Raw genomic sequence first — 56,329 nt, 5'->3', positions numbered from 1 at the left:
CCACCGATGGGCGGTCGCTGCGCCGAGGTCTATTTCCCGCCGGAGAAAACGGCATCTCAACCCAAGGAAGAGTCCGATGAGGAACCAAAAGCTCCTGCAGCTGCTGCGTGACAACAGCACGACCGAGCGCAAGCCGCTGAACCTCGTTCGCAACGAGGCAGACAACGACGCGACGCTCTACATCTACGACGTGATCGACGCCTGGTGGGGCGTGGCCGCCGCCCAGGTTGCCCCTCAGATCGCGGCCCTCGACCCCTCGACCACGCTGCACGTGCGGGTGAACAGCCCGGGCGGCGACGTGTTCGAGGGGCGCGCGATCCGCACCGCGATCAAGCAGTTCAAGGGCAAGACGATCGGGCACATCGACGGCCTGGCGGCCAGCGCTGCGACGACGGTCGTCGATGCCTGCGACGAGATCGAGATCGTCGAGGGCGGCTTCTACATGATCCACAACGGCTGGACCATCACCTGGGGCAACAAGCACGAGATGCGCAAGACAGCCGACCTGCTCGACAAGGTCGACGGCGCCATCGTCGCGGACTATGCGAAGCGCACCGGCCTGGATGTCGCCCAGCTGGTCAAGTGGATGGACGACGAGACCTGGTTCGATGCATCCGAATCGATCGAGCATGGTTTTGCGAGTCGTCTCGCTGCGGACCCCGACAAGGCCGCGGTCGAGGACGCAAGCGGCCGTCGATGGAACCTCTCGGCGTACGAGAAGGCCCCGAAGGCGCTGATCGCCCCCGCAACCCCGCCGGCAGACCCGGACCCCGAACCCGACTTCGCAGCCCAGCGTGCTCGCAACGAGCGCCGACTGCGGGTTTTCCAGATCGCCTGACGCTCTCGCGCAGCGACCGGCCGCCTTTCGAGGCGGCTTTTTTTTGACAGCTCATCCACACTCGAAAGGAATTTCCATGAGCATCCAAGCACTCCGGGAGCGTCTCTCCGCTCTGAACAAGGAAGGCAAGAAACTGCTGGCCGACAAGGGCGACCAGACCTGGTCGAAGGAAGACCAGGCCAAGTTCGACGGCCTGATGGACGATGCCGAGCGCACGCAGCGCCAGGTCGAGGCGCACCAGCGCATGCTGGACAACGAGGCCGAAAACAATTTCGACGACGCCGAACGCAAGAGGAAGGGACCTCGCGACGAGAAGGTCGAGGGCTTCGAGATCTTTCTGCGCAAGAAGGATCGCGACATGTCGAGCGAGGAAGCGCAGAAGGTGCGAAATGCCATGAGCACCACGACTGGCTCGGAAGGCGGCTACACGGTGCAACCGATCGTGGCCAAGACGCTCATCGAGTCGCTCAAGAGCTACGGCGCCATGCGCCGCGCGGCCGAGACCATCCAGACCGAAAACGGTGTGGACATGAGCTGGCCCACCACCGACGGCACGGCGGAAGAAGGCGAGATCGTCGCGCAGAACGCGTCTGCGTCCGACCAGGACATCGGCTTCGGCACTCGCCCGCTGAACGTCTACAAGTTCAGTTCGAAGGTCGTTACGGTCCCGATCGAGCTCCTGCAGGACTCGGGCATCGACATCATCGGCTTGGTCAATCGTCGGCTGCGTACTCGCATTGGCCGGATTCAGAACCGCCTGTTCACGATCGGCACCGGTACCGGGGAGCCGACAGGTCTGGTGACTGCTGCGACGGTTGGGAAGGTCGGGGCGACTGGTCAAGTTGCGACGGTGCTCTACGACGACTTTGTCGACATCGTCGACTCTCTCGACGTCGCGTATCTCGAACCCGAGCCGGGCGACGACGGCGCTGCGGACGTTCGGCCGGGCTGGATGTTCTCCCAGGCGGTGCGCAAGGTGGCGCGCAAGATGAAGGACACCGCCGGCCGGCCGATCTGGACGCCGAGCTACGACGCGGGCATCTCCGGCATGGGTGCGGACGAGCTGCTGGGCTATCCGGTCGACATCAACAATTACATGCCTGCGCCCGCGGCCAACGCGAAATCGATCGCGTTCGGCTCGATGCGCAACTACAAGGTGCGTGATGCGATGGAGGTGACCTTCTACCGCTTCGACGACAGCACCTATGCGAAGAAGGGCCAGGTGGGCTTCCTTGCCTTCTGCCGCTCGGGCGGCAACCTGATGGATCTGGGCGGGGTGAAGACCTACCAGCATCCGGCGACCTGATCGACGCGCCGGCGCCGATGCTTGCGGGCCGTGCAGACGTCTGCACGGCCTTTCTTTTTTCCATTTCCCGTTTCAGGAGATCCCCATGAAGACACTCATTGCGCTGCTGGCCATCGCCGCCGGCAAGTACGGCGAGGGCCAAGTAGCCATCGACGAGGGCACCAAGTTTGAAGTTCCCGACGACATCGCCGACAAGATGGTCACGACCGGCGATGCACGCCTCGACGACGCTGCGCCTCCCGAAGGCAGCAAGCAGCCCAAGGGCGGCAAGAAAACGAAGGTCCGACTGCTGGTGGACAGCGCGCTCGGCAATGCCAACGATCTGATCGAAGTCGACGCCAGCGAGGTCAAGGCGCTTGAACGCGACGGCGTGGCCGACAGCGACAAGGCCGCCGTCAGCTACGCGCAGACCCTGCCCCAGAACAAGGCCTGATTTCCCATGGCTCGCTCGATGCGAGCCCTTTTGAAAGCGGATCTCCCGTCCGCTTTCACAAGCACACATCAGCACCATGACACCCATCATCGTCACCCCTGCGGAGCAGATCATCGATCTGGCCCGCGCCAAGCTGCATTGCAAGCTGTCCGGGTCGGCTCGCGACCCGGAGGTCACCGACGCGATCGAGACGGCGCGCGCGTGGATGCAAAAGGAGCTGGCCGTGGCGGTTGGCCCGCAGACGTTGAAGTACACGTTCGATGACTGGGCCGGCTGCGCGCAGCTGCCCTACGACATCACTACCGTGGTGAGCGTGACCGACGCGACCGGGCCGGTGACGTACACCAAGCGCGAACGAACGATCAGTGCGTCGGCGGTTGCGCCTGTCGAGATCGTGATCACGTGCGGATGGACGGTGGCGAGCATCCCCGGGACGATCAAGTCCGCCATGCTGCTGCTCATCGGCGACCTCATCGAGAACCAGCAGGCACAGGTCGAGATCGCACTGCACGAGAACCGGGCGGTCGAGAACCTGATTGCGCTCGAGCGCCGGCGGGTGTCGATATGACGGCGATCGGCAAGCTGCGGCACTTGGTCACCATCAAGCGACCGATCGGTCGGGACACGGCGGGGCAACCGCAGACCGGGAGTGTGGAGGTCGCCACGGTATGGGCGGACGTGAGACATCCGAACGGGCTTGAGACGATCAAGAGCGATGCCGAGCTTTCCATCGTGAAGGCCTCGATCCGCATTCGCTACTTGGATGGCATCGTCGCCGGCATGTGGGTTGAGCATGACGGCGAGACCTACGACATCCGCGCGGTGCTGAAGGATCCAACCGGCCGCCGCTACCTCGATCTCGTTTGCCAGACCGGAGCCCGGCGTGCGTGAGATCTCGATGCGCTTCGACGGTTCGAACTGCGATGCAGCATTGGACGGCGTCCTCGAGCGTGCGCGCGCCTCGGTGCGGCCGGCGGCACAGGCGGCAACTCAGGTTGTCTACCAGGAGGTGCTGCTGCGCGTCCCCGCGTCACCGAAGGGGCACTGGTTCCATGGCACCTCTTTCAAGACCACGGGGCAGAAGTACTGGTTCGAGCCAGGCTCTCTTCGGCGGGCGATCTACCAGGCCTACAGCGCGGACAACAGCACGCAGGACCACGCGACCTATCACGTGAGCTGGAACCGCAAGAAGGCGCCGTACGGGCACTGGGTGGAGAACGGAACCAGTCGAGCGCCGGCCCAGCCGTTCCTGCGGCCCGCCTACGAGGCTTCCATCGATCGCGCGCTCGACGCCGGCCGCGTGAAATTCAGTGAGAGCTATGCCAGTCTGGCGAAGGGAGGCTCATGACCGTCTTCGAATGGGTGGCTGAGCGTCTGGAGTCGCTCGGCATCGCCGCATATCCGGTGGTCGCGCCTGCTGACGCGGAGAGGCCCTACGCGGCCTATCAATGTGTCGGGGGCCGCTCGATCAGCTTCTTGGGGACGGAGTTGCCCTCGGTGAAGAACGAGCGTGTCCAGATCGCGATCTGGTCGAACCGTGCGCTGCAAGTCGAGGCACTTGGGCTGCAGCTCGAGAACCTGCTCATGTCTGCCGAGGACTTCCAGGTCGAGCCGATCGGCTCGCCGATCGATGACCACGACGAAGAGACCGGCCTGTACGGCAGTCGCCAAGACTTCTCGATCTGGAGCCCTCGCTAGAACGAGTCCCGCCGCGCGGCCCTGCTGCGTGGCATTCCTTGCCCGATGAGGGCGTTTTATCCACCGCTCGCGCTCGCGGGCTTTCTTGTTTCTGAAAGGCCTTCATCATGGTTCAACTGCCCAACGGCGCCAAAGTGGCGCTCTCGTCAATCTTCGGTGCGGTCAAGGAATTGACTGCGCTCTCCAACGCAAACCCCGCCGTCGCCTCGTGTGTCGGCCATGGCTTCACGGACGGGAAGATCATCCTGCTTGAGTCCGGGTGGGAGGAGCTCGAGGGGCGCGCAGCCCGCGTCGACGACGCCGCTGCCGACAACTTCGAACTGGAAGGCATCGATACCTCCGATCTGATCCGCTTTCCGACCTCGCTCGGTCTCGGTACCGCGAAGGAAGTGACGACCTGGGTCGCCATCGACCAGATCATCGGCACGGCCTTTGCCGGCGGCGAACAGCAGTACTGGGGCTTCTCGCCGTTGGACTCGCGCCGGACGAAGCAGATACCGACTGAGCGCAGCGCTCAGACGGCGACGCTCACCTTGGCTGACGACGACAAGAAGCCTTGGTTTGCCGCCCTCGACCAAGCCGATCGGCTGGGCGACACGCGTGTGCTTCGAATCACGCTTCCCAACGGCGCGATCCTTCTGTACTCCGGCACGGTCAGCTTCAACAAGGTGCCCACGCTGACGAAGAACGAAGGCATGGCCGTGACCATGACGCTTTCGATCAACGCAGATATCACGCGCTACACCGCGTGACCTGCGCGCCCGGGGCGGCCGCCCTGGGCATTCCTTCTCCACACTTCAACCGACAACCATGCCGAAAATCAAACTGGGCAGTCCGCCCGAGTCGTTCGCCCGCACCGTCACGTTCAAGCAGCTCGACGGTCTCGAAGTCCAGATCAAAGTGACGTTCCGCTATCGCACGCGCGAGCAGTACGCAGCGTTCATGGACGACCTTTACAAGGCGGCCACGGGCCAGGCATCGCCGCCCACCGGCGCGGAAATCTCGGCCGCGGCCAAGGAAGGGATCGACCGAGATGTCGAGCACATCTTTGGCGCGCTGCTGGCCTGGGACCTGGACGACGAGCTGGACCGGGACAGCGTCAGGCTTCTCGCGAACGAGTTTCCTGCTGCGATCGCCGCGATCACCGACGACTACCGGCTGGCTGTTACCGAAGGCCGCGCAAAAAACTAAAGGCGGTCTCCAGGGCGCTGTACACGGTGCCGCCCGATCCTTCGGCACTGGCGCAGTGGGGCATGACCGCGGAAGACTTCGCGGCAGACCCTGTCACATATTGGCCGGACACCGCGCAGGCGGTCGATCTGTTCTGCCGACTCGGCACGCAGTGGCGAGTCGGCGGCATGGGTAGCCTGACCGGGCTGGACTACGCCGCGGTCTACCCCTTGCTGGACCGAATGCAACTGTCTGCCGCCGCGTGGGACGCGTTGCTCGACGACATACAGGTCCTCGAGTCCGAAGCCCTGGAGACCCGCAGGGAACTGCAGGAGCAAGAAAAACCCGCGGAGCCGTAGCGCACCGCATCGCCCGCTGATCGCGGGCTTCATTTTTTGGGAGCGTTGAAATGGCCACCGTCGGTAGAGACCAGTTGGTGATCGACGGTGACGTCTCGGGCGTGAAGGCGGCCGTTGGCGAAGGCAAGAAGTCCATCGCTTCGCTTGCCGCCACGGCAGTATCCGCCGGCGCCGAAGCGTCCAAGGGGATTCAGCAGATCGGCGAAGGCGGCAAGGAATCGGCAAAGAAGGTCGACGTCGCGACCCGCAATATCGTCAGCTCCATCCAGCGGCAGATCGCGGTCACCGAAGCTGGTGCCAAGTCGAGCTCCGATTTCTACCGCGTCCTGGCGGGCCAACGCGGCGTCGACGTGACGGCGCTGAAGCCGTACCTGGATCAACTCGACGCGGTGAAGGCCAAGCAGAAGGCTGCTGAAGATGCATTGCGGGCGACGTCGCCCGTCATCCAGGACGTCGGCATGTCCGCGCGCGCCACGGCCGCCGCCATGCGTGGTGTGCCGGCGCAGTTCACCGACATCGTCACGAGTCTTCAGGGTGGCCAGGCACCGCTGACCGTCTTTCTGCAACAGGGCGGCCAGCTGAAGGATATGTTTGGCGGCGCCGGGCCTGCAGCGCGCGCGCTGGGCACCTACATCACCGGGTTGATCAACCCCTTCACGCTTGCAGCTGCAGCGGCCGCGGTGCTCGGCCTGGCCTATTACCAGGTCACCCAGCGCCAAACCGAGTTCTCGAAGTCGCTCATCATCTCCGGCAACTATGCCGGCGCCTCGGCGGGCCAACTGGACGAGCTGGCGCGCAGCGCCGGCGGCGTCGTCAAGTCGCAGAGCCTGGCCACCGATGCCGTGAATGAACTGGCCCGAAGCGGCAAGGTCACTGGCGATGTGCTTGGCACTGTGGCCACGGGCGTCGCGGCCTTCTCGAAGCTGACGGGTGAATCGGTCAGCAAGGCTGTCGACACCTTCATCAGCCTGTCGGACGAACCCACGAAGGCCGCCGCCAAGCTCAACGAGAGCCTGCACTTCCTTGACCTGGCGACCTTCCAGCGGATCCGCTCCCTGGAAGAGCAGGGCTTGAAGGAACAGGCCGCAGGCGTGGCGCAGGAGGCGCTCGCCCGCGAGTCCATCAGCCGCATGCAGTCGGTCGGCGCGCAGGCCGGCACGCTGTCGCGCATCCTGTCGGGTGTCGCGGGCGTGGCTACCGGCATGTGGCAGACCTTGGCGAACGGCGTTGGCAGCATCGGCGCCCCGCGCACGCCGGACAGCGACTTGAAGGAAGCCCAGCGCATCGCTGACTTTCTGAAGACGAACGGTGGGTCGGCCGCTGCGATCGCGAAGAATCAGCGCGATATCGCCGAGGCCAGCAGGCGCGTACTGAACGAGCAGAACGTCGCCTTCGCAGAGGGGCAGCGCGCGGCCGCGAATGCATCCAAGATCGCGGCTGACCAGCGCGTCCAGGCGCTGCTCAAGTCGAACCGCTCGCAGGCGCAGATCCGCAAGGACGAACGCGAGAGCTTCGAGCGCGATGCGAAGCTGACCGGCCTGTCGGCCGAGAAGCTGGCCGCGGGCTTGGCCGCGATCGACGAGAAGCACAAGGACCCCAAGGGCGCCGGGGCGAAGGTGTTCCGAGACGATGCCGGAACCAAGATGCTGGAGACGCTGCGGCAGCAGGGCGCCGCGCTGCAGGACCAACTCAGCAGCACCGGCAAGATGACCGATGCCGAGCGCGAGATGGCGAAGTTTGCCCAGCTGATCGCCGACCTCAAGGGCAAGACGCTGCTTACGGCCGAGCAGAAGAGTCTCGTGGCGAGTCAGGACAAGATCCGCGCCCAGCTTGAGATCAACGCGGCGACCGAGCGCGAGATCGGGTTCCAGAAGATCTTGCTGGATGACTCGAAGCGCCGGGCCGAGGCGCTCAAGGCGACCGAGAACGCTGCCGATGGCGTGCGTCGCTCTTTGGCGGACATGGCGTCGCAACAAGGCGAACAGTACAACGATCGACTGAGCGTGATGGGCCTGGGCAGCGAAGCGGCCGAGCAGCAGCGATCGCGCGAGCAGATCGAGCGTCAGTACACCCGCACGCTGCGAACCTTCACCGAGGAGGCCGCTCGCAACAAAACGCTCGAGTCCGACGCGTACAAGAAAGCCACCGAGGACATCCGCATTGCGCTGCAGGGCGCGCTGGCCGCGAACGGCGACTACTACGCTGCGATCAAGGCCAAGCAGTCCGACTGGAAGCTCGGCGCCAGCGAAGCCCTGGCGAACTACAGCGACGACGCCGAGAACAGCTTCAAGAGCGCTGGACAGGCGGCGACGCGAGCGTTCGGTGGTGCAGAAGACGCGCTCACATCCTTGGTCACGAAGGGAAAAGCGGACGTCAAAGGCTTGATGGAATCCATTGCGGCGGATCTGGCACGAGCAGCCATTCGGCAAGGTATTACCGGGCCTGTGTCCGGCTACCTCTCGGGGCTACTGGGTGGGGGGAATTCGCTGGACAAATTGCTGAGCTCGAACAACGCCTTCGGCACCGGTGGAGGCGGCGGTGGCTTCAACTGGGGCAGCCTTCTCTCGGGGATCGGTGGCATGTTCAAGTTTGATGGTGGCGGCTACACAGGTAGCGGCCCACGATCTGGCGGCCTGGACGGCAAAGGCGGCTTCATGGCGATGATGCATCCGCGCGAGACCGTCGTGGACCACACAAAGGGGCAGGGCGCCGGCGGAGCGGGCGGGATGGTCATCGTCAACCAGACATCTGGCCGGATTGACAACGCACGTGTCGAGCAACTGCCCGATGGGCGCCAGCAGCTGACGCTTGAGGAAGTCGCCGCCGCACTGGACAACCCGAACAGCGTGGTCAGCAAAGGCATGCGCCGCAACTACAAATCAGAGCGGAGGCGTTGATGCCCAATCCAAGCATCCCGCGGGGATTCAAGATCATCACATCGAGCTACGGCACCGATGGGCCGGGTGGGGTGAGGCGAACCGAGGTAGCGGGCGGTGCGCCGCGCTACGGGATGGACTACGACCGAGGGGTCCAGCGGTACAACGTCCAGATGGGGATGGATGCTGCGCGCTACAGCGTGTGGACGGTGTTTTTCCATCACATCCTCAAGAAGGGCGCGATCACCTTCGACATGCCGATCGACAGCGGGTTCGGCCTGCAGGTGCATGCCTGCAACATCATTCCGGGCAGCTACGACGCGACGCGTGTCGGCGGACAAGTGACGCTGGTGCGGTTTGCCGTCGAGGCGGAGAGCCGTGTCTACGACTACTCGGCCGCCGATGCGCAAGCTCTCCTCGATCTGTGGAACGTCGCCGGCGACCAGTCCGACGACCTACTGAGTCGTCTGGCCATCTTCGCCAACATCGACATCAACGTAGTGGGACTCTGATGTCACTCGATCTCGAAACACGCTTGCGTATCTGGCTGGCGTCGGCTCCCCAAAACAAGCATGCAATCCAGACGCTCGAGCTGAGCCATTCGGCGCTGTCTAAGGTCTTCCGCTTCTGGCGCGAGCCTTACACCGGGCACATCACGACCGAGGACGGCGTGGTCGAGGTGCTGCCCATCAACCTGGACATCAAGCTGGCCGGCAGCGAGGGCAACCTTGACCAGAAGTTTGACGTCGCGATCGACACCGTCGACATCAATGACGAGTTCCATCGTGAGATGGACCGGATCCCGGTCGGCACCAAAGAGAAGGTTCGCGCGGTCTATCGGGAGTACTTGAGCGACGACCTCAGCGAGGCACAGACAACGGCTGTACTGCAGACCGAATCGGTCTCGTATCGACTGGGCACGGCGACTTTGTCGGCCGTGTCTCCGCGCCTGAATGTGACCCGCACCGGCGAGATCTACACGCCACGCGACGTACCCATGATGAGAGGTTTCCTGTGAACGTGAACGACTACCTGGCCAGACAGTACCCCAGCCCGCCGTGCTGGGCTCTCGTGGCCGATGTGTACAGCGCGGAGTTGGGCCAGGACGTGACGGCCTATCGCACGATCAACAGCTCTCTGCGTGCAATCGCAAGCGCTTTCCGCATTGCCATGCACAAGAGCCAGCATGGGTTCGAGCAGATCGAAGTTCCGCAGGACTACAGCATCGTGTTGCTGGGCCGTTCGATGTCGCTGGGACTTCACCACTGTGGCGTCTATTTCGACGGCAAGGTGCTGCATGCCCTCGAAGATGGAAATCTGTACCAGGACATTGCGAGTTTGGCCGACACCTATCCCATCATGCAGTTCTGGGGGCACCCGTGAGAGTCCGTGTCTATGAGCATCCCTTCGCGCCCTGCGCGCCGCTGGTGTTCTATCCGTCGAGCCTGGCCGAGTGGCTGCTCGAGCACTATGGCGCCGGCCCGAGAGGCAATGTGCAGATCTTCGCAGGCGAGCCGTCTGCGGAGACTGAGATCAGCGGCAACCTGGATGCGATCCTCAACGCCAATGCTGCGGACTACGTTGTGCTCGAGAGCCCGGGCGAGCCCGCGACCATCGCCAGCTTTCTGATCAGCGTGGTGCTGTCGGTGGCATCGGCGATCTTGTTCCCGCCGCCGGACATGCCGGCGAATGTGAACCGGACCCAGCAGTCGCCAAACAATGCACTTGGCTCGCGCGAGAACCAGGTGCGCCTGCTGCAGCGTGTGGAAGACATCTACGGCACGGTCAAAAGTGTGCCGTCGCTCATGATGCCAACGTACGTCAAGTACCAGAACAATCAACGCATCGAGTTCGGGTACTACTGCGTCGGCCGGGGCTACCACACCATCTCCGAGGTGAAAGACGGCGAAACGCCGATTGCCTCGATCACTGGCGCCAGCGCCGCGGTTTACCCGCCATTCCACTCGCCCAATGACGGCAGCGCGCCGCAATTGCAGATTGGCCCCGCCATCATCGATGCGATCGTGTCGGTGCGTCGGGCCGTGGAGACCGATGGTTTCACGCTGAAGGCACAGAACCAGATTCAGTTGCCCAGCGCGGACAACTACGTCTATGCCAAGGCAGGGGTCACGAGGAACGTGACGACCGCCAGTGGTCGCGAGATCCAGATTCCGGGCAATGCGAAGGACCAGATCCTGCAGCTCCACGCTCGACCGAATTTCAACGCGATCAGCGAAGTCGGGCAGACGGTCACTATCTCCAATCTGGATGAGGTGTACTCGATCGACGGCAATGCCGTTGTGGAAGGCGCCACTCGCCAATACACGGACACTACCCCGGAAGGTGCAGGGCTTTTCACAAGGCTTTCTCCTGGCGACCAAGTGACCATCTCGGGTTTTGCCAACGCTGGCAACAACGGAACGTTCACCGTCGATACGAAGCCGGCGAGTCACATCATCACGGTGACTAGTGGGTCGCAAGTCGACGAGGTGGGCTTCCCGTTCCCGATCGGAGTTCACGTCGATGGTGTTGTCCATCATCCAGGATACGCCGGCACACGCACGATCACGGAAGTGAACGATCAGGTTCTCGTGCTTGATGGTGCAACGTTCCCCGACGACCACGGCTACAGCCCAGAGCTGCTGACTACGGTGATCGTCAACAACGGGCTTGTCGATTGGACCGACTGGATCGTGCAGCCGGCGGTTGACCGAACGCAGGTTTGGACCAATGTGGTGGCCGCACAGGGCCTCTTTGCGGACAACGGGGGGCGTTCGCCGTTGTCAGTGTCGTACCAGATGCAGATCGAGCAGCTCGACGCAGATCTGAATCCCACTGGCAATATCGAGACCGTCAGCAGCACGATGACCGGTGCTACGACCGATGAGCGTGGTGAAACGCTGGAGCGCGTCACGGGATGGGTGGGCCCCGCCCGCGTGCGCATGCGCCGTACTACGCCCTATCTCTACGATTTTCAAGGCACGATCGTCGATGAAATTAAGTGGGCCGACCTGTACAGCGTGTCGCCGATCACCAAGCCGCACTTCGGCAACAAGACAACGATCCACACTGTCACCAGGGCCACACCGCGGGCAACGGCCGTGCGCAACCGGCAGCTCAACTGCATTGCCAGTCGGCTGTTGCCAAGGTGGACCGGCAGCGGATTCTCCGGCGCGTTCGATGCGGATGGGCGCCATGTGTCCGGCACCTTGGAGGCCACAGGATTTCTGCATGACGTGATCGCGGCGGTCGCGCTCGACCCGAAGATCGGCAGCCGGACACTGGCTGAGCTCGACATGGTGCAGATGTCTGCACAAGTGGATCTCGCCTATGCGATCCACCCCGAACTGCCGACCTTCAACTACACCTTCGATAGTGAGAACACGAGCCTCGAGGAGACGATCCAGACGATCGCGAATGCGGGGACCTGCATTGCCTACCGCCAGAGCGGGAGGATCCGGTTGGCATTCGACCGAGCGCAGCCTGCAAGCACGGCGCTTTTCACGCACCGGAACAAGAGGCCGGACGCTGAGACGATCACTCGCACGTTTGCCAATGATGCCGACTACGACGGTGTGGAGTTCATCTACCAGGACCCCGAGACACAGCAGGCCGAGACGATTCGACTTCCGTTGGACGGTAGCCATACCAAACTGAAGAAGTTCGAAATTCCCGGCATTCGGTCCTATCCGCAGGCATGGCTGCGCGCGTGTCGCGAGTACCAAAAGCTGATCGGGCAGCGAATCTCCATCGAGACCGAGACCACCACGGATGCTCGGGCGTTGCTGCCGAACACACGCGTCGACATCGTCGACAACACGCGGTTCAGAAGCTTCGACGGAGAAGTGGTGGGGCAGAGCGGGCTCGAGCTCACGCTAAGCCGCGATGTGGAGTTCGCGCCGACGGTCAATCACAGCATTGTGTTGATGCGGCGCGATGGAAGCCTGCAGAGCATCAACGTCACGGCTGGCTTGGCGGCAAACAAGGTAATGCTGCAAAGCCCGCCGAGCGAGTCCGTGGTTACTGAAGCTGGGCAGGAAGGCATTCGCACGATCTTCTCGTTCGCGAGTGACGACGCGCGTACAGCTCAAGCCTACCTGGTGCAGGAGATTGGTGTATCGGACGGGCAATACATCCAGATCCGAGCCATCAACTACAGCCCGGATTACTACGCAGCGGATCTCCAACCGATCCCACCCAAAGAGTCGGTCATCAATTGACGTAATAGAAAGAGCAAAAATGACAGCCATTCAAGTCGCTGATCTCAACAACGGCAAGGTCGACGTTGACCACGTGGCGGCGTTTGCGAATTCCACCGCCCTTACTGCGACAGACCGAACGGGGCGCAGCAAGCGAACGCTGGCTGGCATTGATGCGCTGGCGGTTGAGCGTCTCGACGTGATCGACTCCAACGCGCAAGCGGTTCTGGCGAGCCTGGGCTATCAAGTTCCAGTCCCCTACACCGCGGGATTGCTCATGACCGTCCCCAACCAGACGGTGAGCTACTTCGATGGCGTCAGCATCTCTACTTACGCGCCTATCGAAAGCTTCCTGCCGTTCACGACCAGCGGTTCGTTCGAGACAGCGAAGTTTCGATTGATCCAAGGTGTGAGCGGTGCGGATCTCGGGGCGTCCACAGGAGCACTGCTCGTCGGGTTCGCCCAAGCCGGCGCCGGCGCAGTCAAACGAACCGTTCAGGCAAAGGCCCGCGAGTTCGGCATTTCTCCGCAGGACTTTTGGCTCGCGACAGATCCTGATTGGACCAATGCTTTCGAGCGCTGGGCCATCGCTGGCGGAAATTACATCCCCGACGGCACCTACGTGCTGAAGCGACAGATCACGATCAGCGGCAGTGGCAGTTTGCGCGTCGGCAACGTGGTGCTCGACTTCTCCCAGGCCACCAACGCGGCGTCGTTCCCTGACGCTGCTTGCTTCTATGCCTATGCGGGCGCATTGGTGGCTCTCCCGAACCTTGACGCGGTAGCGATGCCCGTCGCATTCAAGGGTCAAGGGGCGCTCGCGTTCGTCAGCGCACCGGCGGTTCAACGTGGCGACGTGGTGGTGATCTACAACCCGACGAATGGAAGTTACAACGCAGCGCGCACGGTCTACCGAGCAGGAGAGTTTGTCGAAGTGGAAAGTGTGACTGGAAACACTGCGCGAATTTTCGGCTCATTGTGGGACGCCTATCTCGCAACCGCGGTCCAGATGTATCGCCTACCTCGGGCGTCGTTCACGATCACAGGCGGTCGCCTGCAGGTGATCGGAAGTAAGGCAGCTGGCTTTGATTCCGTGGCCTGCACAAAGTTTGAGAACTATCCAGCCACGCGCCTCGACAACCTGGCTGCTGATAACAGTTCGTACGCAGCTTGTGAGCTCAAGCGTTGCTACAACGTCACTGGAGTGGGCGTCGATCTGAATCAAGCGAATGCCGCCGCAGGATCGAACGACTATGGACTGGTGGCCAGCAATTCGCAGAAGGTGCGAATGGATGGTCGTTGGGGAGGTGGTCGACATGCGGTGACGACCGGCGGCGGGGACTATGTCGGATCTGTGCCGTGTCGAGATGGTCTGATTTCCGGGTTCTTCTCGAATGCCGAAACCGCGGGGCAGGGGGTTGGTGCGGTGAACAACCACGGCAACACCGAGGGCTGGCGCTTCCAGGGCGTCATCAACGGCGGATATTCCGGAGGTGGAAATAACAACGGGATCATGCCCGGCTCGATTCTGATCGCGAAGAAAAATCAGAACGGCTCTGCGATCTACATGGGTGAGATGTTGGGCTTTAACTTCGCGTTCGCCGGCATCAGCATCACTGCCTATGGCGATGGCTCTCTCGCCGGCGGGCGCGGCGTGATTGACGTCGGTGGGAACAGCAGCTCGGCCATTAACGCGAACACGAAATACGGAGGCACCTTCGACATTACAAACACGCGCATCAATGCTCCCGACGCGATTCGCGCCTTCACGATGATCAACTCTGGTTGCGTGACAACTGAGCCTCTCAACATCGCTGCTGCTGGTCTTCAGGTGCAGCAACTGTCAGCGTCTCCCAATGTCGCGATCTACGTTGGTCCACCAAGTGGCGGCGGCAAGGCTGTAGATGTGCTCGACCTTCGCGGGGCCATCGTGCCGAGCCTCACCTATGGAGCCGGCTCGCCATACTCACTGACGGCCTCTGGTACTGCGAAGGTCCGAGGATGGTCGCGATCAGGGTCTGTTACCGGTCCCGCTTCCACCGGTGCAAACACTCTCGCCTTGGCTGTCGTCTATGACCAGCGGGCGCCCCGGCAACCGAAGGTCAGCGGCATTAGTCTGAACCGAGGACGCACCGGTACCCAGTCGTTCAACGTTCATGTGACCGGGGAGACCACGGCCGGCTTCACCATCAACATCACAACGACGGACGGTACAAACTTCGCAAGTGCGTTGTCTTTCACGGCGTCTTGGAGTGCGACTGTTGAAGAATGACGGCGATCGTTCCAATGGCAGTGAGGCATCTCGTATGCAGCGTTGCTTCTAGATCTAGACCCGCTTCGGCGGGTTTTCTTTTTTCTGAAGGATGACCAATGCAAAACATCTTCAAGAGATTGGGCACAGGCATCGTGCAGAGTTTTCTCGGCACGGCGATGCTGGTGCGCGTCGACGTCGACGAACTACGTCGGTACATCGCATCCGCGCCCAGCTGGCCTGTCGACCAAGACCGCGCAGAGGTGCGACTGCAGGCGGCTTTCATCACGACTGTATTCCTGTTGTTGCTCGCCGAGCCGATCTTCTATGTCTTCGGTGTACCGGACTCGTTCATCGGTCGCGTGAGTTCGATGACGTACTCGAGGTGGTGCGTGATCGGCGCCTTCTCGATCTCGTTCGCTGCAGCGCTGCCGCATCTCTACACGCTGGTCTTCCGACCGGATCTCCTCGACCACAAGGGCTACAGGCGAGCAGCGGCTTTCGCGGCGGTGCTTGCCGGTGCGACGTGGATCGTGCTTGCGAATCGAGCGGTGCAACTCGACGTCGGAGGCCTCGCGTGGGCCTACGCAATCCGGGCCGTCTCAGTCTTCTTCATCGCCGGGATCTTTGGTGTGTCAGTCAACGCTCAACAGATGAGGGAGCACTTCCATGCAGCGCCGCGTTAACCAGGCCTTCTTTCTTTGGCTGGCGTGTTACAGCGCACTCTGCTACGCGAACACTACCCTCGTGCAGGACGTACTCGCCTACGACTGGATGTCGTTGCTGTTCGCCGCGGCCGCCGGGCTGCTCGGTGGCGCTGCGCGAACCATCTTTACGCTGGTGTCCGAGCGGGCGCTCGTCGGCAACGTCAAGACGCTGCTGCTGAAGGATCTGATCGTCGCCATCTTCGGTGGGGCCGTGGCCTACATCGCGATCCAGGGCTACAACTCCGGCGCCAGCGCGATCACGCTGGTAAAACTGCCGATCGTCGTGCAGGACCTGCGGATCTTGTTGATCCTCTGGGCCGGCTTTTCGCGGGGTCGCTGGTTCGGCGTGCTCGACCGCTTCGCCGCCGACGCCATCGCGAACGCGAGCAATCGTCTGCGTGGGGGCGCTGGGCCTGACGCGCCGCCTTCGGTGGCCGCGCCGTTGGGAGATAAGCAATGAACGAACACCTTACGACGGGCGCCGACGGGCACGAGCTGAACCACTACTACGAGGCCTGCAAGCTGCGGGCCTACCCCGACCCCTTGTCCCCGCTGTTCAAGGCGCTGCAGTCGGCCAGGATCGATCCCTACAAGCTCACCGAGGTGCCGGCCCAGTTCGCGAGCCTGAGCGGGAAGCCCTGGACGATCGGGTGGGGCGACACCGAGGGGGTGAGTGTCGGCATGGTCATCAGCCAGGCTGAGGCTGACGCACGCTATGCCAAGCGCCTGGCGCGGGACTTCGAGCCGGCGGTGCGGGCAGCCGTCGACGTGGAATTGAACCAGCGCCAGTTCGATGCGGTCGTCTCGACGGTCTACAACACTGGGCGAGGTGGCGGGGGCCGTGACGGCATCCTGTTCCTGGGCGGGGGAGGGCCGTCGACCTTCTTACGAAAGCTCAACCTGGGCGACTACGCCGGCGCGGCGGCCGAGATCCCGAAGTGGAACCGTGCCGGCGGCCAAGTCGTGAAAGGTCTGCAGCGCCGGCGAGAGGCGACCCGCCTGGTGTTCCTCGGCATGGACGCCCGCTCGGCCATCGTGTCGGGCGAGGCGAAGTTCCCATGAGCGCGATTGCCACTCTGCTCGGCCTGGTGCCCGGCTGGATCTGGGCGGGCCTGATGGCCGCCAGTGTGCTGCACGGCTGCTGGGTAGGCCACCAGCGGGACGGTGCGAACAACGCGCTGCACGAGCTGCAGGCGGCCGTCGCGAAGGCGGACCTGGCCAGGACGCAGGCCGCGCTCCTGGCCAACGGCAACTTCCGAAAGTTTGAACATCAACAGGCGGCCGCGGCCGCGGAGCTCGAGCATGCAAACCAAGTTCGCAAACAAGCGGCTGGCGGTGTCGATCGCAGCAATCGTGATGACGTTGACGGGCTGCGGCGCGATGTCGCCCAGCTCGACGCCGCCGCCCGTAGTGGTGGGCTGTCCAGCGCCGCCGCCTATCCCTTCGAGCTTGCGGCAAGCCGGCGAGCGGCTGAAAACGCAAGAGGACTATTCCTTGCGTGCGCAGCGGAATATAAGGAAGTGGCGGGCTCAGCTCAACGAGACGCCATCGACCTTGGCACCGGAGTAGGCTTCGCAGAGCTGGTGCAAACGTCTGCACCACCATGATCAAGGCCCCCAGCGCTTCGGCGCTGGGGGCCTTTTCCCATTGCGATGTTGGCGCTATGCGGCTTGCTGCCAAATGGCGGCCGGCAAGGCTTGCTCCTCCGCCCGCCGCTCCCTCCGCCGATAGGCCATATACGCCGAGCAGATGCCTAGTGCGGCGCCCACCAGCATGTAAGTGAAATCCTTGGCAGTGAGCAGCAGGAAGATCGTCATCAGCAAGAGACACAGTGCCAGCTTGAAGCCGTTGAGCGAGCGCGTGCTGCGACTCCGAGCGAACTTCACGAACTGGGTAGCTGAGCGCAAAAGAATGAACGACAACAGCGCGAAGCCCGTGAAGCCCAGGTCGACCCACGCTGACAGGATGTTGTGGGCTTCCGAGCCGACGCCTGTTGTCGGGATGTAGCTGCCGTAGTCGCCAAGAAAGACGTTGTCTGTGATGGTCCGCAGGGCGGCGACGCTGTACTCGTCGCGAGCATCCCCGCTTGTCGACTCTCCGGACACGAGCAACTCAAGCACTCGGTTCTCGGGCAGCAGCGTGGTGATCACCTCGAGAGATGAATAGGTGACGCCTGCAATGACCGCGATCGTGAGGATCATCGCCATCGGCTTCTTGGAACTGATGATCTCCATCACGCATGCAAACAAAAAGAAGGCTGCAAATTCACTTCGGGCCACAGCTAAATAAAGTGATGGGATACAGACCGCGTAAATAATGAGGCGAACTCGGAGTCGGTCTGTAAAGGCCACCAATGCAATAGCGGTCATCAAATACGAACGGGAGAATCCTTGGTAAGACGCAATGGCATCGCTTCCATCCGCAGCGTCTTGACGAAGATAAAACGTTCCGTCGACCGACAGCATGAAAATCAAAACCGTCATTGCTATCAGGCAGGCAAAGGCAATTCGGCGAAAAGATTTACTTCTGAAATCAATTGTCTTGAATATAAAAAAGCAACAGCCCAAATGAATAATTGACACAGCGTGCTGAGCAATCAACTCTATCGGCTTTTGCCCAACGAAAGAGAACGCCAAGACGAGCACGAAAAACGCAACGTACAGAAAAAATAATTGATCTGTGCCAGTGAACTCGGTTTTGTCCTTTGTCACCGTCTGCACGTACACCATGAAGAGGAAGGGGAAGAGCAGTACCGACATGGGCGAGAAGAAGCCCCCAAGCACTGGCGGGAACAAGTTGTATCCCGCCATCGTGTGATAGAAAAAGAATCCTGGAAAGAGAATCAAAAAACTCCACTCAGGGATAAGCGCTCTAATCGTTGAAAGTCTTATGTCCATGGCAAGGCAGCAATTTATTTCAACAGTTGAATCGTGTCTTTAGACATGGTGCGGCTGTTGGAAATGCAGTCGTTTTTGCGGTCGCTGTCGCATGTTTGGGGTATATCCTTCCAGCCCGACCATTTATCCTCTGCGCCGAGGTATCCGGGGTAAAGCTCCAGGCCAGCCAGTTCCTTGGATTTCAGCATTGCAAGCTGCAGCTTCAGAGCGTCTTTATAAAGTTCGAACTCTTCCGTCTTCGAGCACTTCTCGGTGCCGCCCTGTTTGCATTTCAGGTAGTCGATACGGTCATAGTGGTAGACGCCACCGAATATTGCCGCATTGGGAAACAGCATCTTGGTCTCGGCAACGTACTCCCGGTAATTCGTCCAATTCGAGCGGAAGTGCAGATAGAGCGCCACGCGATCGACCTTGGCCCGAGCATCGGCCGGCAGGTTGGCCGGATTCTTCTTCACCTGGTCGATCTCGTCCTCGTAGAAGGTCACCCCGAACTGCAGCTTCGGGTTTGCCGACTTCACGGCGTCGATCAGCTCGTTGATGTATTTGCCCTTGTCCGGCACGTTGGCGCGCCGCATGAACGACCAGGCGTCGTCAACGCTGACCTCTTTCAGCACCGGGTGCTCAAGCGAGAGCTTCGAGTAGACAGCCGCGCGCTGCATCACCAGGTCGGGCTTGTCGGCCTGACCGAAGGGGATCGTGATGTACTTGATCCTTGGCGCTGGCTTGTACAAGGCGATGCAGGCCGACGGCTCCATGGTGCAGCCGATGCGCAGGGAGGTGACGAACGGTGCGGCCTCGTTGGTGGGGGCGGCGCCCCAGGCCATGATGTCGCGATCGGCGGCCGAAACCAGGGTGGCGGAGGCGGCGAGCAGCGCCGCGGCGGCTATGCGGAGGAGGCGGTTCATGGGCGGCATTGTCGCCTAGCGACCGGCGGCCCAGAAGACGGCGCCTTGGGGCGGGCTACTCCTCGAGGATCTCGCTGGCGATCCACGCGAGCAGCTTGCAGCCCGCAAAGTAGAGGATCGAGCCAACGACGAGACGCACCAGCACCTCCCATAGCGCCAGGCGCGGCTGATCGTCGATGAAATGGAGAGCCAGCATCAGCACCCAGAAGACGCCGATGGGGATGATGGCAACGCGCCAGAATTCGCGGAGAGTCACTTCTTCACCTTGTTCACGTAGTCCGACCTCCCCATTGTCGCTGCTGGCAGAGCCGTGCCACTGTGCGTGTATGCCCTCAGCGGCCTCTTGGAGCCCACCTCGTGCGTCGGCTTCAAACGCCGTCGTTGAGCACCTGCATACCTGTTCTCAGGTTATGAGGAAGCGTCAACCATTGTTCCTTCGTTAGAAAAATTGTGAGAGAAAAGAGGTTGCATTCGGAGAATTCGCAGTCCTCTAGGAGTAAAACTGTAGTGGTTAATCCCGGTTTGACAATGACCACTTCACAATGCCCAAAGGAGCAGCGATTAAACGTCGTTCCTTGCCATGCGACGTTGATCGGTCCAAACAAGTGGCAGTGAGCGAAGCGAACTCGCGATACTTTGGTGGCGAGTGGATGAAAAAAATCGACCAAATTCAGACTCTCGTGCTCGTGAGAGGGGGCGAGAACGTTTGAACTCTTGGCGCTGGCTCTTAGGGCCAAGATGTTTGCAGTGGCAACTTTTTTCCGGGCGATTCCATAGGCGAGATACATGAGGGTCATTACCGCCAAGGTGCAAAGGGCCGCCGCACCCCACGCCACTGGCCCAAATGGCTGAAGGAATGCTGAAATTGATGCCAGATACGCCATGGCACCGGGTCCGACAAAGAAGCCAACGATCGCCGGCCAGTTTTCGATCGCCTTGTCGAACGCCCAGCTAAGCGGTGCCTTTATCGCTGTTTTTTTTCTGTCTTGCTCTGCCATGCGAACTCCAAAGTAGGTCGCAATGGTGCATCAAAAGCAAGGAGGAAACGCATTTAGGCGTTCGTCGGCGGTGAAGCGATCGGTGATCCCACTCGGGGCTGATGGCCTGGTGCATTTGGGGCCGAACGATCTGGTCGACGACGAAGATCGCGACTGCCCGGATGAGCGACCTATAGCTTCAGTCCGTTGCTTCTGCGAGACGAGGATTCGAATCGTCAAGTAGGCATCTTAGTAGGCATCTTCGGAGAATTGCCCCGGAAGCCCGCATGAAATATAGAGGTGTGACTGCCTCCCTCTCCTCCAGACATGCTTGCAGGCCATGGATTGACGAAAGCTTCTCAGCTCGTCATTCCTTCGCCGGCAAAGCCACTATCAAAAGCCGCAGTGATTTTTCACTGCGGCTTTTTGCTTTTTGGGTGCTGTACGGGGCTACCTACCTACCGCCCGAGCGAACCCGTCGATCCCGGGCGGGGTTTCGTCGAGAAGCTGGCCTGCGCCTCTCTCTTGGCCTTGGCCACATCGATCTCCCGTTCGGAATGGAGCTGATGCTTGCCGCAGTTATCGCAGCGATAGAGGCGCAGCCATGGCAAGACCCGCATCCAAGTGCTGCGGCGCGTGCGCTTGAGATGATCGATGCCGCATGGACAGGCAGAAAACAGGTTGTGCATAAAGAGGGCGATCTGGATGTCATGGGCCCCCTTACCAAGCTCTATGGCTTATCGGCAGATGTATTGCAATGCAGCATTCTTCCTGCGATCCGTGACCATCGCACTACCATGTTCGCGGTATTTGTAATCTTTGCTACTACATGCAGACTGTCGCTGGGCCGTCGAGGCCTCGAGGTGCGCTCCGGCTTCAAGAGCGCTCCGCGCGCTGGATGCGCGGTCTTGGACTGAAGTCAACTATTCAAAAACATTGTCTGCAATGGTGTCCCGGCCATCCAGTTCGCACCGAGCCCGAAGTTGTCGGGACACCCGTCAAGGGCGACTGCTTCAGCCGCGGCATGACGCGCCGGACTGCGCTCAATGTGCCGGGAGCGGCCCGTTTTCCGAGGTATTCCGGCGTGGAAGCAGCCCGATGTGCCCTGCACCAAGCAGCGCCAACAAGCGCTGCGGACTCATTTATCGGAGAGTATTCGCCACGTACCTTTACCCGCTCCGAGCGTGCCGAAAGCGATCAGCGGCGGGGTTGCGCTGGTACGATAAGGGAGAAAGTTTGCAACGATGAACTTGGGCGACCACATCTCTTCGGAGAGAGCCAAGGGACTCTGATGGCGACTTTGGCGCCGTCACTGCCTTTTCACCAACTCACGCATCTATTTGTGAGTTTCCAGTGTGAAGAGTAAACGATTTTTTACAAAAAATTCGTCAATAACCACTGCGCCTGAAAAACTGTGTGACGAAACTGCGCACGGCCTCTTGCGTGCGTTGCTGGTAAATATTGACTTCTGGGGGATCAGATTGAGAAGAAATTCGAACGTCTTGGCATGGGCGTCGGCACTGGCAGGTGCGATGGTGCTTCAAGGTTGCGCAATCGTGCCGGGCATGGGTACCGTGGAGGCTTACGACGGACGGGAGGAGTTGCCATCGCAGTTCCGCTACCTGCCCGACGCGGCACCCGAAGGCGCGATCACCCCCATTTCCCTTGCGCTCGTGCGCACGCTGGCCGAGACCTCGCCCAAGGGCGTTCCGCCGGAAGTGCAGGCGCTGTTCGGCAAGAGCGAGCGCTACACCATCGGTCCTGGTGACGTGGTGGGTGTGATCGTTTACGACCATCCTGAACTGCTGCCCAACGCGGGCGCCGTCATCTCGCAGACCGCAGACCCTACCGGCGTGCAGGTGGCCCCCGGTTTCATCGTCGATTCCGAAGGTGAGATCGCTTTCCCGTACATCAGCCGTGTTCGCGTCGCCGGTTTGAGTGAAGGCGATGCCTCCGACCTGATCCGTAATCTGTTGAAGCCGCATGTCGAGAACCCGCAGGTGACGGTGCGCATCCAGTCCTTCAGAAGTCGCCGTGCCTACGTCGAAGGCGAAGTGCGCACCCCCGGCTCTCAAATCATCACCGATGTGCCGATGACGTTGAACGAGGCCATCAACCGGGCCGGCGGCATCACGGCCAACGGCAATCTGTCTGCCTTGACGCTCATCCGCAACGGCAAGTCGATCCCGGTCGACATGACCAGGTTGCGCGAGGCCGGCTACGACGGCAACAGCATCCCGCTCAAGAGCGGCGACACCGTTCGCGTGGCGCACCGCGAAGACTCCAAGATCTTCCTCATGGGTGAGGTCGTGGCGCCACTGGCCCTGAACATGCGCAGCAACGGCCGCCTGAGCCTGAGCGAGGCGCTGGGCGAGGCTGGTGGTCCCCAGAATGCAACCGCCAACGCGGGACAGATCTACGTCATTCGCCAGGGGGCCACTGGCGCGCCTGCCGTTTTCAATCTCGATGCCAAGAATCCGGCCGCCATGGCGATCGCGAGCCAGTTCCGGCTGCAGTCGCAGGATGTGGTCTATATCGACCCCGTGCCGCTGGTCAAGTGGAACCGCGTGGTCAGCTTGATCCTGCCGTCGGCCACGGTGGTCAATAACGCCAGCGAGGTTTACGTCAGGCATCGCTAGTCAGCCAGGGGAACCGGAGAGAGTCCACCACCGCCGCGACGGCGGGGCATGGACTCACCTGAATCGAAAGACAGCAACCGCGAGCGATCGAATGAGCGCGCGCGGCATGGCGGCAGGGCTTCTCTTGAAACCGGGCCGTCAATTTTTTATTCGCAGTCAGTCATCCATCCATCATGCAAGCCATTCATTCAAATCAACCGATCGCGATCATCGGTCTGGGCTACGTAGGCCTCCCCCTCGCCGTGGAGTTCGGTAAGAAGCGCCAGGTGGTCGGCTTCGACATCAATGCCAAGCGCATCGCCGAACTGCAGAGTGGTCATGACCACACGCTCGAAACCACCCCCGAAGAACTGAAGGCCGCCACGCAACTGGCCTTTACATCGCACGCTGATGACCTGCGCGACTGCGGCGTCTTCATCGTGACCGTTCCCACGCCCATCGACAACGCCAATCGGCCCGACCTGACGCCGTTGATCAAGGCCAGCGAATCGGTCGGCAAGGTGATGAAGCCCGGCGCGATCGTGATCTTCGAATCGACGGTGTACCCGGGCGCGACAGAAGAGGTTTGCGTGCCCGTGCTGGAAAAATTCAGCGGCAAGAAATTCAACGTCGATTTCTTCTGCGGGTACAGCCCAGAGCGGATCAATCCGGGGGACAAGGTCAACACGCTCACCAAGATCAAGAAGATCACCAGCGGAAGCACGCCCGAAGTGGCCGACCTGGTGGATGCGCTCTACAACGAGATCATTACCGCCGGCACGCACAAGGCCACCAGCCTCAAGGTGGCTGAGGCCGCCAAGGTGATCGAGAACACGCAGCGCGACCTGAACATCGCGCTGGTCAACGAGCTGTCCGTGATCTTCGAGCGCCTGGGCATCGACACTCTCGACGTGCTCGAGGCCGCGGGCAGCAAGTGGAATTTCCTGCCTTTCCGTCCGGGCCTCGTGGGTGGGCACTGCATCGGCGTGGACCCGTACTACCTGACGCACAAGGCGGAACAGGTCGGCTATCACCCGCAGGTGATATTGGCCGGCCGCCGCATCAACGACAACATGGCGCGCTACGTGGCCCGCAACACCATCAAGTTGATGTTGAAGAACGGCATGGACGTGCCGCGCTGCCGCATCGGTGTATTGGGCGTCACCTTCAAGGAAAACTGCCCGGACATCCGCAATAGCAAGATCGTGGACATGGTGCGCGAGTTCGAGGCGTGGGGCGCTTCCGTGGAAGTTGTGGACCCGTGGGCGGACGCCGAAGAAGTGGCTCGCGAGTACGGCCTTCAACTCGGCAAGGTTGATGCGGACCATCCGGTCGATGCGCTGGTCGTTGCCGTAGGTCACAACGAGTATCGCGGCGCGACGATGTCCGAGCTGCGCGCCCTGTGCCGAGGCGAGCAGCCTGTGCTGGTCGACGTCAAGAGCCTGTTCAACGCTCACGATGCCCGCGACAGCGGCTTCTCCGTGTTCCGCCTGTAAACCATTTCCTGTTTCTCCGTTTCTTCCTCGACATGAAAAACTTTGCTCTCATCGGCGCCGCCGGCTACATCGCTCCGCGCCACATGCGTGCCATCAAGGACACGGACAACCACCTCTCGGTGGCCTACGACATCAACGATTCGGTCGGCATCATCGACAGCCTCTCGCCGCAGAGCGAGTTCTTCACCGAGTTCGAACGCTTCTACGAGCACGCGCAGCAGCTCAAGCGCAACCCCGCGACGGCGCTCGACTACGTGGCGATCTGCAGTCCCAACTACCTGCACCACCCGCACATCGCTGCGGGCCTGCGCCTGGGTTGCGACGTGATCTGCGAGAAACCCCTGGTGCCCACGCCGGACCTCGTCGACGAGCTGCAGCGTGTTGAAAAGGAAACTGGCAAGCGCGTCTTCAACATCCTGCAGCTGCGCCATCACGACGCCATCCTGAAGCTGCGCAACAAGGTTGCCGCCGCGCCCGCAGATACCAAGTTCGATGTGGAACTGACCTACATCACCTCGCGCGGCAAGTGGTACATGGAAAGCTGGAAGGGCGACAACCGCAAGTCGTTCGGCGTGGCGACCAACATCGGCGTGCACTTCTACGACATGCTGCACTTCATCTTCGGAAAGCTGCAGCACAACGTGGTGCATTACAGCGGCACGGCCAAGGCGGCGGGCTACCTTGAATACGAACGCGCGCGCGTTCGCTGGTTTCTGTCCATCGACGCCAACGATCTGCCGGCCGACGTGAAGGGCAAGAAGACGACCTTCCGCAACATCGACATCAGCGGCGAGAAGCTCGAGTTCTCCGAAGGCTTCACCGACCTGCACACGGTGAGCTACCAGGAAATCCTGGCTGGTCGCGGCTATGGCCTCGAGGATGCGCGCCACTGCATCGAGACCGTAAACGTGATTCGCAGCGCCACACCCGTTCAGGGCGAGCAGGGCGAAGTGCATCCGTTCGTTCGGCATCTCGCCTGACGCCCCGCGAGCTCGGCATGGCATACAAAGCCCACCCCACCGCGATCGTCGACGAGGGCGCCCGGATCGGCGACGGCACCCGCATCTGGCACTGGGTGCACGTCAGCGCGCAGGCGTCCATCGGCGAGGGCTGCTCGCTCGGGCAGAACGTCTACGTCGGGAACGACGTGACCATCGGCCACAACGTCAAGATCCAGAACAACGTGAGCGTCTACGACGCGGTCACGTTGGAGGACGACGTGTTCTGCGGGCCGAGCATGGTCTTCACCAATGTCTACAACCCGCGTTCGGCTGTCACACGCAAGGACGAATATCGCCGCACGCTTGTGAAGCGGGGCGCGACGCTGGGCGCCAACTGCACCATCGTCTGCGGCAACACCGTGGGCGAATATGCCTTCGTCGGCGCCGGCGCCGTGATCAACAAGAACGTGCCGGCTTATGCGCTCATGGTCGGCGTGCCCGCCAGGCAGATCGGCTGGATGAGCGAATTCGGCGAGCAACTTGCGTTGCCGCTGAAGGGCACGGCAGAAGCTATTTGCGCGCACACCGGCGCGCGCTACGTACTCGACGGCAATGCCGTGACCAAGTTGGAAGCCAAGGCGCCATGATCGAATTCATCGACCTCAAGACCCAGCAGGCCCGCATCAAGGACCAGATCGACGCGGCGATTCAGCGCGTGCTGGCGCACGGTCAATACATCCTCGGGCCTGAAGTGGCCGAGCTGGAAGAGAAGCTCGCGGCCTATACGGGCGCCAAGCATTGCATCACTGTGGCCAACGGTACGGATGCCTTGCAGATCGCGCAGATGGCGCTTGGCATCGGGCCGGGAGATGAAGTCATTACGCCGGGCTTTACGTACATCGCCACTGCCGAGACCGTGGCGCTGCTGGGCGCCAAGCCGGTGTACGTGGATATCGATGCGCGTACCTACAACCTGGACCCGGCCCTGCTGGAGGCTGCGATCACTCCACGGACCAAGGCCATTGTTCCGGTGAGCCTGTATGGGCAGTGTGCGGATTTCGACGCGATCAATGCGATTGCCGCGCGGCACGGAATTACCGTCATCGAAGATGCCGCGCAGAGCTTCGGGGCCACTTACAAAGGCCGCAAGAGCTGCAATCTCAGCACCATTGCCTGTGCGAGTTTTTTCCCAAGCAAACCCTTGGGCTGCTACGGCGATGGCGGGGCCATCTTCACCAACGATGACGAACTGGCCAAGGTCATGCGGCAGATTGCCCGGCACGGTCAGGATCGGCGGTATCACCATGTCCGGGTGGGGGTAAACAGCCGCCTCGACACGATACAAGCAGCAATTCTCTTGGCCAAATTACCTCTGCTTGATAGAGAGATAGAACAGCGCCAGGAAGTTGCCTCCCTTTACGAAAGCAGTTTCGCCAAATCAATAAAAATCGAGACGCGCTCCGATGGAAAAGGCTCGAGTCGAATTACCACGCCATATATAGAGCCGGCCAACACAAGCGCTTTTGCTCAATACACCCTTCAAGTGCCTGATCGAAGCAGCCTGGAAATCGCGCTGAAGGCTGCAAATATACCTGCGGCCGTTCACTACCCTATTCCTCTCAACAAGCAGCCCGCGGTACGCGATGACAGCGTTGACCTCCCCATCGGTGACTCAGTCGCGCAGCATGTCATCAGCTTGCCAATGCATCCTTATTTGCAAGAGTCGACGATTACCGAGATCGTGGAAGCTATTTCGGCTGCCTGCAAATAATTATCGACTTGCCCCAACGTGAAAAATAAGATTAATTCATGAAACGGGAGGTCGGTCATTTCTGGCACCAAGTTGCATCGGTTTTAACCGGCAGTACGATCGCGCAACTCATTCCAATCCTGGGGTCGTTGATACTTGCGAGGCTATTTGCGCCGCAAGAATTTGGACTCTACGCTGCGTGGCAGGGCGTCGCCCTTTTTTTCGCAGTTGCCATAACTGGCCGGTTTGAAACGGCCCTTGCCATGGTGGCAGAGGGCGATGCTCGACGAGTTGCCGCCGCAGCGACCCTGCTGACAACCGTTTTTGGCGTGATTCTGTTGGCCATTGCAGTAGGCGGCGCATTTTTCCTATCCCCGGCCTGGCTCGAAAAAACTCCAGTCCTTTTTGGAATCATGGTCGTGCCGGCCGCTTTTGCTATTGCCGGCTCTCAGATCTGGCAGTCCTGGGCCGCAGCGGAGGGAGAGTACAAAAAGCTTTCGATCATGCGAATCGTGTTCGCATTTTCAATTACTGTGATGCAAATTGTGGCAGGCCTTGAGTGGGCTTCCTCGTCTGCGTTAGTCGTCGCGCATGTCGTGGGAGCATCGATCGGGTTTCTTGTGGCGTTGAAAGTAATGCCATTAGGTCGACTGCCCCAGGATATCAATCGGCGATTGCTTGAGTTTTGGTCTCGCTACCGAAGACTTCCAATCATGTCTTTGCCGGCTGATGTCATTAATACTGCCGCTGCGCAACTGCCCTTGATTATCGTCGCCAGTCGATTCGGATCGGAAATAAGCGGCTATCTCGCCTTGTCATTGCGGACACTAGGCGCCCCCATTTCGCTGCTCGGCCGGGCGGTGCTGGATGTTTTTAGAAGGCATGCAGCTTCGGACTGGCGGGCAAGAGGCGAATGCCGAGATACCTATTCCAAGACTTTCATGGTGCTTTCCACAGCATCCGTGCTTGTCATGTCGGGCCTGATGTGGTGGGGAGAAGATCTTTTTTCCCTTTGCTTCGGCGAGAACTGGCGCCCTGCAGGAACCATTGCTGTCTGGCTTTTGCCAATGTTCATGCTGAGATTTGTGGCAAGTCCATTGAGCTACATGTTTTATTTGGCGGAAAAACAGCACATCGATCTGATGTGGCAGATCTCACTGTTTGCCATGACGATTGGGACGCTGACGGCATTCAATAGCTATTCTCTTTCGCTCCAATCATACGGTGCTGGTTATAGCATGCTGTATGTGATCTATTTAATCCTGTCTTATAGGCTGTCTCGAGGCGAAAAGAATGATCGCAATTATAGATTATGACATCGGAAATATCGGGGCGGTCGAGAATATGCTCCTCCGAATTGGAGCCAAATGCAAGATAACAAGCGACGCATCCGAAATTGAAGCGGCCAGCGGTTTGATTTTGCCGGGTAATGGCGCGTTCGACGCATGTATTTCCAATCTGCGAGCAAGCGGTCTAATTCCTTTATTGGAGAAACAGGTTTTCCAAAAAAATACTCCAATCCTGGGAATTTGCGTAGGCGCCCAGATGTTGGGACATGGAAGCGAGGAGGGGAGTTTGCCCGGTCTTGGATGGCTTGACATGTCGGTTAAACGCCTCCCTGAGAATTCGGGACTTCATGTGCCTCACATGGGTTGGGGTGAAGTCGTGAAGCGCCAGGTAAATCACCCCCTCCTCAAAGAGCTGGAAGATGATGCTCGGTACTATTTCGTTCACAGCTACTACATGGACTCAAGGGATAGAGGCATTGAACTCCTGGGCTCTACGTACGGAATTGATTTTTGCGCCGCTGTCGCCGAAAAAAATATAATGGGTGTCCAATTCCACCCCGAAAAAAGTCATCGATACGGAAAAAGAATTTTGGCAAACTTTTCCGAAATGCAAAAGGCGGTATAGATGTACAGGGCTCGTGTCATTCCGACTTTGCTTCTGAGTCAACGGGGCTTGGTGAAAACGAGGAAATTCAAGGATCCGGTTTATATCGGCGACCCTGTCAATGCCGTTCGAATCTTCAACGAAAAAGAAGTCGATGAGCTGGTTGTGCTGGACATCAATGCTTCTCGTGAAGGCAGGGAGCCCGACTATGAAGTCATTTCAGAAATAGCGAGCGAATGCTTCATGCCGGTTGCATACGGTGGCGGCATTCGCACATTGGAGCAAATTAGAAAGCTGCTCCGCGCCGGTGTAGAGAAGGTGGTTATTAATTCCGCTCTCGCCGAATCAACGGAAATTCTGACAGAGGCTTCTAGAATTTTTGGAAGCCAGGCGATTATGGCGGGTATCGATGTGAGGCGTGGCTTATTAACCGGATACAAAGTGGTTGTGAGATCTGCCTCAGTCGAACTGAAGCACTCAGTCGCAGACTACGCACGGATCCTGGAGGGGGCGGGTGCGGGAGAAATTCTTCTTAATAATGTGGATCGAGATGGAACGATGGCTGGATATGACATCGACTTACTCCGCTTGGTTTCAGGTACGGTAAAAATTCCAGTAGTGGCCGCAGGTGGTGCGGGAACCGTGGAACACCTTAGTCAAGCACTGAATGATGGTGGAGCGGCCGCAGTGGCGGCCGGTGCAATGTTCGTCTTCAGAGGTAAACATCGAGCCGTGCTTATTGGGTATTTAACGGAAGCTCAAAAAAAAGAGCTGTTGATTAGAAAAAGATAATTTAATTATGACCGCTGAAAAAAGAAGTTATCAAGTTTGCACCCGAACGGTGATGGACACGACGGATACCGAAATTATTTTCGACGAGCAAGGCGTAAGTAACCACGTTCATGAATTTGAAAAAACAGCGAAGGAAACATGGTTTCCCAATGAAGATGGTGCGCGTCGGCTAAATGAATTGATTGAAAAAATCAAAATAGAGGGAAAAGGCCACGAATACGACTGCATTATTGGACTTTCGGGCGGCGTAGATAGTTCTTATCTGGCGTTGAAGGCACACGAATGGGGCTTGCGTCCATTGGTTGTCCACGTCGATGCGGGATGGAATAGTGAATTAGCCGTTTCAAATATCGAAAAAATTGTGGAACACTGCGGTTACGACCTACATACCCACGTTGTGAATTGGGAAGAGATGCGCGATCTCCATATCGCGTATTTACGCTCTGGAATTTCCAATCAGGATGTACCGCAGGATCACGCTTTCTTTGCGGCGCTCTATTCTTTTGCCGTAAAAAATGGCGTTAGATACGTTTTTTCGGGTGGGAATCTGGCTACTGAAGGAATTTTTCCTAGATCCTGGCATGGCAGCGCCATGGATGCTATCAATCTGCTTGATATTCACAAGAGGCACGGCAGTAAAAAATTAGCGACCTACCCCATAGTCAGCTTTTGGCAGTATTACATCTATTATCCGCTGATAAGAAAAATGCGTGTGATTCGCCCGTTGAACTTCATGCCTTTTAATAAAGATGAAGCCATTCAAGAGTTGGAGAAGATTGGGTGGCGGTCGTATGGCCGAAAGCATGGGGAATCCATTTTTACAAAACTCTTCCAGAATTATTATCTTCCAACGCGCTTCGGATATGACAAGCGACTGCCGCACTTGTCGAGTCTCATTGTTTCCGGGCAAATGACACGTGAAGAAGCATTATCGGAATTGAAGAAGCCGTTATATCCGGCAGATGAACTGGAACGAGATATTTCTTATTTTTGCAAGAAACTGAGAATTACCCGCAGCGAGTTTGACGGGTACATGCAGCTCCCGCTTAATAGCCATAAAAACTATCGAAGCTGGAATCGCCGCTACAGATTGCTTAAGCGTATTCAGGGGCTAGCGGGCAAGATCCTTGGTCGAAAAGTTTCGGCATATTCGTAGTTTCTATTGCTTATGTTGAAGGTAAAAAGCAAGTTCTATCTTGCCGCACTTTGTGTGTTGGCCATGATTTCGTCGCTGGTGCTGTATTCTTTTGGCGGAATTCTGGATAGAAACAGCTACGCCGGCCTGCATGAGTTGAGCTGGAGATTCGATAGTCTCCTGATCTCGATCATCTGGGGGTGTTTGATTTTTTACTTTCTCCCAAAAAAAATCAGCCTGCCATCGGATATTTTCCTGTTCTTCTATCTTGCTTTTTGCTTGATCTGGGGTGCCGGGTATTGGAGTGTAAGTGGCCAGGCGGATTTTTATTTTGGCCTCTCCATGCTTTGCATCGGCATATTGCCGGTGATGCTTTTCAAGGGGATCAGGCAAATAATTGCCAGAACCGAGGTCAGGAAGCTGGCGCGCATTGGGTTTTTCTCCTCCGCATGGAGAATTTGGGCTTTGGGCTTGTTGCTGCTGACCTCTGCTCTTGTGGGTGTTACTGCGTTCGGAGGAGGGGGATTCGACTGGGAATTGATGTACGACAGAAGAATTTCGGCCAGAGAGTCATTCGGTGTCGGCACAATTCCGACATACCTATTCGCGATGTCGATCAATGGCGTCATGCCGGTCATGGCATTTATCGGCGGACGTAGAGGAAATTTCCTCATCAGTGGCCTGGCAGTTGCGTATGCGGTTTTCGGATTCTGGCTGATAGGGGTCAAAGCCCCTCTTCTATATGCCATGGTTATGTGGTTTCTCGGATTTCTTCTCCGCAAAGAGAAGTTCGAATACTTTCATGGCTATGTTTTGCTGGGTTTGAATTTGATACTGCTGGTGGCGTTGGTGGAAATGCTCTTTGGCGAGTCATTCATCTCTGAATTATTTGTCCGCCGGGCCATGGTAATTCCGCCTTTCCTGCAGGGTGTCTATGCTGACTATGTGCTAAGCACTTTTTCAGATCTCGACTCCTGGATTTTTGGTAAGAAACTCGACGTTGGCATAGCGATTTACATTGGTCAAGATTATCTCGGAATGGATAACCTTAACGCCAATACAAATGCATTTATGTATGCGCTGGCTTCTGGGGGAGTCGCTCTGTATCTACTTGCGATTTTCTTCGTATCTTTTGTTTTTGCCGTCATTGACTCTGCTTATAAGTGGAAAAACGACGAGATATTTCTGTCGATTGGCGCAATGTATGGGCTGCTATTGACAGAGCAAGCATTTGGAACCGCGTTCTTGTCGTCCGGGATTTTTCTTTGCCTCCTTGTGGCCTTCCTTTTTTCAAGGAATGCAAGCCCGGCCGAATAGCGAAGTGAATTAAAAAGGTATTTGAGAATGAATGAATATCGCGAAGATAAAGTTGACGGAGCATTGATATGCCACCTGACGTCGGTGCACGCACGTCATGACACTCGTATTTTTCTCAAAGAATGTCGGTCACTCGCTGATGCAGGCTACCTGGTTCATTTGATCGTCGCTGATGGAAAAGGCGACGAAATAAATGAGAACGTTCGAATTATTGACGCCGGCGCTTCGAGCAGTCGCTTGCAGCGCATACGTCATGCCCCCCAACGCGTCTTGGAAAAAGCCCTTTTAGTTGATGCTCAGATTTATCACTTGCATGACCCCGAGCTGATTCCAATCGGGCTGGCTCTGAAGAAAGCAGGGAAAAGAGTCATTTTCGATGCCCACGAAGATGTTCCCAAGCAGTTGCTTGGGAAGCCCTATCTGAATAGACCGCTCCGATGGTTATTGTCGAAGGTTTTTGCTCAGTATGAATCGTGGGCCTGTCGAAAGTTGGACGGCGTCGTTGCTGCCACTCCGTTTATATGCAAAAAGTTTTTGTCGATAAACCCAAATACGGTGAATGTTGGTAATTTCCCGATGCTCGGGGAGCTGACGCCTCCTCCAAAAATCGCTTGGTCGTCGAGAGCTCTTCAAGTTGCCTATATTGGGGGGATTTCAAAGATTCGCGGCGTGAAGGAGTTGGTGCAAGCGCTGCCATACACATCTTCGGGCGCCAGGTTGAAGTTGGGCGGAAAATTTTCAGAACCTGAATTTGAGAAAGCTGTAAAAAGCGAGGCCGGTTGGGAGCATGTCGATGAACTCGGATTCGTGAATCGGGAGGGAGTTCGGACTGTATTGGCTGAATCAATTGCCGGGCTGGTCACGTTTTATCCAACAATTAGTCATCTCGACGCTTTGCCCAACAAAATGTTCGAATACATGAGTGCTGGCATTCCTGTTATCGCATCGAACTTTCCGCTCTGGCAGGAAATTATTGACGGGAGCCAATGCGGAATTTGCGTAGATCCACTCGATTCAAGAGCCGTTGCCCAAGCAATTGATTATTTGGTCGCCCATCCGGAGGAGGCGAAAAGTATGGGCCAGAATGGACAGAAGTCGATTCAGGAGCGCTATAACTGGGATATGGAAGCCCGAAAATTGATTGCGTTTTATCGCAGGATGATGGATTCATAATGAATTTCCGGGCCATTTTTCAACCGGGAGCGCTTGTGTTCGCCAGCATCTTGGTGAGCCAGGCAGCGTCGGCAAGAACAGATGCTCCCGCAATAGGCGAAACTCCTTCACGCCCTTCTTTTGCGCAAAAGGCTCCAAAACGAACTGCCTGTGGTGGCTCGATTGAAAAAGCGACGTGGGCGCTTTGGGATGAATCCGGGCGAGCTTGGGTTTCCGGGCAGTTGCTGCAGAAACGCCTGCGCGATCAAGGTGACACTTATGCGCTCTACGACCTTGAGAGTACTTTGCATAATTTACTGTCAATGGCGATACGCTGTGGTCGATCGGAACGATTGAATGAATTTGCGAGCGATTGGAGCGTGGCTTATGGCCAGCTTGGACCGGTGCAATTGGCGGGATCCGCTGCGGGCGGGTCGAAGGTATACCGTCAGTCGATGGCTCCATCGGCCTCCCCCGATTCGTCAAATCCGCGCGGCTGGATATGCCGGGGTGGAGCTAGCTGCAATTCTGGCAATCGTCTCCGCGACACCGAGGTGATGCTCGTTAGTGTGCAAGGACTTGCCTTGTTGAGTCAGCTCGCCAACTCGCTCATCGAATCGCCTGCCAAATCAGAAAAAAATGAGAAATTTGTAAATGAGACCGCTCAATTGCTGGCGTCTCATTTGCTTCGCGCAACTGATAAAGAAGGCCTTGCTCTTTGGGGTGAAGCGATTCAAAAAAAGCCGAGCGACATTGTCGATGGCAGTTCAAAATACTTCTTTAAAGATCAGGAGCTTTGGCTGATCGGTTTGTATGCCGAAATGGCCGGAATTTTGGTGAAAAGACCTGATTTGCGAAGCTCGTTTTTTCAGGATGAAAAAGCAGCCAAGCACCATCAGCGGGCGATCAAGGTATTGTTGGCGTTTTTCAATTCCAGAATCTCTTTGAGGGAAATAAATTCCCCTGGGACCGGAAAAACGATGGCCGCTGAGTTGGATCGCGGTTTCTGGCGCCTGTATTCTGACAACCATTATGCAGGTTACACCGGGCCAGGAAAGCCAGCCGTTTGCGCAGTAAAGGACAGGGCCGTTGCCGCCGATTTAAAGGTGCCAATCAAGAGCGTGGAACCCGTGCCGACTCTCGGATGGGATCTGAGTCATTCTCGTCGCTTGGTGCCTGTGCTGGATGCGTTAGAGCGCAACCGCGACGCATTGATCAAGATTTTTGAACTGGCTAACAAAGATCTGCCGGACCCAAATCTGACACGATTTTTCTCGGCTCAGCTCGTGGCTCATGTATGGAACGGCGACGCGAAGCGTCCGTATTTTTCCAATTATTGGGACGGCTCGAATGGGTGGTATCGGGTTGCGTATAGCAATGGAATGGATCGCTGCTTGGAAGGCTATCCACCCTTTGGCTTGTCGAGTGCATTTCCGACCGGAGGCTATGCAAGTTGGGGGCGCTACTACCCCATCCTGACGAACATTGGGTTGTCGCTGCTTGACGCTACGGCTGACGGCGCTCCGAAGCCCGAGGCGACTTCTGATATTGCCGACCGCTACGGCTCCTTGATGCCGCAGGCTTCACCGAACGTGCGCGTGGCAAACAGGCTGATGTTCTGGCCGAGTTTGGTCGGTGTGCAATAGATTCACCCCAGGACCACGGTCATCCAATCAATTAAACAACCTTAAGCCAGCGGTCGAGGGTAATTCGATTTTCCGGCAGTATCTTTATAAATTTCCATGAACCGAATTCTTACTGTTATCGGCGCGCGTCCACAGTTCATTAAAGCCAGCGTTGTCTCCATGGCAATAGCCGAGTGCCCTGAATTGGAGGAGATTGTTGTACATACGGGACAGCACTTTGATGAGAACATGTCCGGCATTTTTTTCGACCAGCTCGGATTATCACGCCCGCGTCATCAGCTCAATATCAGTGGAGGCTCGCATGGGGGAATGACCGGCCGCATGTTGATCGAGGTGGAGCGAATTTTATTGGAAGAAAAACCTGACCGTGTGCTCGTCTATGGGGATACAAATTCAACCTTGGCGGGTGCGTTGGCCGCCGCAAAATTGAATATTCCCATTGCACACGTAGAAGCTGGCCTTCGAAGTTTCAATATGCGCATGCCGGAAGAGATCAATCGAATATTGACTGATCAATTGAGCGATATCTTGTTTTGCCCTACCGATGCTGCTATGGAGAATTTGCGTCAGGAGGGGTTTGCCAATAAAAAATCGGAAATTCTGAAGGTTGGCGACGTCATGCAGGATTCTGCAGTTTTTTTTGCTGGACGCACCAGTCAAAGGGCAGTTGCCGGTGTAGAGGGGGAGAATTTTATTCTGGCGACGCTGCATCGCGCCGAGAATACAGATGACCCGGTTCGCCTGGCAGCCATCGTTGCAGCGCTAAATAAATTGCACGCGACGCTTGCTCAGGTGGTGCTTCCTTTGCATCCGCGGACACGAGAGGCTTTGAAAAATGCAGGTCTGACTCTAGATGTGACGCTTATTGATCCAGTCGGCTATCTGGAAATGATAGTTCTTCTACAGCGAAGCGCATTGGTACTGACGGATAGCGGAGGAGTGCAAAAAGAGGCCTTCTTTTTTGGAAAGCCCTGCGTCACTCTTCGGGAGCAAACCGAGTGGGTAGAGCTGATAGATATAGGTGCAAATACCCTCGTAGGTGCAGATGTTGAAGCCATTCTGGCGGCAGCGAGAGCTAATCTTGGTCGAAAGGTCGTAGATGAGCAGGCCCTTTATGGCGGTGGACAGGCCGCAAAAAGAATTGCCCGGCATTTGGCAAAATGATGGAGGCCAAAAGAAAACTCAACGTCTGGTATATCCATCCTTATGCGGGAGGGCCGGGGGTTGGCAGGTACAGCCGCCCCTATTTTCTTGTGCATCACTGGATTGGACTGGGTCTTCGTGCGACTGTTTTTTCGGCATCCTTCCATCACCTTTTGGATCAGCCTCAGAACGTTGGGGAAAAAATCATTGACGGTGTGCCGTATGAATTTGTCAGAGGGCGCAATTACACCGGTAATGGGTTGGGGCGTTTACTGAATATGATGCAATTTTCCTGGAATTTTTTCCGGAATTCATCAAAATACGCCACTCAGTACGGCAAGCCGGATGTAATTATCGCGTCAAGTCCTCATCCATATGCCTTTCTGGCTGCCCGCTCCGTTGCAAGAAAGTACGGCGCAAAGATTTTTTTCGAGGTGCGGGACTTGTGGCCACTTAGTCTCGTGGAGCTCGGAGGGGTTTCTGCCAATCACCCATTGATAAGCTTCACTGGCTGGGTGGAAAAATTCTCCTACAAATATTCCGATCGCGTCGTTTCGCTTTTGCCGCTGACAGCCCCTCATATGGTTGAGCGAGGGTTGGCGGCGGCGCGATGGGCATATATTCCCAATGGCATTGATCGCCAGGAAGGCCAGCGCGCGAGCGAAGCGCATCCTATTATTTCTCTTGCCAAGGAATGGAGAAAAAGCGGATTTACCGTATTTGTCTACGCCGGAGCCTTGGGGCGACCCAACCATGTCGACTCCTTGGTGAAGGCTATGTCTCTTTTGAAATTGCAAGGAGACAAAAATATAAAGGCACTGATAGTGGGAAAGGGGGAGGCAGAGTCTGATCTGAAAAAACTGGTGCTTGAACTTGAATTGGATGCGGATGTCCGAATTTTTGGTCAAATTCCGAAAGCGCAAATTGTCGAATTATTCGGCGAAGTGAGTGCCGGTTTCATTTCGCTTCGCCCCGAGCCAATTTTTAGATTCGGCATCAGCCCCAACAAATTGTTCGACTACATGCTTGCTTCATTGCCGGTCGTTTTTGCTGTGAGCGCTGGAAATGACCCGGTAAAAGAAGCTAATTGCGGATACTCGGTTGCGCCGGGAGACGCAAAGGCTGTTGCGCTTGCTATGCAAAATATCGACTGTCTTTCGGAAACACAACGACGAGAGATGGGTGACAGAGGCCGTTCATATGTTCTGAAAAATCACGATTACGCCGCGCTCGCTGCTTCTTATGTCACGCTGTTTGAAACGGATTGATATTTTCGGACCTCTGGGCGAAGAGTAAACATATGAAATGCATGATGACCGGTGGAAGCGGATTTATAGGTCGTTCGCTATACCCTCAGCTGAAATCGCTGGGACATCGAGTCCGTTGCGGGTTAAGGCACGCAAGTACCCCCGCCGGCATGCATTCCGCCGATTTTGTCGATGTCGGTTCGATTGATGCGTTCACCGACTGGGGTCGAGTGCTATTTGATGCTGAGGTTGTCGTGCATTTGGCAGCTAGGGCGCATGTCATTCGCGAGCGGAATCTTGATCCATTGAGCGAGTTTCGTACTGTTAATGTCCAGGGCACCCTCAATTTGGCCCGACAAGCTGCGGATTCGGGTGTTTGCCGCTTTGTATTCATTAGCTCCATCGGTGTCAATGGCTCGGAGAGTGTTAGGCCATTTACCGAAGTTGATGTGCCGGCGCCCCAGGAGCCGTATGCGGTTTCGAAAATGGAAGCAGAAACGGGGCTCTTTGAGATTGGTAAGAAAACGGGTATGGAGGTCGTGGTGATTCGTCCACCTCTGGTTTATGGTGCTGGCGCGCCCGGTAATTTTGGGCGTCTGATAAAGGCTGTGAAATCGGGAATTCCGTTGCCTTTCGGGGCAGTTCACAATCAGAGAACACTCGTTGGAATTGATAATTTAACAAGCTTGATTGCATGTTGCATTGAACATCCATCTGCGGCAAATCAAGTCTTTCTTGCTGGCGACGCGGAGGACATCTCCACGTCCGATTTGCTGCGGCTTGTAGGGGAATCGCTGAACCGGCGAGCCCGGTTGATACCGGTTCCTGTGGCTTTGATGGAGGCTATCGGGAGCGCGGTCGGACGCCGTGCAACGGTTCGGAAAATCTGCGGTAGCTTGCAGATAGATATAAGCAAGGCCCGAGAGGTACTGGGCTGGGAGCCTCCATTGTCTGCCGTTGAAGGCTTGAAGCGGGCGGCGTTGGAGGTACGGTTGTGAAACGCTTGTTTGATCTTTTTTTGGCTCTGTTCGCGGCGCTGATATTGAGCCTACCTTTATTGCTGGTGGCGCTGGCGGTGCGGTTAACTTCGCGCGGACCCGTTTTGTACTGGTCGGACCGGGTGGGGCAGCAGAATCGCATCTTCAAGATGCCGAAATTTCGCAGCATGCGGGTCGGTACTCCGGCAGTTGCTACTCACCTTCTATTGAATCCGCAATCCCATCTGACACCAATTGGTTCTTTTTTGCGTAAAAGTAGCCTTGATGAGTTGCCACAGTTGTGGAGCATTTTGACGGGTGATATGAGTTTTGTGGGCCCTCGTCCCGCGTTATTCAATCAATCTGATTTGATTGAATTGCGTACCCGATACGGCGTGCATCAATTGGTCCCGGGGCTGACGGGATGGGCGCAAGTCAATGGCAGGGATGAATTGCCCATCGCGGCCAAGGTCGAACTCGATTTCGAATATCTTCAGCGAAAGTCCATTCAATTCGATATCCACGTGCTTTGGCGGACTTTTATCAGTGTGCTGAAGCGCGACGGGGTGGCGCATTGAAATTCAAGGTGAGGCAACAATGAATCGGCTGTTGATCATTGGAGCTGGCGGCCATGGTCGTTCCGTGGCCGAGGCCGTATTGCTTCGCAATGAGTATTTACTTGCAGGCTTTCTTGACGATGGGGTTGGAGGTCAAGAGCGTCTGTGGGACTGGCCGATACTGGGAGCGACCTCCATGTTGCCGGCATGCCGTGGCCAGGTTGACGTGGTGATCGTGGCCATCGGGAGCAACTCCTTGCGAGAAGCACTACATGCGCGAATTCGGGCCGAAGGGTTTGCTTTCGCAACAGTGATCCATCCGGCTGCCGTCGTTTCTCCTCGAGCAGTCGTGGATAAGGGTTGCGTAGTCCTGGCGGGCGCCGTCATTGGGACTGGCGCTCAGCTAGGAGAGGGCGTTATCGTCAACTCAGGCGCCGTAGTCGACCACGATTGCATCGTGGAACCGTTTGCTCATCTTGGCGTTAAAGCAGGTATGGGAGGGGGGAGTGTGTTGGGGCGCCGCGCGTGGATGCAGGTGGGAGCGTCGGTTTTGCACGGAGCCCGAGTTGCGCCTGATCAGATATGTACAAGTCAGAGCTTAGGGAGCGCACGATCAAGCGACCAAGGAAAATGAAACATCAGCAAGAGCAACTGAATGTGGTGTGCCGTCTCGGCTTCTGGGGTTTCGCGATTGCGATCCTCGTGCTTGCACTCGTACCCTCCAGCAGTCCCATTCCCACGACCGGATGGGACAAGACCAATCATCTGCTCGCCTTTGCAGTGCTCGCTTTTCTTGGCAATCACGCTTGGCCGGGACGCACGGTAGCGGTGCTACTGGGGCTGTTGGTCTATGGAGGCTTGATCGAGGTGCTGCAGTCATTCACAGCTGACCGGTTCGCCGAATGGTGGGACCTGCTGGCAGATGGCGTTGGGCTTGTGTTCGGCGAGTTGGCGGCTCGACTGGGACGGCGACACGTGCGCTCGCAGACAGAGGCTCAATCGGCACGGGTTTCCGGGCCAGGTCTGTGACAACCACCAACTAAAATGTGACCCAAAAGAGGGAGTTCTTTACTTTGATTAATCGTCGAACGCGGCTGCTGGTTGTCGCAGACCTCATGGGGTGTCCCACGCCATGAAGTCCGTATTGATCGTATGCATCGGCAATATCTGCCGCAGCCCGATGGGTGAAGCGCTGATCGCCGCAGCCCTGCCGTCCTTGAAGGTGTCGTCTGCTGGAATCGGTGCGCTCGTGGGTCAGCCAGCTGACGCCCTGGCGCGCAAACTCATGGCGGAGCGCGGACTCAACATCGAGTCTCATCGTGCGCGGCAGTTGACCAATCTGATGTGCCAGGAGGCTGATCTGATCCTGGCGATGGATGAGGAGCAGCGCTTGCACATCAATCAACGCCATCCGCTCACGCGCGGCAAACTGTTTCGTCTGGGTGAAGTCGCACGTGTGGACATCCCCGATCCCTACCGCTTGGGCCAGCCGGCCTTCGAGCGAGCCCTGAAACTCATCGACGACGGCGCCAGCGCGTGGGTCGAGCGCATCAAGAAACTTTCATGACTTCTCTCGCCTCTTCACCGGTTTCTTCTGTATCTGCGGTCGCTCCCCCACGGGACGACGAGGATGCGATCCACCTGTCTGAGTATCTTGACATCCTGGTCGACCGCAAATGGTTGGTAGCAGGCGTCACGTTCATCGCCGTCGTGTTGGGGGTCGCCTACGCGCTTCTGTCCACGCCCATCTATCAGTCAAATCTACTGGTTCAGGTTGAAGATTCGGCACCCGACGCCAAGAACTTCCTTGGTGACACTGCCAACCTATTTGACGTGAAGACGCCTGCAACCGGCGAAATTCAGATTCTTCGATCGCGCATGATCATGGGTGGGGCGGTTGAGGCAACGCGCTTGTACATCGATGCGCAACCGCGCCGTATCCCGCTGATTGGCGAATGGCTCGCACGGCGAGCGAAAGGACTGTCGGAGCCTGGATTCCTCGGCTTGAGCGGCTACGTGTCGGGCACGGAGGCGATCGATATCGCCAAGTTCGACGTGCCCACCGTGCTCGAGGACCAGCAGCCCTTCATGATCACTGCTCAGGCCAACGGGCAGTACACGCTCATGCATCCAGACCTGCCAAGCCCACTGACAGGCACGGTCGGCAAGCTGCTGACTCAGGAAGGAGCCAACGGCGCCATCACACTGATGGTGTCGAAACTCGATGGAAAACCTGGTGCGGAGTTCGTCGTCTCGCGTGCGTCCCTGCTCACCACCACTGAGGACCTGCAAAGGCGCGTGCAGCTTGGCGAGCAAGGCAAGCAGTCGAACGTGATCAGCTTGACCCTTGAGGACAGCGATCGCGACCGTTTGCGGCGCATCCTCAACGAAATCGGCGCGCAATACGTACACCAGAATATCGAGCGCAAGGCAGCCGAAGCTGAGAAGACGCTCGAATTCCTCGACCAGCAACTGCCTGAGTTCAAGAAGCAACTCGAGGGCTCTGAAGATGCCTATGCGAGCTTCCGGAACAAGAACGGCACCATCGCCTTCGACGAGGAGGCCAAAGCGGTGCTGGGCCGATCAGTGGAACTGCGAACAAAGTTGCTTGAGTCGGAGCAGCAGCGGCGCGAACTGCGCGCGCGCTTTACCGCCACAAATCCAAAGGTCGGCGTGATCGATGGTCAGATCTCTGCCCTCCGCCGCGAACTCGACGACATGGACCGCCGCGTGAGCGCCATGCCGGTCGTTCAACGTGATGCGCTGCGGCTGGAGCGCGATGTCCGCGTCAATGGCGAACTCTATAAGTCTCTGCTCAACAGCTCGCTGCAATTGCGTCTCGTCAAAGAAGGCAAGGTCGGCAACGTGCGCCTCTTGGACAAGGCGACCGAGCCAAAGAGACCTGTAAAGCCTCAAAAGCCACTTGTTGTCATGCTGTCGCTTGTGTTGGGTCTGTTGGCTGGCATTACCTTGGCCATCGTGCGCAGCAAAATGGCCAGCGGCATCAACAATCCTCAGGAAATCGAGGATCGCCTCGGACTGAATGTTTATTCCGTCGTGCCCCTTGCCCTTGAGCAGGAGCGGATCCTCCAACGCATCGCAGGCGGCGTCGGTGGCGTTCAAGTGCTGGCTATCACCGATCCAGAAAGCCTGGCCATAGAGAGCTTGCGCAACCTGCGCATCTCTTTGCAGTTGACCTTGATGGAGAGCGGCAACAACCGCGTGCTCATCACCGGCGCCACGCCAGGGGTGGGAAAGAGCTTCGTTTCAGGCAATTTTGCGGCCATCATGGCCGAGGCTGGTCGACGCGTGCTGCTGGTCGACGCCGACTTGCGAAAGGGTCATCTCCACACGGCCTTTGGCCTGCCGCGTAAAGGGGGGCTGGCCGATGTCCTGACGGGTGACATGACGAGTGAGCAGGCGATCCACAGCCAGGTGACTCCCAATCTCGACGTTCTGACCACAGGCAACTACCCGTTCAATCCGGCGAGCATGATGTTGTCGTCGGCGCTGAGAGAGTTCCTGGATGCCATGTCGACGCGCTATGACTTGGTTGTGATCGACAGCCCGCCTGTGCTCGTGGCCGCCGATGCCGCGGCGGTTGCAGCTTACGCCGGAGCGATCCTGCTGGTGGCTCGCGACAGTCTCACTCAACTCGGCGAACTCAACGAAAGCGTCAAGCGCTTGGCACATGCGGGTCAGCGAGTCAGCGGCGTTGTCTTCAATGGCATGGACCTCTCGCGTCGGCACTACGGCAGCTATGGCTACAAATATGGCGGCTACCGTTACACGGAGTACAAGTACAAGGACGCCGTTTGAGGTATCGGTGTACTAGGCGATACAGGCAGTAGCGTAGGAATGGTCCGACGGACGAAACACAAACACACATTTTAGGGTGACTTGATACCCTGAATGAGGGAGTCAAGTGCGCGCCCTTCGTGGAAAATTGTTATCCGCCAAAAACAATTATTCACTCAGGTGAGAGTTCTGTTCAACCGTCTTGCGGCACCCTTGCTTGCGATGTCTCGCCCTGCCAAACGCCTGCTGGCTTTGGCGGTCGATGCTGCGCTTTGCGTCCTGTGCGTTTGGGTGGCATTCAGTCTTCGTTACGAGCAGTGGGTAACCTTGCGCGGAGTCCAATGGTCAGCGGTTGTCGCTGCCGTCGCAGGTGCGCTCCCGCTCTTCATCGTTTTCGGTCTGTATCGAGCCATCTTTCGCTACGCGGGCCCTGCTGCATTGATGGCTATCGTGCGTGCCTGCATATTGTTTGGTGTCGGTTACGGACTCATGTTTTCTGTGATCGGCGTGAAGGGCGTACCGCGCACGGTAGGCTTCCTGATGCCCCTGCTGCTGTTTCTGGCGGTTGCCTGTTCGCGCATGTTCGCGCGCTACTGGCTAGGCGGCATGTACATGAGCGCGATCGATCGAAAAGCGCTGCCGCAAGTGGTGATCTATGGTGCTGGTGGTGCCGGGCTTCAACTGGCTGCCGCATTGACCCAGAGCCGCGAGATGATGGTTCGAGCCTTCGTCGACGACGACAGGCGCCTCCAGGGCAACACCCTTCATGGGTTGCGCATCGAATCGCCGGATTGGCTCAGCGACAACGCCACAAGACTGGGCATTACCGATGTCCTGTTGGCAATGCCTGCAGCCGGTCGTGCGCGCCGGGCTGAGATCCTGAACCAGCTGTTGCCCTTGTACCTGCACGTGCGGACGCTACCGGCGCTGGCCGATCTCGCCAACGGAAGAGTGCAGGTTCACGATCTGCTTGAGGTCGACATCGAGGATCTGCTGGGGCGTGATCCCGTCGCGCCGCTGGGCGATTTGCTGCACAGGAACATTCGCCATCAAGTCGTTCTGGTGACCGGGGCTGGCGGGTCCATCGGCAGCGAGCTGTGCCGGCAGATCGTGCAACTTTCGCCGAAGACGCTGCTGCTGGTCGAGATGAACGAGTACGCGCTTTACGGCATCCACCAGGAACTCGAAGCGTTGGCACCCCACATTCACGTGGTTCCCCTGCTGGCTTCGGTTTGCGATGCGGCGCGGTTGCGTGAAGTGATGCGCGCTTGGCACCCGGACACGGTCTATCACGCAGCGGCCTACAAGCACGTGCCACTGGTCGAGCACAACCCCGTCGAAGGCGTGCGCAACAACGCAATAGGCACGCTCACAGCGGCTCGGGTCGCCATGGAGTGCAAGGTTCGCCGTTTCGTGTTGATCAGCACCGACAAAGCGGTGCGGCCGACCAACATCATGGGTGCCAGCAAGAGGCTCGCCGAAATGACGTTGCAGGGGCTCGCGCAACAAAAATCCAGTACCTGCTTCTCGATGGTTCGTTTCGGCAACGTGCTGGGCTCCAGTGGTTCGGTGGTCCCGCTGTTCCGGCGGCAGATCGAAGCGGGCGGGCCCATCACGTTGACGCATACGGACATCACCCGTTACTTCATGACCATTCCCGAGGCTGCGCAATTGGTGATCCAGGCGAGCGCGATGGCCGAGGGCGGGGACGTGTTCGTGCTCGACATGGGAGAGCCAGTGCGCATCATCGATCTGGCGCGCCGGCTGGTGGAACTGTCGGGGCGAACGGTGCGGGACGAGGCTTCGCCCGATGGCGACATCGAACTCCACGTCACCGGCCTGCGGCCAGGCGAGAAGCTGTACGAGGAACTGCTGATCGGTAACAACGCTTTGCCGACAGTGCATCCGCGCGTGATGAAAGCGCACGAGGCATGCCTACCTCAAGAAGAGCTTTGGCGTCAGTTCGACGTGTTGGATGCGGCGCTCCGAAACAGCGATGTCCCGGCACTGAAGCGTGCGCTGCAGCAGATGTTGCCAGGCTACCAGCCCCATGCAGAGGTGGTCGACTGGGTGCACATGGAGCGGCATCGTTTGGCGATGACCGTGGTGGATCGCACCGAAGAGAGCGCCAACTCGGAATCGGATCTGCCGATAGCCGTCGCGCTCTGAATCGTCGGCAGGGCCGTGCGATAGAGCGGCTAGTAGGCTAGTACAACCGCTGGAAGACGCTCGCCGCGATAGCTTGACTGGGCGCAGCTGCTGTTGCCCGGGGCGTGAGGTCCATCTGCGGGTCTCATCGCGATCGCGATGCCTTCCAATTCACACATCGCCGGCAGGCGGCCAATCCTGCCCGGCAGCCGGGCTTGCCACCGTCTATCGTGCGTTCTCGAAATTGAGAATGTTGTCCCCAGCCTTCGGTTGCCTGTTCTCCGGCGCCGCGAAACTGAAGGCCCGCGGGTCACGTGCAGACGTCATTTCGTAGAGCGGATTGATCCGTCCCAGCTTTGCACCGCCGTCGCGTGTCACTGGCGACCAGGCAAAGCCCGCGGAGAACTTGCTGGACTTCGGCAGGAATGCATCGAACGGCACGGAGATGTAGATGCCCTTGTCGAAGCTGCCTTCGCCGAATTGCGCTGCCGATACGTTGGTCTTGGTTGCGTAGACGCCGACCATCACGCCGTTGTCGAAACGACGGCTGATGTCGAGCGTGACCCCGCGATCCCCGGCCAGGTATTGGCCGACGCTGATCCTCGTCATCACGCCGTTCCAGCCCGTGTCCCAGTACAGCGTGGCATGGCCGGTGTTGACCTTGTAGTCGCGCAGACCGAAATCCTGCTTGAAGTCGCGTTGGCGCACGTGGTTGATGTCGATGCCCAGGGCGAACTTGCTGCGCCATGGGCGATACAGCCATTCGGCACCGACGCCGGCAAACATGGACTCGAGGGCGCCGCCGTAGACGCTGTAGTACTGGTCTTCGCTCAGCCGACCCACATGGGTCAGCTGGAACACCGGCATCGTCACCCGCGTGGAAGTGACGTATTCGCGCTGAAAGGTGCGCACGCGCGGAAGATTGCTGGGCGCGGTGTAGGTGAACTTGTCGAAGTTGTCCAGAAAGCGCCAGTTCAGCGCGGCGTTCGCCCATGTGCTCGGGGTAAAGCGGTATTCCGCCGTGGCCTGAACGCCGATCTGGTAGAGCATGAAGGCATCGGGGCCGCCAAGAATCTGCGAGAAATACGGCGTCACGCCAAAGGTGAACTTCTGGATACGGCGTTCCCACGGCACCATCGCCGCCGTGGACTGCTGTGTGGTGGGAGCAGTTGCAGCATTGTCGTCGGCGATCTTTTCCGACGGAGGCAGGAACAGCCGGTCTTCGCTGGCGTCTTGGTGCGGCGCGTAGTCGCGCTGGCTGGCTGCGCGCGCTTCGGCGGGCGACTGCGCCTGGTAGTGCTCGGCGACCCATTCACCCCGGTCGACGACCTGCGCGTGCATCGCGAGGCCGCGCTCGTTGTAGTGCAGGATGAAGCTCCTGATCGACGCCGGCGAATCGCGATGCAGCACGGCAATGATCTGCTCTACCCGCGCCTGGCGGTAGACGGTGTTGCTCTCGGTGATCCACACATGCACGCCGCTGCCTTGCGGCGCGATGCGCTGGACCGTCCATTCGGTGCGGGCTTCGATCTCGGTCGCAGTCGATGCCCAGCCGGGCGGGTTTTGCGGCGCCTGGGGCGTGAAGCGGGGCTGGGGCGGGTCGGCGGGCTTGGATGCCCGCAGCGATGCGACGTTGGTGGACAGCGTCACGCCCACCATCAGCTTGTTGCCGCGCTCCACGCCGGCGGAGAAAGCGACGCCGGGCGAATGGCGGTACTCGAAGCCGATATTGAAGGGGCTGCGCTGTTTCTGGTCGTTGTCGAACGGCTCGTTCTTGTAGTTGTTGCCTTCGTATTCGAGCTTGACCGTCAGCGGCTCCCAGGGGGTGCGCCATTCCACGCCACCGAACAGGGCGGCGGGGCCGCGGAAGAAAGCACCGAAATTGGTTTCGCCCCCTTGCGCCGAACCTACCCTGCGCTTGTCGAAGCGGCTGCTCAGGAGCGTCAGAGGGTTGCGGATGTTGCCACTGTTGCCGAGGTACCCCCAGCCCATTCCAAGACTGAAGTCGAAGTCGCCGTATCGCTTGTTCGCGACCAGGTATTCGGCGGAAAACAATCCGGTACCGCCGATATCTCGAAAACCGAGCGCAAGCTCGGGGATATAGGCGGACTCGCGCATGAGCCTCACCTTGAGGTCGATGCTCTTGTCCTTGGTGCTCTGGCCGGTCGTGCTGGCGGCGTAGGGCACGTTGCTGATCGATGTGTACCGAAAGCCGCCTTCCATCCAGTCCAGCGGTTGGAACATCACGTTCAGCCGGGTGTACGGCGAAACATGGGTCATCGATGATCGAAAGTCGCCGGCCTGGCCCATGCGCGCGGTGGGGGTCTGGAGCAGGCCGGTTTCGCCCCAATCGTTGCCGCTGGTGCGAATGGCGTTGTACTGCGGCGCCACTTCGGGACGCACGGAAATTGCGGTCGACGGCGCGATTGCCGGCGGCGGAGCGGGGGGCTGTTGCCCCTCCGATTGCGCGGGGGCGCCAGCTGAAACGTCGCTTTGAGGGGAGGGGCCTTGCGTGGCGAGAAACTTGATGATCCCCTCGGATGCGGCGACCAGATCCGTCATCTCTCGGGGCGCCGCCCAGATCCATGCGCCCGGCGCAGGTTCGTCCGAAGGCTGACTGTTCCAGGGCGCCACGCCCACGCGAGCGGTTCGGCCATCCGGCTGCGCGACCCAGGCCCAGTCATGCGCGCCTCGAGGCTCGCAAGCTGCCACGTAGTCCCAGGCGGTTCGGCCGGCTTCGTGCGTCACATAGCAAAGCTCCCCGTTGGGGCGGACCACCGCGATAGTCTTCAGGTCGGGCTCCGCTGCAACCAGTTGCTGGCCAGCCGCCAACACCGGGTCTTCTTCGGGATGCGCCTGCAGCCAGCGGGGGTCCACGATGGCCAGTGCCACTCGGCCCGTGACGGGCAAGCCCTGGAGCCAGGAAATCAGGCTCAGGCGATCGGCTTGCTCCGAGCGCGGAGCGCGTCGTTGAATCGACTCGATGCGAACCAGCAAGGTGTTCTTGAGAAACTGCTGCGCCAGCCGTTCCTGCGGCACCCGCCATGCGAGGCCGGCCGAGGCGGCATCGGCGGGTTGGCGCAACAGCCAAGTGCTCAGGCGCTCACCGGGGCGCACGTCAGCGTCGTTCGTCGCCACGTTCTTTGCGGCGGTGCTCAGCGGCTGTGCCGAGACGCCAAAACTTGCCGCCAACGCGCACGCGATGGCCGCTCGACGAGGCCAATGCCGCTTGCCAATACCGCGAACCCAGGGATTCATGTGCCGGAGCTTGCCGATCTACCGACTGCCGGTGCGGAGGGCGTCCATTGTTCGAAGCTCATGCAGAAGTCACTGGAGAGGCATTGCTCTGAATACACGACCTGCGGTGTTCCGGAGGAGTTCGATATGCCAAAGCGGGCCGCAGGCAGTGATGCTGCAGACGGTCGCGACACAGTGCGTTCTTCATACCAACGCAAGGAGGCGGGGTCGGCGCCTGCGAGGGCGGTGTTTCGCGGTGGCGAGATGGAGATCCGAACGATTTCGTCGCGAATTCCGAAGCGATAACCGGGCATGAGATCACGCAGGCGCGTGTAACTTTGACCCGAACCGCCCGTGGTGCTCGTTGTATCGGCACCCGGCCACGCGGGAAGGCCTGTGAATTGAACGTTTCGCCAGTCGGTACTGAGCCCCGTGGTGCCCACGAGCTGCCCGTTCAGAAGCCTGACAACCTCACCGCTACCGCTGTACCAAACTTCGACAGGGCCCTCGGGGCGCTGATCGATATAGCCTAGCACCATGAAAAGGGTGCGGTCACCGACCTGTGTCCGCAAATAGCGATAGGCGGGGTTGAAGTCCGGCTGGGCTGCTTCAGGCTGGCCTTTGTATACAAGCCGAGCAGCATCCAGCATGGCTGAAGACCCGGAGGAACAACCGCCAACGCCCAAATAAAACGTTGCCCAAAGGCAACGTTTTAAAAGTCGCGTGGCGAAACCAACGCGCGGAGCTCTCAGCGAATGCCCTCCCATTGGGAGGGCACGCAGCATTTAACGCGTGCCGGTGGTGCCCGTACCCGTGCCCGGGATGATGATGAAGCCACCGCCACCATTGCCGCCGTTGCTGCTGGCGATCGCCACGAGCAAAGCGCTGCTACCTGCAACAGCACCCCATTGGCCCGGGGTAAGACCGCCGGTCGTTGCCGCAGTCGCGCCAGCTGCGCCAGCGGGTGCCGGCGTGGTGTTGCTGGCAGGAGCGGGAGCTTGCGCAAATGCCGACGAAATTGCCAAGGAAGCAAGGGCGGCTGCGAGTTTGATCATCTTCATGGTAGTCCTCTCAAATATCTTTGTTGTCGAGGGTAGCACGCATCACAAGTGCGTCGCAACCCATTTCTCTCTCGTAAACGTGTGCGAATGTGCGGTCTTTGAAGGCTGTCGGATCACTCATTCGTTGGCTTTTTCCTACGACATCGCGCCCGCGTGGACTTTCTCGTGCGCCGCAACTGTCTCGATGGCCTCGAGCCGGTAGCCGAACCCGCGGAGGGCGGCCAGCAGAAAGCCATTCGCCGGGCGCAGATCGAGCTTGGCCCTCACGCGTGACAGGTGTGTGTCCAGCGAGCGCGAGAGCACCTCGAAATCGGCGCCCCAGATCGCTTGGTACAGCTGCTCGCGTGACAGCAGGCGCCCGGTGTTCTGGAAGAGAAACAGCGCAAGGTCGTACTCGCGGCTTCTCAGTCCGATCCGTGCGCCCTTGAGCTTGACGGTGCGCCATGCCGGAAGGAACTGGTAGGGCCCGAAGACCAGTTGAGGTTCGTGCAACGCGGGGTACGACCGGCGAAGCAGCCCGCCGATGCGCGCTTCGAGTTCCGCGCCGGAGACGGGCGAGATCAGGAAATCGTCGGCGCCGGCATGCAGGCTCATGGCCATGTCCGCGGCGTCGGCCCTGTGTGTCATGAAGAGAATCGGGAGGCGGTTGCCGGCGGCCCGCCGCAGCGCTTTCACCAGTGCCGGGCTGTCGAGGCCGGGCAGGCGCCAGTGAAAAATCAACAGGTCGAAGCGCTGCGCCAGCACCGCCTGCAGCAGCGAGGCTCCGTCCGTGTATTCATGGCATTCGTGGCCGAGGTTCGTTGCGGTGTGGGTGACCAGTCGCAGCTGATCCCGCTCGTTGTCGAGTATTGCGATGCGCATTCCATCCCCTTGCTTCACGCGCTCCTTGCGAAGGCGTGCCTCATCTTGGACGAAGCGGCCTCCGTCGGCAATGCCTGCGCGCGTAAAAGAGAGAAATAGCGCTCTGCAGCCGCGATTTGATCGATTTTGACGACCGTATGGAACGCAGTTCCATTGGGCTCTCCCGAAAAGAGCCCCGCGGGACCCTCAGAGCCAGTTGCCGCTCTGCGGCATCTGCACCTTCTCGGCGGGGTCGCCGCTGGTGACGAACGAGCCGATGACGATGCTCAGGAGCGAGATGAAGATGCTCGCGAAGAGGGCGGTCCAGAAGCCCGAGACCTTGAAGCCCTTCACCAGCGCGGCGACGAGCAGGATCATCAGCGCATTGATGACCAGCAGGAAGAGTCCGAATGTCACCAGCGTCAGCGGCAGCGTGAGCACGATCAGCAGCGGCTTCACGACCGCGTTGGCCAGCCCGAGCAGCAATGCCGACACCACCAGCGCCCCGGTGTTGTCGAACTTGAGCCCGCGAAACAGATGGCTGGCGACCCAGAGCGAGACGCCAGTGATGGCCCAGTGGACGAGGAAAGGAGTGATGTTGTTCAGCATGTCGGTGGCGTGTGGCAGCAGACGCAGAGTTTGTTTCCGTCCGGATCGCGGAAGTAGGCGCCATAGTAGTCCGGGTGGTAGTGGGGCCTGAGGCCCGGCAGGCCTTCGCAGCTGCCGCCGTTGGCCAGCGCGGTGGCGTGGGCGCGGTCCACGGTGGCGCGGTCGGCCGCCAGCAGCGCCACCATCTGGCCGTTGCCGTTCGTGGCCTCCTGACCGTCGAAGGGCGCGCCGACCAGGAACAAGGGACGCGGCGCATCGGGGCTTTGCCAGCCAGCCCACGGTTTGGAGTCGTCGCGAAAGCGCAGCTTCAGGCGCAGTTCGCCCGTGAGCGCCGTGTAGAAGCCGAAGGCGCGCTCGAAGTCGGTCACGCCGACGAAAACATGGGACAGCATTCGGGTGGGTTCCTTCTTGTTCGGTGAATCCGCGGATCTCTGTGGATTATCGCGAGCGGCCTTCTGCGGTTACCTTGAGAAACAATGGATGGCAGCCCGTTAATATCGCCATCTCTCGGTGCCCCTGCATGGGGTCCATCTTCAATTGCCGGATAAGAACAAGGGGCCTGTGCCATATGGCCAATCCGTCGATCGCGAGCTTGACACCGGCACCGGCTTCGGCCGACGAGGCCGAATCGTGGGTGCGTGGCGAGCTGATCCGCAGCCTGATGCGCTCCTCGCGGAGCTCGTACATCGTTTCCGTCGCGCTCATCCCGGCCATGGTCGGGCTGAGCTGGGTCGAGGTGCCTCGCTGGGAGCTGCTGACGTGGCTGCTGGCCGGCGTCATCGCCACGGTCTGCCGGGCCTGGGGCTCGCACGTCTATACGGTGCGCTACGCCGGTCGGAGCTCTGCGGCGCAGCAGCAGTTCACCGAGCGCTACGGCTTCATCTGGAGCACCACCGCGGTGGTTTGGGGGTCTTCGATCCTGCTGTTCTTCGAGCGCACGCCGCAGGTCAACCAGTTCATGAGCTGGCTGATCGTGGCCGGGGTGGGTACCTTTCCGCTCAACGGGCTGGCGCTGCATCCGCCGCTGCTCAAGCGCTATGTCAACACGCTGTTCATCACGATGCTGGGGGCGGTGGTGATCCGGCTTGTCAGCATCAATCTGCACGAGCCGCAGTTCCACTACGGCTACCTGATGCCGATCCTGCCGATGCTGCACTGGTTCCTGCTGCTGCGCGCGGGGCGCCACATCCATGAGACGGCGCGCAACAGCCTGGAGCTCCTGTTCCACAACCACATCCTGATCAAGTCGCTCACGCAGCAGCGGCAGGCGGCGGTATCGGCGGTGGCGATGAAGAACCGCTTCCTGGCCAGCGCGGCACACGACATGCGTCAGCCGGTGCTGGCACTTTCGCTGTACGCCGACTGGCTGCGCAACGAGCCCGAGCTAGTGCTCGAGCTCGCGCCGAAGATCGTGCGCGCCACGCATGCGGTGAATGCGCTGTTCGACTCGATGTTCGACCTCGCGCGCATCGACTCGGGCCAGGTGCGGCTGCACATCGAGCGTGTCGACGTCCCCGAGCTGCTGCACGACCTGGAGCTGCAATACCGCCCAGTGGCCGAAAGCCGCGGCCTCGACTTCCGCGTGCACGTGACCGAGGGCTCCTTCCTCACCGACCCGATCCGCGTGCGCCGCATGATCGGCAACCTGCTGGCCAACGCCATCAAGTACACGACCGAAGGCGGCGTGCTGCTGGCCGCGCGGCAGACGCGCGACGGCATGCGCGTGGAGGTGTGGGACACCGGCATCGGCATCGCGCCCGAGCACCTGCGCGATGTGTTCCTGGAGTTCTACAAGGTGGCCGACCATGCCGGCACGTCCGATGGCTTCGGCCTCGGCCTGGCTATCGTCGCGCGGCTCTCGCACGTGCTGGGGCACCCGATCAGCGTGCGCTCGCGGCTGGGCAGCGGCAGCGTGTTCCGCGTGGCCCTGCACGACGCCGACGAGGCGGTGGCGCAGGCGCGCGTCAGCGCCTCCGGGGGCTGAAGAAGAAAGTTCTGCCCAACGAAAGAAAACCGCGCACGAGGCGCGGTTTCGAAGAGGCAGTTTCTCGCCGGGATCAGCCCGACAGGAGACCGTTGGTACGGGCGTAGTGGAGCGCCTGCGTGCGGCTCTTCACGCCAAGCCGGCGGAACAGGCGCCACAGGTGAACCTTCACCGTGTGCTCGCTGATCTCCAGGTCGGTCGCAATATCGCGATTGCTCATGCCCTTGTCGAGCATGGCGATCAGCTGCGTCTGGCGCTTGGAGAGCTTGCTGCTCGCGATCGGCGGTTCGTCGGCCTCTTCGGAACCCGCCATCAGCAGGCCGCGCAAGGCGGCTGCCAATTCATTGGAACTGGCCGACTTCTCGATGTAGGTGTCGGCGCCCGCCTCGATGCACGCGTCTTCCATGTCCGCGGCCGGTGCCGCCGAATACACGGCGATCGGCACGTTGGGGTAGACCTGCTTGACCGCGATCACGCCCGAGACGCCATTCGTGTCCGGAAGCTTCAGGTCCAGGCAGAAAAGGGTGGGCGCGCCACGCTGCTGCACCGAGCTCGCGAGCTTGTCGAGCCGCTCGAGCTCGACGATGTTCTCGGCGGGTCGCAGGCGTCGCAACACCATCACGATCGCGTCGCGCATCAGGGGGTGGTCGTCGATGACATAAATGCTCATGTTTTCTTCCTTTGTGATCGCACCGTCTTCTCTCGTCGCTCACCGGCGGATAAGCCGGTGGGCCCTTGCCGGTTCAACTTCCATCTGTGGTGGTCGTTGTTTCCGCCAATGCCTCCAGCGCCTCTGTCACGGCGCGTGTTTGTTCTGTGTCGATGGGCTCGATCTGCGCAGCCACCGCGGCCAGCGCCGCACCGCGCTCGGCTTGCAAGATCGCGATGGTACGGCCGGCTTCCTGCGGCGACGCAAATCCACGGCTCTGCAGCAGGGCTTCGCCGCGCGCATCGAGCAGCTTGAAATAGAAAAGTCCGTCACCGCGCTCGCGGTATTGCTTGAAGCTGGGCTTCGCAACCTTGGCCGCCTTGGCGTTGCCCTTGTCGCGGCCCGCCGCGAGGTTGCGCAGGCCCACCGCGTGGCGCAGGCGCGTCATGAAGGGTTGCGACAGTGCGCTGGCCTTCTCCGCGCCGATGAGCAGGATGCGCTCGATCTCCGCCGGGTCGCTCATCAGCGCCTCGTAGCGTTTTCGCAGCGGTGCCACTTCGACTTCGATGCGCTCGAACAGCAATTGCTTGGCGTCGCCCCAACCGATGCCGTCGGCGTAGGCACGGCGAAGCATCTCGGTCTCGTCGGCATCGGCAAAGGCCTGGTAGATCTGGAAGAGCGCGGAGCCCTCGGTTTCCTTGGGCTCGCCGGGTGCGCGCGAGTCGGTCACGATGCTGGCGATCTGCTTTTGCAGATACGCGCGCGACGCGAACAGCGGGATCGTGTTGCCGTAGCTCTTGCTCATCTTGCGGCCGTCGAGGCCGGGCAGGGTGGCGACGGCTTCGTCGATCTCGGCCTCGGGCAGCGTGAAGTGCTCGCCGTACTGGTGGTTGAAGCGCTGCGCCATGTCGCGCGCCATCTCGATGTGCTGCACCTGGTCGCGGCCCACGGGCACCTTGTGGGCGTTGAACATCAGGATGTCCGCGCCCATCAGCACCGGGTACATGAAGAGGCCGGCCGTGACGTCGGCATCCGGGTCCTCGCCCTTGGCGATGTTCTTGTCGAGCTGGGCCTTGTAGGCATGCGCGCGGTTGAGCACGCCCTTGCCGGTGACGCAGGTGAGGAACCAGGTCAGCTCGGGAATCGCTGCGATGTCCGACTGGCGGTAGAAGGTCACGCGCTCCGGGTCGAGCCCGCAGGCCAGCCAGCTTGCGGCGATTTCGAGTGTCGAGCGCTGGATCAGCGCCGGGTCCTGCACCTTGATGAGCGCGTGGTAGTCGGCCAGGAAGAAGAAGCTCTCTACACCGGGCGCGACGCTCTGCCGCACCGAATGGCGGATCGAGCCGACGTAGTTGCCGAGGTGGGGCGTGCCCGACGGGGTGATCCCGGTCAGGACGCGCAGGGGAGCGGAAGAAGACGAGGCCATGGAACGACAGACTTAGAGCAGCAATGCCTTGAGCGGCGTGATGAGCAGGTTGATGACGAAGTAGCCGGCGTCCATCAGGGGGCGCAGCCAGAAGGTGCTGACGACGCCCGCAATGACGAGGCCCATCACGATGAAGAAGCCATAGGGCTCGATGCGCGCGAGGAAATTCTGTGCGGGTCCGCTGGGCAGCAGCCCTGCCAGCACGCGGCCGCCGTCGAGCGGTGGCAGCGGAAACAGGTTGAAGGCCCACATCACGAGGTTGACCAGGATGCCGCCTTGCGCCATCTTGATGAAAAAGGTTTCACTGATGCCGGCTGCGACCAGCGCCACCAGCACGAGGGCCCAGAGGATCGCCTGGATGAAGTTCGACACCGGCCCGGCGAGCGCCACCCAGATCATGTCGCGCTTGGGATGACGCAGCCGTCCGAAGTTCACAGGCACCGGCTTCGCATAGCCGAAGAGGAAGGCGCCCGAGGTCGCGAAGTACAGCATCAACGGCATCAGGATGGTCCCGATGGGGTCGATGTGTTTCATGGGGTTGAGGGTGACTCGTCCCATCACCGCAGCCGTGTTGTCGCCGAAGTAGCGCGCCACATAGCCGTGGGCCGCCTCGTGCACGGTGATCGCAAAGATCACGGGCAGTGCGTAGATGAGTACGGTCTGTATGAGATTGGAAATATCCACTGGGCGATTGTGTCAGACGTGCATTAGTTATCGGTTCCAACTTTTTTCAGAGACCAAGCACGGCGAGCGCTCCGCGTCCCTGCCGCACCACGACCGGATCGTCGCCCGTGCCTATGGGCGTCAGGTCGACCACGGTGGTCGGCTGCGAAGGGCAGGCGCCGGCATCGATGACCGCGCCGATCTGCTTCTCGAAGCGTTCGCGGATGGTTGCGGCGTCGTTGAGCGCTTCGGTCTCGCCGGGTGCGATCAGCGTGGTGGCCAGCAGCGGCGCGCCGTGCAGCGCGAGCAGCTCCAGCAGCACCTTGTGGTCGGGCACGCGCAGGCCGATGGTCTTGCGCTGCGGATGGCTCACGCGGCGCGGCACTTCCTTGGTCGCTTCGAGCAGGAAGGTGTAAGGGCCCGGCGTCGCGGCCTTCAGCAAACGGTATTGCTTGTTGTCGACGCGCGCGTAGTTGGCCAGCTCGCTCAGGTCGCGGCACAGCAGCGTCAGGTGGTGCTTCTCGTCGACCTGGCGGATGCGGCGCAACTGGTCGACCGCGTCCTTGTCGTCCAGGTGGCAGGCCAGCGCATAGCTGGAGTCGGTGGGCACGGCCACGATCTCGCCGCGTTCGAG

At 59.4% G+C, this 56,329-nt stretch carries 58 protein-coding genes (2 of these 58 cut by a window edge); 44 read left to right on the top strand and 14 right to left on the bottom strand.

Going from position 1 to position 56,329, the window contains the following annotated elements:
- From NU688_RS15335 to NU688_RS15235, 21 genes are all read left to right on the top strand, one after another.
- On the top strand, positions 1–111 hold the 3' end of the coding sequence (locus NU688_RS15335; RefSeq protein ID WP_257861550.1) for a phage portal protein. It extends 1,245 nt beyond the left edge of the window; only the last 111 of its 1,356 coding nucleotides appear in the window; the start codon falls outside the window, past its left edge; it ends in the stop codon at positions 109–111.
- Positions 77–838 (top strand): head maturation protease, ClpP-related, encoded by a 762-nt coding sequence (locus tag NU688_RS15330; RefSeq protein WP_257861549.1) that lies wholly within the window; start codon positions 77–79, stop codon positions 836–838. The genes NU688_RS15335 and NU688_RS15330 overlap by 35 nt, the downstream gene beginning before the upstream one ends.
- 76 nt (positions 839–914) lie before the next feature.
- Positions 915–2,144, top strand: coding sequence for a phage major capsid protein (locus NU688_RS15325; protein WP_257861548.1), 1,230 nt, complete (start codon positions 915–917; stop codon positions 2,142–2,144).
- An 85-nt stretch (positions 2,145–2,229) separates the two neighbouring features.
- Positions 2,230–2,577: a hypothetical protein gene (locus NU688_RS15320; RefSeq protein ID WP_257861547.1), complete on the top strand. Its 348-nt coding sequence runs from the start codon at positions 2,230–2,232 to the stop codon at positions 2,575–2,577.
- Positions 2,578–2,653: 76 nt separating this feature from the next.
- Positions 2,654–3,145, top strand: a complete 492-nt coding sequence (locus NU688_RS15315; RefSeq protein ID WP_257861546.1) for a hypothetical protein — start codon at positions 2,654–2,656, stop codon at positions 3,143–3,145.
- Positions 3,142–3,468 carry a phage head closure protein gene (locus NU688_RS15310; RefSeq protein ID WP_257861544.1) on the top strand — a complete coding sequence of 109 codons (327 nt, stop codon included), beginning with the start codon at positions 3,142–3,144 and terminating at the stop codon, positions 3,466–3,468. The genes NU688_RS15315 and NU688_RS15310 overlap by 4 nt, the downstream gene beginning before the upstream one ends.
- Entirely contained in the window at positions 3,461–3,925 is a 465-nt protein-coding gene (locus NU688_RS15305; RefSeq protein WP_257861543.1) for an HK97-gp10 family putative phage morphogenesis protein, read from the top strand. The genes NU688_RS15310 and NU688_RS15305 overlap by 8 nt, the downstream gene beginning before the upstream one ends.
- The gene (locus tag NU688_RS15300; protein WP_257861542.1) at positions 3,922–4,275 is read left to right on the top strand and encodes a DUF3168 domain-containing protein; all 354 of its coding nucleotides are present in this window, start codon (positions 3,922–3,924) and stop codon (positions 4,273–4,275) included. Before NU688_RS15305 ends, NU688_RS15300 begins: the two co-directional genes overlap by 4 nt.
- Before the next feature lie 107 nt (positions 4,276–4,382).
- Complete coding sequence (locus NU688_RS15295) at positions 4,383–5,027, top strand: phage tail protein (protein WP_257861541.1); 645 nt, start codon at positions 4,383–4,385, stop codon at positions 5,025–5,027.
- A 58-nt stretch (positions 5,028–5,085) separates the two neighbouring features.
- Positions 5,086–5,466 (top strand): phage tail assembly chaperone, encoded by a 381-nt coding sequence (locus NU688_RS15290; protein WP_257861540.1) that lies wholly within the window; start codon positions 5,086–5,088, stop codon positions 5,464–5,466.
- A 62-nt stretch (positions 5,467–5,528) separates the two neighbouring features.
- The gene (locus NU688_RS15285; RefSeq protein WP_257861539.1) at positions 5,529–5,804 is read left to right on the top strand and encodes a DUF1799 domain-containing protein; all 276 of its coding nucleotides are present in this window, start codon (positions 5,529–5,531) and stop codon (positions 5,802–5,804) included.
- 50 nt (positions 5,805–5,854) lie between these two features.
- Positions 5,855–8,701, top strand: a complete 2,847-nt coding sequence (locus NU688_RS15280) for a phage tail tape measure protein (RefSeq protein ID WP_257861538.1) — start codon at positions 5,855–5,857, stop codon at positions 8,699–8,701.
- Complete coding sequence (locus NU688_RS15275) at positions 8,701–9,192, top strand: hypothetical protein (RefSeq protein ID WP_257861537.1); 492 nt, start codon at positions 8,701–8,703, stop codon at positions 9,190–9,192. The genes NU688_RS15280 and NU688_RS15275 overlap by 1 nt, the downstream gene beginning before the upstream one ends.
- On the top strand, positions 9,192–9,698 hold the full coding sequence (locus NU688_RS15270) for a hypothetical protein (RefSeq protein ID WP_257861536.1): 507 nt from the start codon (positions 9,192–9,194) through the stop codon (positions 9,696–9,698). The genes NU688_RS15275 and NU688_RS15270 overlap by 1 nt, the downstream gene beginning before the upstream one ends.
- Positions 9,695–10,063 carry a hypothetical protein gene (locus NU688_RS15265; RefSeq protein WP_257861534.1) on the top strand — a complete coding sequence of 123 codons (369 nt, stop codon included), beginning with the start codon at positions 9,695–9,697 and terminating at the stop codon, positions 10,061–10,063. Before NU688_RS15270 ends, NU688_RS15265 begins: the two co-directional genes overlap by 4 nt.
- Positions 10,060–12,900 (top strand): host specificity factor TipJ family phage tail protein, encoded by a 2,841-nt coding sequence (locus NU688_RS15260; protein WP_257861532.1) that lies wholly within the window; start codon positions 10,060–10,062, stop codon positions 12,898–12,900. Before NU688_RS15265 ends, NU688_RS15260 begins: the two co-directional genes overlap by 4 nt.
- A 19-nt stretch (positions 12,901–12,919) precedes the next feature.
- Complete coding sequence (locus NU688_RS15255) at positions 12,920–15,151, top strand: hypothetical protein (RefSeq protein WP_257861531.1); 2,232 nt, start codon at positions 12,920–12,922, stop codon at positions 15,149–15,151.
- A gap of 98 nt (positions 15,152–15,249) precedes the next feature.
- Positions 15,250–15,816: a hypothetical protein gene (locus tag NU688_RS15250; RefSeq protein ID WP_257861530.1), complete on the top strand. Its 567-nt coding sequence runs from the start codon at positions 15,250–15,252 to the stop codon at positions 15,814–15,816.
- Positions 15,800–16,297, top strand: a complete 498-nt coding sequence (locus NU688_RS15245; RefSeq protein WP_257861529.1) for a hypothetical protein — start codon at positions 15,800–15,802, stop codon at positions 16,295–16,297. The genes NU688_RS15250 and NU688_RS15245 overlap by 17 nt, the downstream gene beginning before the upstream one ends.
- Positions 16,294–16,899 carry a lysozyme gene (locus NU688_RS15240; protein ID WP_257861528.1) on the top strand — a complete coding sequence of 202 codons (606 nt, stop codon included), beginning with the start codon at positions 16,294–16,296 and terminating at the stop codon, positions 16,897–16,899. The genes NU688_RS15245 and NU688_RS15240 overlap by 4 nt, the downstream gene beginning before the upstream one ends.
- On the top strand, positions 16,896–17,444 hold the full coding sequence (locus tag NU688_RS15235) for a hypothetical protein (protein ID WP_257861527.1): 549 nt from the start codon (positions 16,896–16,898) through the stop codon (positions 17,442–17,444). Before NU688_RS15240 ends, NU688_RS15235 begins: the two co-directional genes overlap by 4 nt.
- 54 nt (positions 17,445–17,498) lie before the next feature.
- On the opposite strand, the gene NU688_RS15230 is transcribed toward NU688_RS15235, so the two are convergent.
- The 4 genes from NU688_RS15230 to NU688_RS15215 form a co-directional block, all read right to left on the bottom strand.
- Positions 17,499–18,734: a hypothetical protein gene (locus NU688_RS15230; protein WP_257861526.1), complete on the bottom strand. Its 1,236-nt coding sequence runs from the start codon at positions 18,732–18,734 to the stop codon at positions 17,499–17,501.
- A 14-nt stretch (positions 18,735–18,748) separates the two neighbouring features.
- Positions 18,749–19,639, bottom strand: a complete 891-nt coding sequence (locus tag NU688_RS15225; RefSeq protein WP_257861525.1) for a hypothetical protein — start codon at positions 19,637–19,639, stop codon at positions 18,749–18,751.
- A gap of 55 nt (positions 19,640–19,694) precedes the next feature.
- Complete coding sequence (locus NU688_RS15220) at positions 19,695–19,895, bottom strand: hypothetical protein (protein WP_257861523.1); 201 nt, start codon at positions 19,893–19,895, stop codon at positions 19,695–19,697.
- 112 nt (positions 19,896–20,007) lie between these two features.
- Complete coding sequence (locus tag NU688_RS15215) at positions 20,008–20,637, bottom strand: hypothetical protein (protein ID WP_257861522.1); 630 nt, start codon at positions 20,635–20,637, stop codon at positions 20,008–20,010.
- A gap of 266 nt (positions 20,638–20,903) precedes the next feature.
- On the opposite strand from NU688_RS15215, the gene NU688_RS15210 reads away from it, so the two are divergent.
- The 22 genes from NU688_RS15210 (at position 20,904) to NU688_RS15105 (ending at position 45,247) form a co-directional block, all read left to right on the top strand.
- On the top strand, positions 20,904–21,533 hold the full coding sequence (locus NU688_RS15210) for a hypothetical protein (protein ID WP_257861521.1): 630 nt from the start codon (positions 20,904–20,906) through the stop codon (positions 21,531–21,533).
- 648 nt (positions 21,534–22,181) lie between these two features.
- Positions 22,182–23,255, top strand: a complete 1,074-nt coding sequence (locus tag NU688_RS15205) for a polysaccharide biosynthesis/export family protein (RefSeq protein ID WP_257861864.1) — start codon at positions 22,182–22,184, stop codon at positions 23,253–23,255.
- A gap of 173 nt (positions 23,256–23,428) precedes the next feature.
- Positions 23,429–24,730 (top strand): Vi polysaccharide biosynthesis UDP-N-acetylglucosamine C-6 dehydrogenase TviB, encoded by a 1,302-nt coding sequence (gene tviB / locus NU688_RS15200; RefSeq protein ID WP_257861520.1) that lies wholly within the window; start codon positions 23,429–23,431, stop codon positions 24,728–24,730.
- Positions 24,731–24,762: 32 nt separating this feature from the next.
- Complete coding sequence (locus NU688_RS15195; RefSeq protein WP_257861519.1) at positions 24,763–25,710, top strand: Gfo/Idh/MocA family protein; 948 nt, start codon at positions 24,763–24,765, stop codon at positions 25,708–25,710.
- Positions 25,711–25,727: 17 nt separating this feature from the next.
- The gene (locus tag NU688_RS15190) at positions 25,728–26,318 is read left to right on the top strand and encodes an acyltransferase (protein ID WP_257861518.1); all 591 of its coding nucleotides are present in this window, start codon (positions 25,728–25,730) and stop codon (positions 26,316–26,318) included.
- On the top strand, positions 26,315–27,442 hold the full coding sequence (locus NU688_RS15185; protein WP_257861517.1) for a DegT/DnrJ/EryC1/StrS aminotransferase family protein: 1,128 nt from the start codon (positions 26,315–26,317) through the stop codon (positions 27,440–27,442). The genes NU688_RS15190 and NU688_RS15185 overlap by 4 nt, the downstream gene beginning before the upstream one ends.
- Positions 27,443–27,480: 38 nt before the next feature.
- Positions 27,481–28,737 (top strand): lipopolysaccharide biosynthesis protein, encoded by a 1,257-nt coding sequence (locus tag NU688_RS15180; protein ID WP_257861515.1) that lies wholly within the window; start codon positions 27,481–27,483, stop codon positions 28,735–28,737.
- A complete protein-coding gene (gene hisH / locus NU688_RS15175; protein WP_257861514.1) occupies positions 28,715–29,335 on the top strand; it encodes an imidazole glycerol phosphate synthase subunit HisH in 621 nt (206 codons plus the stop codon). The genes NU688_RS15180 and hisH overlap by 23 nt, the downstream gene beginning before the upstream one ends.
- Complete coding sequence (locus tag NU688_RS15170) at positions 29,336–30,106, top strand: AglZ/HisF2 family acetamidino modification protein (RefSeq protein WP_257861512.1); 771 nt, start codon at positions 29,336–29,338, stop codon at positions 30,104–30,106. It begins immediately after the preceding gene.
- Positions 30,107–30,113: 7 nt separating this feature from the next.
- Entirely contained in the window at positions 30,114–31,262 is a 1,149-nt protein-coding gene (locus tag NU688_RS15165) for an N-acetyl sugar amidotransferase (protein ID WP_257861511.1), read from the top strand.
- A 12-nt stretch (positions 31,263–31,274) separates the two neighbouring features.
- The gene (locus tag NU688_RS15160) at positions 31,275–32,558 is read left to right on the top strand and encodes a hypothetical protein (protein WP_257861510.1); all 1,284 of its coding nucleotides are present in this window, start codon (positions 31,275–31,277) and stop codon (positions 32,556–32,558) included.
- Between the two features lie 27 nt (positions 32,559–32,585).
- On the top strand, positions 32,586–33,731 hold the full coding sequence (locus NU688_RS15155) for a glycosyltransferase family 4 protein (protein WP_257861509.1): 1,146 nt from the start codon (positions 32,586–32,588) through the stop codon (positions 33,729–33,731).
- The gene (locus NU688_RS15150; protein WP_257861508.1) at positions 33,731–35,356 is read left to right on the top strand and encodes a hypothetical protein; all 1,626 of its coding nucleotides are present in this window, start codon (positions 33,731–33,733) and stop codon (positions 35,354–35,356) included. Before NU688_RS15155 ends, NU688_RS15150 begins: the two co-directional genes overlap by 1 nt.
- Positions 35,357–35,452: 96 nt before the next feature.
- A complete protein-coding gene (gene wecB, locus NU688_RS15145) occupies positions 35,453–36,520 on the top strand; it encodes a non-hydrolyzing UDP-N-acetylglucosamine 2-epimerase (RefSeq protein WP_257861507.1) in 1,068 nt (355 codons plus the stop codon).
- Positions 36,517–37,767 (top strand): glycosyltransferase family 4 protein, encoded by a 1,251-nt coding sequence (locus NU688_RS15140; RefSeq protein ID WP_257861506.1) that lies wholly within the window; start codon positions 36,517–36,519, stop codon positions 37,765–37,767. The genes wecB and NU688_RS15140 overlap by 4 nt, the downstream gene beginning before the upstream one ends.
- Positions 37,768–37,799: 32 nt before the next feature.
- Complete coding sequence (locus tag NU688_RS15135; protein ID WP_257861505.1) at positions 37,800–38,744, top strand: NAD-dependent epimerase/dehydratase family protein; 945 nt, start codon at positions 37,800–37,802, stop codon at positions 38,742–38,744.
- A complete protein-coding gene (locus NU688_RS15130) occupies positions 38,741–39,301 on the top strand; it encodes a sugar transferase (protein WP_257861504.1) in 561 nt (186 codons plus the stop codon). The genes NU688_RS15135 and NU688_RS15130 overlap by 4 nt, the downstream gene beginning before the upstream one ends.
- Positions 39,302–39,320: 19 nt before the next feature.
- A complete protein-coding gene (locus tag NU688_RS15125) occupies positions 39,321–39,914 on the top strand; it encodes a NeuD/PglB/VioB family sugar acetyltransferase (protein WP_257861503.1) in 594 nt (197 codons plus the stop codon).
- Positions 39,911–40,309: a VanZ family protein gene (locus NU688_RS15120; RefSeq protein ID WP_257861502.1), complete on the top strand. Its 399-nt coding sequence runs from the start codon at positions 39,911–39,913 to the stop codon at positions 40,307–40,309. Before NU688_RS15125 ends, NU688_RS15120 begins: the two co-directional genes overlap by 4 nt.
- Positions 40,310–40,412: 103 nt before the next feature.
- Complete coding sequence (locus NU688_RS15115; RefSeq protein ID WP_257861501.1) at positions 40,413–40,847, top strand: low molecular weight protein-tyrosine-phosphatase; 435 nt, start codon at positions 40,413–40,415, stop codon at positions 40,845–40,847.
- A complete protein-coding gene (locus NU688_RS15110) occupies positions 40,844–43,099 on the top strand; it encodes a polysaccharide biosynthesis tyrosine autokinase (RefSeq protein WP_257861500.1) in 2,256 nt (751 codons plus the stop codon). Before NU688_RS15115 ends, NU688_RS15110 begins: the two co-directional genes overlap by 4 nt.
- Positions 43,100–43,300: 201 nt before the next feature.
- Positions 43,301–45,247, top strand: coding sequence for a nucleoside-diphosphate sugar epimerase/dehydratase (locus tag NU688_RS15105; protein WP_257861863.1), 1,947 nt, complete (start codon positions 43,301–43,303; stop codon positions 45,245–45,247).
- A 204-nt stretch (positions 45,248–45,451) separates the two neighbouring features.
- On the opposite strand, the gene NU688_RS15100 is transcribed toward NU688_RS15105, so the two are convergent.
- The 6 genes from NU688_RS15100 to NU688_RS15075 form a co-directional block, all read right to left on the bottom strand.
- Positions 45,452–48,484 (bottom strand): YjbH domain-containing protein, encoded by a 3,033-nt coding sequence (locus NU688_RS15100; RefSeq protein ID WP_374684653.1) that lies wholly within the window; start codon positions 48,482–48,484, stop codon positions 45,452–45,454.
- Positions 48,481–49,113: a YjbF family lipoprotein gene (locus NU688_RS15095; RefSeq protein WP_257861498.1), complete on the bottom strand. Its 633-nt coding sequence runs from the start codon at positions 49,111–49,113 to the stop codon at positions 48,481–48,483. Before NU688_RS15095 ends, NU688_RS15100 begins: the two co-directional genes overlap by 4 nt.
- Positions 49,114–49,248: 135 nt before the next feature.
- Positions 49,249–49,524: a hypothetical protein gene (locus NU688_RS15090; protein WP_257861497.1), complete on the bottom strand. Its 276-nt coding sequence runs from the start codon at positions 49,522–49,524 to the stop codon at positions 49,249–49,251.
- Positions 49,525–49,659: 135 nt separating this feature from the next.
- Positions 49,660–50,385: a response regulator transcription factor gene (locus NU688_RS15085; protein ID WP_257861496.1), complete on the bottom strand. Its 726-nt coding sequence runs from the start codon at positions 50,383–50,385 to the stop codon at positions 49,660–49,662.
- A gap of 186 nt (positions 50,386–50,571) precedes the next feature.
- On the bottom strand, positions 50,572–50,973 hold the full coding sequence (locus tag NU688_RS15080; RefSeq protein ID WP_257861495.1) for a phage holin family protein: 402 nt from the start codon (positions 50,971–50,973) through the stop codon (positions 50,572–50,574).
- Positions 50,967–51,365, bottom strand: a complete 399-nt coding sequence (locus NU688_RS15075) for a VOC family protein (protein ID WP_257861494.1) — start codon at positions 51,363–51,365, stop codon at positions 50,967–50,969. The genes NU688_RS15080 and NU688_RS15075 overlap by 7 nt, the downstream gene beginning before the upstream one ends.
- A gap of 176 nt (positions 51,366–51,541) precedes the next feature.
- Between NU688_RS15075 and NU688_RS15070 the strand changes: the two genes are divergently transcribed.
- Positions 51,542–52,957, top strand: a complete 1,416-nt coding sequence (locus NU688_RS15070; protein WP_257861493.1) for a HAMP domain-containing sensor histidine kinase — start codon at positions 51,542–51,544, stop codon at positions 52,955–52,957.
- A gap of 73 nt (positions 52,958–53,030) precedes the next feature.
- Here the strand turns inward: NU688_RS15070 and NU688_RS15065 are convergent, their stop codons facing one another.
- From NU688_RS15065 to NU688_RS15050, 4 genes are all read right to left on the bottom strand, one after another.
- Positions 53,031–53,627, bottom strand: coding sequence for a response regulator transcription factor (locus NU688_RS15065; RefSeq protein ID WP_257861492.1), 597 nt, complete (start codon positions 53,625–53,627; stop codon positions 53,031–53,033).
- A 73-nt stretch (positions 53,628–53,700) separates the two neighbouring features.
- Positions 53,701–55,032 (bottom strand): tryptophan--tRNA ligase, encoded by a 1,332-nt coding sequence (locus NU688_RS15060; RefSeq protein ID WP_257861490.1) that lies wholly within the window; start codon positions 55,030–55,032, stop codon positions 53,701–53,703.
- A gap of 12 nt (positions 55,033–55,044) precedes the next feature.
- On the bottom strand, positions 55,045–55,716 hold the full coding sequence (locus NU688_RS15055; RefSeq protein ID WP_257861489.1) for a site-2 protease family protein: 672 nt from the start codon (positions 55,714–55,716) through the stop codon (positions 55,045–55,047).
- A gap of 46 nt (positions 55,717–55,762) precedes the next feature.
- On the bottom strand, positions 55,763–56,329 hold the 3' portion of the coding sequence (locus tag NU688_RS15050; protein WP_257861488.1) for an L-threonylcarbamoyladenylate synthase. 69 nt of this gene lie beyond the right edge of the window; only the last 567 of its 636 coding nucleotides appear in the window; its start codon lies off the right edge, out of view — the gene reads right to left on this strand; its stop codon occupies positions 55,763–55,765.

Origin of the sequence: Variovorax sp. ZS18.2.2, from assembly GCF_024701975.1 — a bacterium.
GTDB lineage: Bacteria > Pseudomonadota > Gammaproteobacteria > Burkholderiales > Burkholderiaceae_C > Variovorax.
Note: the sequence above shows the minus strand (reverse complement) of the source record. Positions and strands in the feature narration are given on the sequence as shown.

Excerpts from the sequence above, each read along its gene's own strand:
- NU688_RS15330 (WP_257861549.1), top strand. The coding sequence starts at position 77 with ATGAGGAACCAAAAGCTCCTGCAGCTGCTGCGTGACAACAGCACGACC.
- NU688_RS15325 (WP_257861548.1), top strand. The coding sequence starts at position 915 with ATGAGCATCCAAGCACTCCGGGAGCGTCTCTCCGCTCTGAACAAGGAA.
- NU688_RS15320 (WP_257861547.1), top strand. The coding sequence starts at position 2,230 with ATGAAGACACTCATTGCGCTGCTGGCCATCGCCGCCGGCAAGTACGGC.
- NU688_RS15315 (WP_257861546.1), top strand. The coding sequence starts at position 2,654 with ATGACACCCATCATCGTCACCCCTGCGGAGCAGATCATCGATCTGGCC.
- NU688_RS15310 (WP_257861544.1), top strand. The coding sequence starts at position 3,142 with ATGACGGCGATCGGCAAGCTGCGGCACTTGGTCACCATCAAGCGACCG.
- NU688_RS15300 (WP_257861542.1), top strand. The coding sequence starts at position 3,922 with ATGACCGTCTTCGAATGGGTGGCTGAGCGTCTGGAGTCGCTCGGCATC.
- NU688_RS15295 (WP_257861541.1), top strand. The coding sequence starts at position 4,383 with ATGGTTCAACTGCCCAACGGCGCCAAAGTGGCGCTCTCGTCAATCTTC.
- NU688_RS15290 (WP_257861540.1), top strand. The coding sequence starts at position 5,086 with ATGCCGAAAATCAAACTGGGCAGTCCGCCCGAGTCGTTCGCCCGCACC.
- NU688_RS15285 (WP_257861539.1), top strand. The coding sequence starts at position 5,529 with ATGACCGCGGAAGACTTCGCGGCAGACCCTGTCACATATTGGCCGGAC.
- NU688_RS15280 (WP_257861538.1), top strand. The coding sequence starts at position 5,855 with ATGGCCACCGTCGGTAGAGACCAGTTGGTGATCGACGGTGACGTCTCG.
- NU688_RS15275 (WP_257861537.1), top strand. The coding sequence starts at position 8,701 with ATGCCCAATCCAAGCATCCCGCGGGGATTCAAGATCATCACATCGAGC.
- NU688_RS15270 (WP_257861536.1), top strand. The coding sequence starts at position 9,192 with ATGTCACTCGATCTCGAAACACGCTTGCGTATCTGGCTGGCGTCGGCT.
- NU688_RS15255 (WP_257861531.1), top strand. The coding sequence starts at position 12,920 with ATGACAGCCATTCAAGTCGCTGATCTCAACAACGGCAAGGTCGACGTT.
- NU688_RS15250 (WP_257861530.1), top strand. The coding sequence starts at position 15,250 with ATGCAAAACATCTTCAAGAGATTGGGCACAGGCATCGTGCAGAGTTTT.
- NU688_RS15245 (WP_257861529.1), top strand. The coding sequence starts at position 15,800 with ATGCAGCGCCGCGTTAACCAGGCCTTCTTTCTTTGGCTGGCGTGTTAC.
- NU688_RS15240 (WP_257861528.1), top strand. The coding sequence starts at position 16,294 with ATGAACGAACACCTTACGACGGGCGCCGACGGGCACGAGCTGAACCAC.
- NU688_RS15235 (WP_257861527.1), top strand. The coding sequence starts at position 16,896 with ATGAGCGCGATTGCCACTCTGCTCGGCCTGGTGCCCGGCTGGATCTGG.
- NU688_RS15230 (WP_257861526.1), bottom strand. The coding sequence starts at position 18,734 with ATGGACATAAGACTTTCAACGATTAGAGCGCTTATCCCTGAGTGGAGT.
- NU688_RS15225 (WP_257861525.1), bottom strand. The coding sequence starts at position 19,639 with ATGAACCGCCTCCTCCGCATAGCCGCCGCGGCGCTGCTCGCCGCCTCC.
- NU688_RS15215 (WP_257861522.1), bottom strand. The coding sequence starts at position 20,637 with ATGGCAGAGCAAGACAGAAAAAAAACAGCGATAAAGGCACCGCTTAGC.
- NU688_RS15210 (WP_257861521.1), top strand. The coding sequence starts at position 20,904 with ATGAAATATAGAGGTGTGACTGCCTCCCTCTCCTCCAGACATGCTTGC.
- NU688_RS15205 (WP_257861864.1), top strand. The coding sequence starts at position 22,182 with ATGGGTACCGTGGAGGCTTACGACGGACGGGAGGAGTTGCCATCGCAG.
- tviB (WP_257861520.1), top strand. The coding sequence starts at position 23,429 with ATGCAAGCCATTCATTCAAATCAACCGATCGCGATCATCGGTCTGGGC.
- NU688_RS15195 (WP_257861519.1), top strand. The coding sequence starts at position 24,763 with ATGAAAAACTTTGCTCTCATCGGCGCCGCCGGCTACATCGCTCCGCGC.
- NU688_RS15190 (WP_257861518.1), top strand. The coding sequence starts at position 25,728 with ATGGCATACAAAGCCCACCCCACCGCGATCGTCGACGAGGGCGCCCGG.
- NU688_RS15185 (WP_257861517.1), top strand. The coding sequence starts at position 26,315 with ATGATCGAATTCATCGACCTCAAGACCCAGCAGGCCCGCATCAAGGAC.
- NU688_RS15180 (WP_257861515.1), top strand. The coding sequence starts at position 27,481 with ATGAAACGGGAGGTCGGTCATTTCTGGCACCAAGTTGCATCGGTTTTA.
- hisH (WP_257861514.1), top strand. The coding sequence starts at position 28,715 with ATGATCGCAATTATAGATTATGACATCGGAAATATCGGGGCGGTCGAG.
- NU688_RS15170 (WP_257861512.1), top strand. The coding sequence starts at position 29,336 with ATGTACAGGGCTCGTGTCATTCCGACTTTGCTTCTGAGTCAACGGGGC.
- NU688_RS15165 (WP_257861511.1), top strand. The coding sequence starts at position 30,114 with ATGACCGCTGAAAAAAGAAGTTATCAAGTTTGCACCCGAACGGTGATG.
- NU688_RS15160 (WP_257861510.1), top strand. The coding sequence starts at position 31,275 with ATGTTGAAGGTAAAAAGCAAGTTCTATCTTGCCGCACTTTGTGTGTTG.
- NU688_RS15155 (WP_257861509.1), top strand. The coding sequence starts at position 32,586 with ATGAATGAATATCGCGAAGATAAAGTTGACGGAGCATTGATATGCCAC.
- NU688_RS15150 (WP_257861508.1), top strand. The coding sequence starts at position 33,731 with ATGAATTTCCGGGCCATTTTTCAACCGGGAGCGCTTGTGTTCGCCAGC.
- wecB (WP_257861507.1), top strand. The coding sequence starts at position 35,453 with ATGAACCGAATTCTTACTGTTATCGGCGCGCGTCCACAGTTCATTAAA.
- NU688_RS15140 (WP_257861506.1), top strand. The coding sequence starts at position 36,517 with ATGATGGAGGCCAAAAGAAAACTCAACGTCTGGTATATCCATCCTTAT.
- NU688_RS15135 (WP_257861505.1), top strand. The coding sequence starts at position 37,800 with ATGAAATGCATGATGACCGGTGGAAGCGGATTTATAGGTCGTTCGCTA.
- NU688_RS15125 (WP_257861503.1), top strand. The coding sequence starts at position 39,321 with ATGAATCGGCTGTTGATCATTGGAGCTGGCGGCCATGGTCGTTCCGTG.
- NU688_RS15120 (WP_257861502.1), top strand. The coding sequence starts at position 39,911 with ATGAAACATCAGCAAGAGCAACTGAATGTGGTGTGCCGTCTCGGCTTC.
- NU688_RS15115 (WP_257861501.1), top strand. The coding sequence starts at position 40,413 with ATGAAGTCCGTATTGATCGTATGCATCGGCAATATCTGCCGCAGCCCG.
- NU688_RS15110 (WP_257861500.1), top strand. The coding sequence starts at position 40,844 with ATGACTTCTCTCGCCTCTTCACCGGTTTCTTCTGTATCTGCGGTCGCT.
- NU688_RS15105 (WP_257861863.1), top strand. The coding sequence starts at position 43,301 with ATGTCTCGCCCTGCCAAACGCCTGCTGGCTTTGGCGGTCGATGCTGCG.
- NU688_RS15100 (WP_374684653.1), bottom strand. The coding sequence starts at position 48,484 with ATGAATCCCTGGGTTCGCGGTATTGGCAAGCGGCATTGGCCTCGTCGA.
- NU688_RS15095 (WP_257861498.1), bottom strand. The coding sequence starts at position 49,113 with ATGCTGGATGCTGCTCGGCTTGTATACAAAGGCCAGCCTGAAGCAGCC.
- NU688_RS15090 (WP_257861497.1), bottom strand. The coding sequence starts at position 49,524 with ATGAAGATGATCAAACTCGCAGCCGCCCTTGCTTCCTTGGCAATTTCG.
- NU688_RS15085 (WP_257861496.1), bottom strand. The coding sequence starts at position 50,385 with ATGCGCATCGCAATACTCGACAACGAGCGGGATCAGCTGCGACTGGTC.
- NU688_RS15080 (WP_257861495.1), bottom strand. The coding sequence starts at position 50,973 with ATGCTGAACAACATCACTCCTTTCCTCGTCCACTGGGCCATCACTGGC.
- NU688_RS15075 (WP_257861494.1), bottom strand. The coding sequence starts at position 51,365 with ATGCTGTCCCATGTTTTCGTCGGCGTGACCGACTTCGAGCGCGCCTTC.
- NU688_RS15070 (WP_257861493.1), top strand. The coding sequence starts at position 51,542 with ATGGCCAATCCGTCGATCGCGAGCTTGACACCGGCACCGGCTTCGGCC.
- NU688_RS15065 (WP_257861492.1), bottom strand. The coding sequence starts at position 53,627 with ATGAGCATTTATGTCATCGACGACCACCCCCTGATGCGCGACGCGATC.
- NU688_RS15060 (WP_257861490.1), bottom strand. The coding sequence starts at position 55,032 with ATGGCCTCGTCTTCTTCCGCTCCCCTGCGCGTCCTGACCGGGATCACC.